Origin of the sequence: Kitasatospora sp. NBC_00039 (assembly GCF_045160625.1) — a bacterium.
Classification (GTDB): Bacteria; Actinomycetota; Actinomycetes; order Streptomycetales; family Streptomycetaceae; genus Kitasatospora.
In genome coordinates this window covers 110043-164584 of record NZ_CP108289.1, presented here as the reverse complement: position 1 = coordinate 164584, position 54542 = coordinate 110043, and the positions used below count along the sequence as shown (strand labels likewise).

58 protein-coding genes and 9 pseudogenes (1 of these 67 only partly in view) are annotated in these 54542 nt (G+C 70.7%); 29 read left to right on the top strand and 38 right to left on the bottom strand.

Annotated elements, in window-relative coordinates; translation table 11 throughout:
• Both OG286_RS00975 and OG286_RS00970 read right to left on the bottom strand, forming a co-directional pair.
• A protein-coding gene (locus tag OG286_RS00975) for a hypothetical protein (protein WP_405363518.1) crosses the window boundary here: on the bottom strand, nt 1-718 show its start. It extends 923 nt beyond the left edge of the window; 718 of the gene's 1641 nt are visible here — the first part of the coding sequence; the start codon lies at nt 716-718; its stop codon lies beyond the left edge, outside the window.
• Nucleotides 719-1571: 853 nt separating this feature from the next.
• On the bottom strand, nt 1572-2471 hold the full coding sequence (locus OG286_RS00970; protein WP_405363522.1) for an IS3 family transposase: 900 nt from the start codon (nt 2469-2471) through the stop codon (nt 1572-1574).
• A gap of 71 nt (nt 2472-2542) precedes the next feature.
• Between OG286_RS00970 and OG286_RS00965 the strand changes: the two genes are divergently transcribed.
• Complete coding sequence (locus OG286_RS00965) at nt 2543-2941, top strand: helix-turn-helix domain-containing protein (protein ID WP_405364594.1); 399 nt, start codon at nt 2543-2545, stop codon at nt 2939-2941.
• On the opposite strand, the gene OG286_RS00960 is transcribed toward OG286_RS00965, so the two are convergent.
• The 4 genes and pseudogenes from OG286_RS00960 to OG286_RS00945 form a co-directional block, all read right to left on the bottom strand.
• On the bottom strand, nt 2875-3846 hold the full coding sequence (locus tag OG286_RS00960) for an IS3 family transposase (RefSeq protein ID WP_396325151.1): 972 nt from the start codon (nt 3844-3846) through the stop codon (nt 2875-2877). The two genes, OG286_RS00965 and OG286_RS00960, sit on opposite strands and share 67 nt — an antisense overlap.
• An 8-nt stretch (nt 3847-3854) precedes the next feature.
• Nucleotides 3855-5006 (bottom strand): IS30 family transposase, encoded by a 1152-nt coding sequence (locus OG286_RS00955; protein ID WP_405363526.1) that lies wholly within the window; start codon nt 5004-5006, stop codon nt 3855-3857.
• A 50-nt stretch (nt 5007-5056) separates the two neighbouring features.
• Nucleotides 5057-5311, bottom strand: a pseudogene (locus OG286_RS00950) (transposase); the annotation flags it as partial.
• Between the two features lie 264 nt (nt 5312-5575).
• Nucleotides 5576-5977, bottom strand: coding sequence for a hypothetical protein (locus tag OG286_RS00945; RefSeq protein WP_396325915.1), 402 nt, complete (start codon nt 5975-5977; stop codon nt 5576-5578).
• Between the two features lie 349 nt (nt 5978-6326).
• Between OG286_RS00945 and OG286_RS00940 the strand changes: the two genes are divergently transcribed.
• Nucleotides 6327-6698, top strand: a complete 372-nt coding sequence (locus OG286_RS00940; RefSeq protein ID WP_396325914.1) for a hypothetical protein — start codon at nt 6327-6329, stop codon at nt 6696-6698.
• 210 nt (nt 6699-6908) lie between these two features.
• Here OG286_RS00940 and OG286_RS00935 read toward each other — a convergent pair whose 3' ends face one another.
• On the bottom strand, nt 6909-7409 hold the full coding sequence (locus OG286_RS00935; RefSeq protein ID WP_405363529.1) for a DUF4232 domain-containing protein: 501 nt from the start codon (nt 7407-7409) through the stop codon (nt 6909-6911).
• 214 nt (nt 7410-7623) lie between these two features.
• Between OG286_RS00935 and OG286_RS00930 the strand changes: the two genes are divergently transcribed.
• From OG286_RS00930 to OG286_RS00920, 3 genes are read left to right on the top strand one after another with little or no spacing between them, the layout of a single operon-like run.
• Complete coding sequence (locus OG286_RS00930) at nt 7624-8142, top strand: Hint domain-containing protein (protein WP_405363531.1); 519 nt, start codon at nt 7624-7626, stop codon at nt 8140-8142.
• 29 nt (nt 8143-8171) lie between these two features.
• Entirely contained in the window at nt 8172-8594 is a 423-nt protein-coding gene (locus OG286_RS00925) for a hypothetical protein (protein ID WP_396325911.1), read from the top strand.
• Nucleotides 8591-8944 (top strand): DUF6086 family protein, encoded by a 354-nt coding sequence (locus OG286_RS00920; RefSeq protein ID WP_405363534.1) that lies wholly within the window; start codon nt 8591-8593, stop codon nt 8942-8944. Before OG286_RS00925 ends, OG286_RS00920 begins: the two co-directional genes overlap by 4 nt.
• Before the next feature lie 193 nt (nt 8945-9137).
• Here OG286_RS00920 and OG286_RS00915 read toward each other — a convergent pair.
• Both OG286_RS00915 and OG286_RS00910 read right to left on the bottom strand, forming a co-directional pair.
• Nucleotides 9138-9608, bottom strand: a pseudogene (locus OG286_RS00915) (tyrosine-type recombinase/integrase); the annotation flags it as partial.
• 106 nt (nt 9609-9714) lie between these two features.
• A pseudogene (locus OG286_RS00910) lies at nt 9715-10820 on the bottom strand (hypothetical protein).
• 243 nt (nt 10821-11063) lie between these two features.
• On the opposite strand from OG286_RS00910, the gene OG286_RS00905 reads away from it, so the two are divergent.
• The gene (locus tag OG286_RS00905; RefSeq protein WP_396325909.1) at nt 11064-11339 is read left to right on the top strand and encodes a hypothetical protein; all 276 of its coding nucleotides are present in this window, start codon (nt 11064-11066) and stop codon (nt 11337-11339) included.
• A gap of 420 nt (nt 11340-11759) precedes the next feature.
• Here the strand turns inward: OG286_RS00905 and OG286_RS00900 are convergent, their stop codons facing one another.
• Nucleotides 11760-12365 (bottom strand): TetR/AcrR family transcriptional regulator, encoded by a 606-nt coding sequence (locus OG286_RS00900; protein ID WP_396325908.1) that lies wholly within the window; start codon nt 12363-12365, stop codon nt 11760-11762.
• Nucleotides 12366-12460: 95 nt separating this feature from the next.
• On the opposite strand from OG286_RS00900, the gene OG286_RS00895 reads away from it, so the two are divergent.
• Both OG286_RS00895 and OG286_RS00890 read left to right on the top strand, forming a co-directional pair.
• Nucleotides 12461-13327 (top strand): methyltransferase domain-containing protein, encoded by an 867-nt coding sequence (locus OG286_RS00895; RefSeq protein ID WP_405363536.1) that lies wholly within the window; start codon nt 12461-12463, stop codon nt 13325-13327.
• Nucleotides 13328-13412: 85 nt separating this feature from the next.
• A pseudogene (locus OG286_RS00890) lies at nt 13413-13843 on the top strand (HAD-IC family P-type ATPase); the annotation flags it as partial.
• 458 nt (nt 13844-14301) lie between these two features.
• Here the strand turns inward: OG286_RS00890 and OG286_RS00885 are convergent.
• Complete coding sequence (locus tag OG286_RS00885) at nt 14302-17052, bottom strand: heavy metal translocating P-type ATPase (protein WP_396325905.1); 2751 nt, start codon at nt 17050-17052, stop codon at nt 14302-14304.
• 178 nt (nt 17053-17230) lie between these two features.
• Between OG286_RS00885 and OG286_RS00880 the strand changes: the two genes are divergently transcribed.
• From OG286_RS00880 to OG286_RS00855, 6 genes are all read left to right on the top strand, one after another.
• Nucleotides 17231-17503: an SHOCT domain-containing protein gene (locus OG286_RS00880; RefSeq protein ID WP_405363908.1), complete on the top strand. Its 273-nt coding sequence runs from the start codon at nt 17231-17233 to the stop codon at nt 17501-17503.
• 50 nt (nt 17504-17553) lie between these two features.
• The gene (locus tag OG286_RS00875) at nt 17554-18123 is read left to right on the top strand and encodes a methyltransferase family protein (RefSeq protein WP_396325904.1); all 570 of its coding nucleotides are present in this window, start codon (nt 17554-17556) and stop codon (nt 18121-18123) included.
• Nucleotides 18123-18245: a hypothetical protein gene (locus OG286_RS00870; protein WP_396325903.1), complete on the top strand. Its 123-nt coding sequence runs from the start codon at nt 18123-18125 to the stop codon at nt 18243-18245. Before OG286_RS00875 ends, OG286_RS00870 begins: the two co-directional genes overlap by 1 nt.
• A 54-nt stretch (nt 18246-18299) precedes the next feature.
• Nucleotides 18300-18554: a hypothetical protein gene (locus tag OG286_RS00865; protein ID WP_396325902.1), complete on the top strand. Its 255-nt coding sequence runs from the start codon at nt 18300-18302 to the stop codon at nt 18552-18554.
• Nucleotides 18555-18648: 94 nt separating this feature from the next.
• Nucleotides 18649-19413, top strand: coding sequence for a PspA/IM30 family protein (locus OG286_RS00860; protein WP_405363910.1), 765 nt, complete (start codon nt 18649-18651; stop codon nt 19411-19413).
• Entirely contained in the window at nt 19410-19688 is a 279-nt protein-coding gene (locus tag OG286_RS00855; RefSeq protein ID WP_405363540.1) for a hypothetical protein, read from the top strand. Before OG286_RS00860 ends, OG286_RS00855 begins: the two co-directional genes overlap by 4 nt.
• Before the next feature lie 82 nt (nt 19689-19770).
• Here the strand turns inward: OG286_RS00855 and OG286_RS00850 are convergent, their stop codons facing one another.
• The 3 genes from OG286_RS00850 to OG286_RS00840 form a co-directional block, all read right to left on the bottom strand.
• Complete coding sequence (locus tag OG286_RS00850) at nt 19771-20187, bottom strand: hypothetical protein (RefSeq protein ID WP_405363542.1); 417 nt, start codon at nt 20185-20187, stop codon at nt 19771-19773.
• Between the two features lie 52 nt (nt 20188-20239).
• Nucleotides 20240-20752 (bottom strand): hypothetical protein, encoded by a 513-nt coding sequence (locus OG286_RS00845; protein ID WP_405363544.1) that lies wholly within the window; start codon nt 20750-20752, stop codon nt 20240-20242.
• A 365-nt stretch (nt 20753-21117) separates the two neighbouring features.
• The gene (locus OG286_RS00840; protein WP_396325897.1) at nt 21118-21474 is read right to left on the bottom strand and encodes a zinc ribbon domain-containing protein YjdM; all 357 of its coding nucleotides are present in this window, start codon (nt 21472-21474) and stop codon (nt 21118-21120) included.
• Nucleotides 21475-21800: 326 nt separating this feature from the next.
• Between OG286_RS00840 and OG286_RS00835 the strand changes: the two genes are divergently transcribed.
• Nucleotides 21801-22391: a carbonic anhydrase gene (locus tag OG286_RS00835; protein ID WP_405363546.1), complete on the top strand. Its 591-nt coding sequence runs from the start codon at nt 21801-21803 to the stop codon at nt 22389-22391.
• Between the two features lie 25 nt (nt 22392-22416).
• Here OG286_RS00835 and OG286_RS00830 read toward each other — a convergent pair whose 3' ends face one another.
• From OG286_RS00830 to OG286_RS00790, 9 genes are all read right to left on the bottom strand, one after another.
• Nucleotides 22417-22797: an ArsR/SmtB family transcription factor gene (locus OG286_RS00830; RefSeq protein ID WP_405363548.1), complete on the bottom strand. Its 381-nt coding sequence runs from the start codon at nt 22795-22797 to the stop codon at nt 22417-22419.
• Between the two features lie 81 nt (nt 22798-22878).
• On the bottom strand, nt 22879-23220 hold the full coding sequence (locus tag OG286_RS00825; protein ID WP_396325917.1) for a hypothetical protein: 342 nt from the start codon (nt 23218-23220) through the stop codon (nt 22879-22881).
• 899 nt (nt 23221-24119) lie between these two features.
• A complete protein-coding gene (locus OG286_RS00820; protein ID WP_405363550.1) occupies nt 24120-24455 on the bottom strand; it encodes a GNAT family N-acetyltransferase in 336 nt (111 codons plus the stop codon).
• Between the two features lie 466 nt (nt 24456-24921).
• Complete coding sequence (locus tag OG286_RS00815) at nt 24922-25053, bottom strand: DUF6126 family protein (protein ID WP_234370884.1); 132 nt, start codon at nt 25051-25053, stop codon at nt 24922-24924.
• Nucleotides 25034-25222 (bottom strand): hypothetical protein, encoded by a 189-nt coding sequence (locus OG286_RS00810; RefSeq protein WP_053642479.1) that lies wholly within the window; start codon nt 25220-25222, stop codon nt 25034-25036. Before OG286_RS00810 ends, OG286_RS00815 begins: the two co-directional genes overlap by 20 nt.
• 9 nt (nt 25223-25231) lie before the next feature.
• Nucleotides 25232-25636, bottom strand: a complete 405-nt coding sequence (locus OG286_RS00805) for an ATP-binding protein (RefSeq protein ID WP_396325893.1) — start codon at nt 25634-25636, stop codon at nt 25232-25234.
• 98 nt (nt 25637-25734) lie between these two features.
• The gene (locus OG286_RS00800) at nt 25735-27450 is read right to left on the bottom strand and encodes a SulP family inorganic anion transporter (protein ID WP_396325892.1); all 1716 of its coding nucleotides are present in this window, start codon (nt 27448-27450) and stop codon (nt 25735-25737) included.
• Nucleotides 27447-27791 (bottom strand): ArsR/SmtB family transcription factor, encoded by a 345-nt coding sequence (locus OG286_RS00795; RefSeq protein ID WP_396325891.1) that lies wholly within the window; start codon nt 27789-27791, stop codon nt 27447-27449. Before OG286_RS00795 ends, OG286_RS00800 begins: the two co-directional genes overlap by 4 nt.
• A gap of 3 nt (nt 27792-27794) precedes the next feature.
• Nucleotides 27795-27986, bottom strand: a complete 192-nt coding sequence (locus tag OG286_RS00790; protein ID WP_328958930.1) for a hypothetical protein — start codon at nt 27984-27986, stop codon at nt 27795-27797.
• Nucleotides 27987-28943: 957 nt separating this feature from the next.
• On the opposite strand from OG286_RS00790, the pseudogene OG286_RS00785 reads away from it, so the two are divergent.
• Nucleotides 28944-29183, top strand: a pseudogene (locus tag OG286_RS00785) (transposase); the annotation flags it as partial.
• Between the two features lie 293 nt (nt 29184-29476).
• Here the strand turns inward: OG286_RS00785 and OG286_RS00780 are convergent.
• On the bottom strand, nt 29477-29608 hold the full coding sequence (locus OG286_RS00780; protein ID WP_396325890.1) for a hypothetical protein: 132 nt from the start codon (nt 29606-29608) through the stop codon (nt 29477-29479).
• Nucleotides 29605-30309, bottom strand: a complete 705-nt coding sequence (locus OG286_RS00775) for an alpha/beta hydrolase (RefSeq protein ID WP_396325889.1) — start codon at nt 30307-30309, stop codon at nt 29605-29607. Before OG286_RS00775 ends, OG286_RS00780 begins: the two co-directional genes overlap by 4 nt.
• A 206-nt stretch (nt 30310-30515) precedes the next feature.
• Between OG286_RS00775 and OG286_RS00770 the strand changes: the two genes are divergently transcribed.
• Together OG286_RS00770 and OG286_RS00765 are read left to right on the top strand one after the other, a co-directional pair.
• Nucleotides 30516-31583, top strand: coding sequence for an alpha/beta fold hydrolase (locus OG286_RS00770; RefSeq protein ID WP_396325888.1), 1068 nt, complete (start codon nt 30516-30518; stop codon nt 31581-31583).
• A 34-nt stretch (nt 31584-31617) separates the two neighbouring features.
• A complete protein-coding gene (locus OG286_RS00765) occupies nt 31618-31818 on the top strand; it encodes a hypothetical protein (RefSeq protein ID WP_396325887.1) in 201 nt (66 codons plus the stop codon).
• 100 nt (nt 31819-31918) lie between these two features.
• Here OG286_RS00765 and OG286_RS00760 read toward each other — a convergent pair whose 3' ends face one another.
• Nucleotides 31919-32200 carry a hypothetical protein gene (locus OG286_RS00760; protein WP_396325886.1) on the bottom strand — a complete coding sequence of 94 codons (282 nt, stop codon included), beginning with the start codon at nt 32198-32200 and terminating at the stop codon, nt 31919-31921.
• Between the two features lie 364 nt (nt 32201-32564).
• Nucleotides 32565-34215 (bottom strand): annotated as a pseudogene (locus tag OG286_RS00755) (tannase/feruloyl esterase family alpha/beta hydrolase).
• A 241-nt stretch (nt 34216-34456) separates the two neighbouring features.
• On the opposite strand from OG286_RS00755, the gene OG286_RS00750 reads away from it, so the two are divergent.
• The gene (locus tag OG286_RS00750) at nt 34457-35305 is read left to right on the top strand and encodes an alpha/beta fold hydrolase (RefSeq protein ID WP_396325885.1); all 849 of its coding nucleotides are present in this window, start codon (nt 34457-34459) and stop codon (nt 35303-35305) included.
• A 68-nt stretch (nt 35306-35373) separates the two neighbouring features.
• Here the strand turns inward: OG286_RS00750 and OG286_RS00745 are convergent.
• Nucleotides 35374-35493, bottom strand: a pseudogene (locus tag OG286_RS00745) (epoxide hydrolase N-terminal domain-containing protein); the annotation flags it as partial.
• A gap of 33 nt (nt 35494-35526) precedes the next feature.
• Nucleotides 35527-36321, bottom strand: a pseudogene (locus tag OG286_RS00740) (alpha/beta hydrolase); the annotation flags it as partial.
• 18 nt (nt 36322-36339) lie between these two features.
• Here OG286_RS00740 and OG286_RS00735 point away from each other — a divergent pair.
• Complete coding sequence (locus tag OG286_RS00735) at nt 36340-36705, top strand: cytochrome P450 (protein ID WP_396325884.1); 366 nt, start codon at nt 36340-36342, stop codon at nt 36703-36705.
• Nucleotides 36706-37111: 406 nt separating this feature from the next.
• Here the strand turns inward: OG286_RS00735 and OG286_RS00730 are convergent, their stop codons facing one another.
• On the bottom strand, nt 37112-37516 hold the full coding sequence (locus OG286_RS00730) for a hypothetical protein (protein ID WP_396325883.1): 405 nt from the start codon (nt 37514-37516) through the stop codon (nt 37112-37114).
• Nucleotides 37517-37695: 179 nt separating this feature from the next.
• Nucleotides 37696-38259, bottom strand: coding sequence for a TetR family transcriptional regulator (locus OG286_RS00725; protein WP_396325882.1), 564 nt, complete (start codon nt 38257-38259; stop codon nt 37696-37698).
• Between the two features lie 124 nt (nt 38260-38383).
• Here OG286_RS00725 and OG286_RS00720 point away from each other — a divergent pair, with 124 nt between their 5' ends.
• Nucleotides 38384-38866 (top strand): hypothetical protein, encoded by a 483-nt coding sequence (locus tag OG286_RS00720; protein WP_405359522.1) that lies wholly within the window; start codon nt 38384-38386, stop codon nt 38864-38866.
• Here OG286_RS00720 and OG286_RS00715 read toward each other — a convergent pair.
• The 3 genes from OG286_RS00715 to OG286_RS00705 form a co-directional block, all read right to left on the bottom strand.
• The gene (locus OG286_RS00715; RefSeq protein WP_396326183.1) at nt 38832-39614 is read right to left on the bottom strand and encodes an IS5 family transposase; all 783 of its coding nucleotides are present in this window, start codon (nt 39612-39614) and stop codon (nt 38832-38834) included. The genes OG286_RS00720 and OG286_RS00715 overlap by 35 nt on opposite strands.
• A gap of 306 nt (nt 39615-39920) precedes the next feature.
• Nucleotides 39921-40916 (bottom strand): IS630 family transposase, encoded by a 996-nt coding sequence (locus tag OG286_RS00710; RefSeq protein WP_405366027.1) that lies wholly within the window; start codon nt 40914-40916, stop codon nt 39921-39923.
• Nucleotides 40917-41339: 423 nt separating this feature from the next.
• Nucleotides 41340-41915, bottom strand: a complete 576-nt coding sequence (locus OG286_RS00705) for a TetR/AcrR family transcriptional regulator (protein WP_396325682.1) — start codon at nt 41913-41915, stop codon at nt 41340-41342.
• Between the two features lie 290 nt (nt 41916-42205).
• Between OG286_RS00705 and OG286_RS00700 the strand changes: the two genes are divergently transcribed.
• Both OG286_RS00700 and OG286_RS00695 read left to right on the top strand, forming a co-directional pair.
• Nucleotides 42206-42967 carry an SDR family NAD(P)-dependent oxidoreductase gene (locus tag OG286_RS00700; RefSeq protein WP_396325681.1) on the top strand — a complete coding sequence of 254 codons (762 nt, stop codon included), beginning with the start codon at nt 42206-42208 and terminating at the stop codon, nt 42965-42967.
• On the top strand, nt 42964-43098 hold the full coding sequence (locus OG286_RS00695; RefSeq protein WP_396325680.1) for a hypothetical protein: 135 nt from the start codon (nt 42964-42966) through the stop codon (nt 43096-43098). Before OG286_RS00700 ends, OG286_RS00695 begins: the two co-directional genes overlap by 4 nt.
• A gap of 189 nt (nt 43099-43287) precedes the next feature.
• Here OG286_RS00695 and OG286_RS00690 read toward each other — a convergent pair whose 3' ends face one another.
• Nucleotides 43288-44184 (bottom strand): hypothetical protein, encoded by an 897-nt coding sequence (locus OG286_RS00690; protein WP_396325679.1) that lies wholly within the window; start codon nt 44182-44184, stop codon nt 43288-43290.
• Between the two features lie 75 nt (nt 44185-44259).
• The gene (locus OG286_RS00685) at nt 44260-44730 is read right to left on the bottom strand and encodes a hypothetical protein (RefSeq protein WP_396325678.1); all 471 of its coding nucleotides are present in this window, start codon (nt 44728-44730) and stop codon (nt 44260-44262) included.
• A 319-nt stretch (nt 44731-45049) separates the two neighbouring features.
• On the opposite strand from OG286_RS00685, the gene OG286_RS00680 reads away from it, so the two are divergent.
• The 3 genes from OG286_RS00680 to OG286_RS00670 are packed head-to-tail and all read left to right on the top strand — an operon-like array spanning nt 45050 to nt 48599.
• A complete protein-coding gene (locus tag OG286_RS00680; protein WP_396325677.1) occupies nt 45050-45688 on the top strand; it encodes a DNA-binding protein in 639 nt (212 codons plus the stop codon).
• Nucleotides 45688-47904: a hypothetical protein gene (locus tag OG286_RS00675; RefSeq protein ID WP_396325676.1), complete on the top strand. Its 2217-nt coding sequence runs from the start codon at nt 45688-45690 to the stop codon at nt 47902-47904. Before OG286_RS00680 ends, OG286_RS00675 begins: the two co-directional genes overlap by 1 nt.
• Complete coding sequence (locus OG286_RS00670; protein WP_396325675.1) at nt 47901-48599, top strand: helix-turn-helix domain containing protein; 699 nt, start codon at nt 47901-47903, stop codon at nt 48597-48599. Before OG286_RS00675 ends, OG286_RS00670 begins: the two co-directional genes overlap by 4 nt.
• 85 nt (nt 48600-48684) lie before the next feature.
• Here the strand turns inward: OG286_RS00670 and OG286_RS00665 are convergent, their stop codons facing one another.
• Nucleotides 48685-49038 (bottom strand): hypothetical protein, encoded by a 354-nt coding sequence (locus OG286_RS00665; RefSeq protein ID WP_396325674.1) that lies wholly within the window; start codon nt 49036-49038, stop codon nt 48685-48687.
• Nucleotides 49039-49199: 161 nt separating this feature from the next.
• Here OG286_RS00665 and OG286_RS00660 point away from each other — a divergent pair, with 161 nt between their 5' ends.
• Complete coding sequence (locus OG286_RS00660; RefSeq protein WP_405363565.1) at nt 49200-51578, top strand: Helicase associated domain protein; 2379 nt, start codon at nt 49200-49202, stop codon at nt 51576-51578.
• 182 nt (nt 51579-51760) lie between these two features.
• Here the strand turns inward: OG286_RS00660 and OG286_RS00655 are convergent, their stop codons facing one another.
• Nucleotides 51761-52513 (bottom strand): IPT/TIG domain-containing protein, encoded by a 753-nt coding sequence (locus OG286_RS00655; RefSeq protein WP_396325672.1) that lies wholly within the window; start codon nt 52511-52513, stop codon nt 51761-51763.
• A gap of 354 nt (nt 52514-52867) precedes the next feature.
• Here OG286_RS00655 and OG286_RS00650 point away from each other — a divergent pair.
• Both OG286_RS00650 and OG286_RS00645 read left to right on the top strand, forming a co-directional pair.
• Nucleotides 52868-53068: pseudogene (locus OG286_RS00650) on the top strand (ISAzo13 family transposase); the annotation flags it as partial.
• A gap of 258 nt (nt 53069-53326) precedes the next feature.
• Nucleotides 53327-53665, top strand: a complete 339-nt coding sequence (locus tag OG286_RS00645; RefSeq protein ID WP_396325671.1) for a hypothetical protein — start codon at nt 53327-53329, stop codon at nt 53663-53665.
• Nucleotides 53666-54542 lie beyond the last annotated feature (877 nt).

Genomic DNA, 54542 nt, shown 5'->3' with positions numbered 1-54542 from the left:
TGGCCGTGGGGGTGCGGTACTGCCAGGCAGCGGTGGTCCGTCCGCGGGCGTCGGTCACCGTTGACGCGGGTGAGGCCCCGGAGGGCGGGGTGGTGTCGGTGCGGTCCGCGCCCGGGTAGGCCAGGGTGGTGGCCCACTGGAGATTGCCGTACGAGCGGAACTCCGAGCGAACGATGCGGCCGTTGCCGTCGTAGGTGTTCCAGGCCTGGCCCGGGACCTGTCCGTCGTTGGCCGGCATGAAGATCGACTCGTTTGGGAACGAGGACGCCTCGTAGTACGGGTCGGACGTCTTTATCGCCCAGCCGTGCGTGTCGTAGACGGTGTCGGTGATCAGGCGGCCGGTCGGCTTGGCGTCACTGGTGCGCTGGCTCTGGCGGAGCCGGTCGAGGCCGTCGTAGAGGTCGACGTTCGCGGAGTAGGTCGTCGCGTCGTCGTTGATCCACTCGGTTTTGACGGTGGACGGGCCGGTGGTGCCCTTGACGGAGTAGGAGTACTTCTGGGTCGGGAGTTCGGCGGTCGGCCGGTCCGGAGCCCACACCGCGGTGACGCGCCCCAGGGCGTCGTACTGTGCGGTGGTCACACGGTCATTGGCGTCTTTGCTGGTCAGCGGTGAGCCGCGGGCCGGGTCCTGGGTGATGGTGGTGGTCCAGGCCGCACCCATCGGACCGGTGGTGCGGACTTCGGACGGCAGAGTGCCGACCGAAGGGTTGTACGACACCGCAGTCACCGCGGGGATGAGGCTGGCGGGGGCTCAGCTGGCTACCGGCGGGGCCGTAGGTGGATCCGTCGGTGGCGGCCGTGGTCAGGGGCCGGCCATAGCTGTCGTAGGTGACGGTGCCGTTGTGGGCGTAGACCGGCTGACCGTTCGCGTCGTGGTGGTCAAGGACCAGTTCGCTGGTGGGATCACCGGTCGTGCCCGCCTGACCGAAGGGCTTTCCGTCGTACAGGGTGCGGGTGCCACCGAGAGTGTTGGCCGCACTGGGCGTCGTTCCGCAACCGCCCTGAATCTTGATCTGCTCGGAGACCGGGCCAGGCGCTGGGGGTCGGCGCTAGTCGCGTAGTTGGTGACGACACAGGTCTCGGGGGTAGCGGCGGTGCCGTCGCCCCTGTCGTTGACCTGGGTGACACGGTTGCCATGTGAGGGGTCAGTGGTGGTGGCGGCGGTGGTCGTGCGCCAGCTGCCGTCGGCCAGCTTGGCCCTCGAGACCGTGGTGACCTGCGAGTCCGGGTACCGCGCGTAGATCTTCGGCGCGCCAGCGCTCTGGGCGCGGGTTGCTGTGACCTGCTGCCCGTTGAAGGTGTTGCCGGAGATGGCCTGGACAGTTCCGCCGGCCTTGTCGAAGACCTCCGTGGCGACGACGCGGCCGCTCAGCCAGTCGCTGTCGGTGACCGTTCCGCCCAGCGGGTTGGGAACGTCGGTGTCCTGAGCAGTGCGTTGGCTGGTGCCGTTGGCGAGATAGTCGCCGAGCATGCCACGCAGGTAGGTGACCGTCTGCTGGGTCTTGGGAGCCTCGGTACTGGAACCGCTGCCGGTGGTGCGGGCTTTGCCCTATTTTGTAGACACTCGCCTGTTATGCGACCAGGTCCAGGTTAATGACGCTCGTGGCGTGCTGCCGCTCGTACTCGACCGGGCTGCGGTAGCCGAGGGCGGAGTGTCGCCGCCTTCGGTTGTACCAGGCCATCCAGGCGAAGACCGCCACACGGGCCTGTGCCCGGTTCAGCCAGCGTGAGCCGTAGAGCAGTTCGCGCTTCAACGTGGCGAAGAACGACTCGGCCATCGCGTTGTCGTAGCTGGAGCCGACCCGGCCCATCGAACGCCGTATCCCGTGCGCCCGGCAGACCTCGGCGAACGCACCCGACGTATATTGCGCCCCGCGGTCGGAGTGAAATACCACGCCGCGCACGTCGCCGCCCCGGGCGTCGGCAGCGGCCCGGACCGCGTCGACGACCAGGCCGGCGCTCATGTGCTCGGCCAGTGACCAGCCCACGACCCGCCGCGAGTGCATGTCGATCACCGTCGCCAGGTACATCCACGTCCCGCCGACCGGCAGGTACGTGATGTCTCCGCACCAGCGCACATCCGGGCCGGGCGCGGAGAAGTCCCGCCCGACCAGGTCCGGTGCGGGCGAAACGCTCCGGTCCGCGACCGTCGTGCGGACCGTGCGCCGCAGATGCCGGCCGGCGATCCCGCGCTCGCGCATGAGACGGGCGACGCGCTTGTGGTTCACCGCACCGTGCCGCTCCCGCAGCTCCCGGGTGATCCTCGGGACCCCGTAGGCGCCGTTCGACTCGCCGTGGATCTCCTCGATCCGCGCGCCCAGGTCCTCGTCGGCGGCCCTGCGTGCCGCCCGGGTGGCCGCCGCGGCGATCCACCGGTAGAAACCGGAGGCCGAAACGTCCAGCACCCGACACAGCCGCTGTACTCCATACAGGTCACGGAACTCGGAGATGAACCGCCAGCGGCCGGTCATCGACCCATCGCCTTGGCAAAATACGCGGCGGTGCACTCAACCCGTCAGCGCAACATCCCAGGTGACGGAGGATGTGGCGCATGGCGAGGTTGGGTCGTCCGGGCATGTCGGACACACAGAAGCGAGAGTTGTGGGACCGCTGGAAGGCCGGTGAGTCGATCAGTGAGATCTCGCGGGCACTGGGCAGGCCGCCTGGATCGATCTTCACGATCATCAAGTCCAACGGCGGCTACGTTCCACCGGTCCGGCAACGGAGGCCGGGTCAACTGACCCTTCATGAGCGGGAGTCGATCTCGCGCGGTCTCGCTCGGGGCGACTCGATACGTGAGATAGCCCGCACCCTGGGTCGTGCCCCCTCGACCGTCAGCCGGGTGAGCTTCCCCCGCTGTGCGGGAGGCGTTGATTACCTGGTCAGGATGGGTGTGGGTGGTTCGACGGCCACTGGTTCGGCCGTCGCCTGGTCGGCGTAGAACTTCGCCTCGTACTCGTCGGGGCTGAGCCAGCCGAGCCGTTTCTGGATACGGCGGGTGTTGTACCAGCCGTCGATGTAGGCGAACAGGGCCAGGTCGGCGTCGGTGCGGGTCTCGAAGGTCGTGCGCCGCACGCACTCGGTCTTCAGCACGCTCCAGAAGTTCTCCGCGAGAGCGTTGTCGAACGAGTCGCCCACGCTTCCCATGCTCGGCTCGATTCCCGCCTTCAGCAGTCGAGTTGTGAGCTTGATGGACGTGTATTGACACCCGTGATCGCTGTGATGGATCAGCTTCCCGGGCTCGACGGGCCGGCCGTGCAGCGCGTACTCCAGGGCGGTGAGGACCAGGTCGGCGTCCGCCCGCTCCGAAGTGTGCCAGCCCACGATCCGGCGGGAGAAGGCGTCGCGGATCGTGGCCAGCCACCACGGGCCCTCACCGGTCGGGATCAGCGAGATGTCGGCCACCCATAGCCGGTTCGGCACGTCGGCGGTGAAGTCGCGCTGCACCAGGTCCGGGGCGAGGTCGTCCGCCGGGTCGCGGCGGGTGAAGGAGCGGGGCCGACGCGGGCTGACGCCCTGGATGCCGGCCTGGCGCATGAGGCGTTCGACTCGCTTTCGGCCGACCCGGGTGCCCTCGCGCCGCAGGACGGCGTGGACGCGCGGGGAGCCGTAGGTCTCGTCGGAGTCGGCGTGGATACGGCGGATGTGCTCGGTCAGCTCGGCGTCGTGGCGCTTGCGCTCGCACGGCTCGGCGGCCTCGCGGCGCCAGCGGTAGTAGGTGGAGGCGGGGATGTGCAGTTCCCGGAGGACGGGCTCGGCCCCGAAGCGGTCCTGGTGCTCGTCGATGAGCTTCAGTACCGTCGCCGGGTCGGGTCGAGCTCCTGGGCGAAAAAAGCCGAGGTGCACTCAACCCGTCAGCGCAACAGGGGCTCCAGCCTATCGGCCGGCGTGTCGAAGTCCAGGGTCTTTCGGGGCCGTGTGTTCAGCTTCAAGGCGATCGCGTCGAGGTCCTCCTGGGTCAGGTGCTCCATGCTCGTGCCCTTGGGCATGTACTGACGCAGCAGGCGGTTGGTGTTCTCGTTCGTGCCGCGCTGCCAGGGGCTTCGCGGGTCGGCGAAGTACACGCTCAAGCCGGTCGCGGCGGTGACGTCCTTGTGTCCGGCCAGCTCCATCCCGCGGTCCCAGGTGAGAGACTTCCTGAGCTCGACGGGCAGATCGAGCATCTTGGCGGACAATTTCGCGGTGACGGTGGCCATGTCCCGCCCGTCGAGCTGGACGAGGACCGTGAACCGAGTGGAGCGTTCGACGACTGTGGCGATCTGGGTCAGCCCGCGACCGAGGAGAAGGTCGCCTTCCCAGTGGCCCGGAATCGCGCGATCGTCTGCCTCGGCAGGCCGCTCGCTGATCGAGACCGCTTCCTTGATCTGCGAACGCCACTGCCCCGTAACGGTGTTGTGAATGTTGCGGCGCGTCGGGCGGCCGGACCTCAGATGCTTCTGGAGCTCCTTGGCGAGCACGCCACGGGCCTGGATGAACAAGGACTTGTAGATCGTCTCGTGGCTCACCCGCATCCCCGATCCGGCAGCGCAGACCTTGGCCAGATGGCCGGAGATCTGCTCCGGTGACCAGTCTTCGGCAAGCTTCTCAGCCACGAAGTCCCGAAGCGGCCCGTTGGAGGCGAGCAGGCACGGTTGCCGGCGCCGGGCGCGGTCCCAGGCGCGGTCCTCGGCATCCACAGCCCGGTAGCGGGCGCCTCCCTTGTTGCGGGTGATCTCCCGGCTGACGGTCGAGGGGGCACGACCCAGGGTGCGGGCTATCTCACGTATCGAGTCGCCCCGAGCGAGACCGCGCGAGATCGACTCCCGCTCATGAAGGGTCAGTTGACCCGGCCTCCGTTGCCGGACCGGTGGAACGTAGCCGCCGTTGGACTTGATGATCGTGAAGATCGATCCAGGCGGCCTGCCCAGTGCCCGCGAGATCTCACTGATCGACTCACCGGCCTTCCAGCGGTCCCACAACTCTCGCTTCTGTGTGTCCGACATGCCCGGACGACCCAACCTCGCCATGCGCCACATCCTCCGTCACCTGGGATGTTGCGCTGACGGGTTGAGTGCACCGAGGCGGCCTTGAGGATCTCGCAGGACCGGCGGAGCTCGGCGTTCTCCATGCGCAGAGCGGCCAGTTCCTCCTTCTCCGCGGTGGTCAGCCGGTCGTCCCGTTCGCCCCGGTCCGCCTCGTCCTGGCGGATCCAGTTGCGCAGGGCCTCGTGGTGCACGCCCAGGTCGCGGGCCATCTTGCGGATCACGGGCTTCGGGTCGGCGGTGCGGTACATCTCCACCGCACGCCGTCGCAACTCGGGCGGGTACTTCATCGGTGCGGCCATGGCAGAGGCTCCCTTCTCATGGCCCATCAGGCCATCTCCGGCAACCTTCCGCACGTCGGGGGAACCTCAGACCAGCGGGGGCAACGGCGCATGCCAGCCGGTGAACGATGCCGGAAAGCCGTGTGCGGGAGAACTGCGTGCGCGGTTTGAAGCGGCGGGGACTGGAAACGGAGCCACAGCCACCGCGCCAGTCCCCGACCCTACTGAGGACGCTTCCGGCTGACGCGGACTCCACCCAGCCGGGAGGCCAAGTTAGTTCTTGTAACAGAGGTAGATGTACTTTCCGCCGGCGCCCTTGTTGAGGTCCGTGGGCGCGCGCTTGTAGCCGGCCGGAGGGTTGGGGTTCGCTTCGCTGGACGCGATCACCTTGAAGTCCAGGATGGGGTTTCCGGGTTGCCTCGTGAAGCAGAGGTAGAGGTAGTCCCCGCCGGCCCCCTTGTTGAGGTCGACGTCGATCTTCTCGTACATGGGCGGCGGGGTGACACCGTCGTCGAGGATGTAGACATCGGTGACGGGAGGCATGGTCCCGTCCCGCTCGAACGTGAGGTACAGGTAGTCGCCGCCGGCACCGGCGTTCAGGTCCGTGGGGTCCTTGATCCAGCCGGGAGGAGGCGGCTGCTGTCCGTCCAGCACGTCCACATTGGTCACGGTCATGAAGCGTCCTTTCAGGTCGCCAGTCATCGACCCTGCGCGCGTAACCGCGCTGTTCTGGCCGACTCTCACATCCAGGGATACCGACACCCGCTCGATCGGCCGGGCATTGTCACCCGTCCGGAGCGTGTCCGCCCACAGGTGGGCCCACGGCATCGATCGGCCCACCACGGTCACACCGGCCTCAAGAGTCTCCGGCCGCCGGGAACGGCTCGCCGGCCTCCTGTAGGCGACCTCCCCGGCCACCCGCGCCCGCCAGGCCCAGGCCACCGTCCTGCCGGTCCTGGAATCGCTGCACCTGCTGGTCCCGCACGGGGGGCTGGCCAAGGGCACGGTCACCGAGGCCACCGACATGGGCTTGCTCCTGGCGCTCGCTGCCGGGCCGGCGACGGTGGACCGCTACGCCTGGACGGCGGCCGACGGGCTCCCGGACTTGGGGTTGGCCGCGGCCGCCGGCTACGGCCTCGACCTGGCCCGCCTTGTCGTGGCCGACCACCCCGGCGACCACTACGCGGAGGTGGTCACCGCGCTCGCCGCCGCCTGCCCCGTCGTCCTCGCCGCCCCACCCACCGGCCTCGCGCCACGCGCCCTCGAACGCCTCGCCGCCCAACTGCGCCGCAACGGCACCGTCCTCCTCACCCCCGGACCCTGGCCCGGCGCACAGCTGCGCCTGGAGGTGACGGCCAGGGCCTGGTCGGGGCTGGGGGAGGGGCATGGGAGCTGACTGGGCGGCAGGTTGTGGTGACCGCGTCCGGGCGGGGTTCGGCCGCGCGGCCGCGCAGCGCGGAGCTGTGGCTGCCGGACTCGGTCGGTGGCGTCACCGCGGTGCAGGAGAGCGTTGGCACCGTCGGCCTGCCTGAAGATGGCCAGGTCGCCGCGCTGGCGTAGAAGAGGCCGGGGGAGAGCCGGGGTGAATTGAGGTAGCTCGCTTGCTCTAGAAGTCGTCGGCTCCGTTGCGCAGCTCGGGCGTCCAGTAGCCGGTGGCCCAGGCGGCCGGGTCGACGGCGATGCCTTCGGCGCCGGGTGCCTTGACGGTGGCCTGGCCGCTGCTGCCGCGCAGGGTGACGGAGAAGGCGGTCACGGGCTCGTTGTTCTCGTGGACGCCGTCGTTGGAGAGTTTCACGAGGGCGTAGGCGGGGGCGCCGGCGGTGAGGACGACGGGGGCGGCGGGCTTGCTCTTGGCCACGGCGGGGACGTTCTCGCGGTGGCTTTCGAGGAACTGGATCTGCGGGTACTCGTTGAGCCGGCAGCTGTGGCCGGTGGTGTTCTTCGCGGTCAGGACGATGTGGGTGTAGGGCGGGCCGCTCTGGAGGGTGGCGTTGATGGCGACGTCCTTGACGGTGCACGGCGGCGCGGACGCCGCCGCCGGGTCGGCGGGTGCCTGTGAGGCGCCGGCCGGCGGCGTGGCGGAATCATGTGCGTCCCCGCCATGCACCGGAGCCTTCTGCAAGCCAGGCGGCGGTAACCACTGCACATACGTTCTGAAGGATCCGTGCGGAACGGGGTCATCCGGTGGCGGAACTGAAGGAGGGTCCCTCGCTGACCTGGGCTGGGGAATCGTCATCGGGACCGCGCAGTTCGCGGAAGACGTCGAGAACGTTGTAAATCCAGGCTGCTGGTTCACTGATGACTGCAAGGGAGGTTCCGATATGGTTCGCAACTTTGCAAAGAACCATGGAGCAAATCCCAAATCCTTCAGATTCAAATCCGGCGAGGATGCCGGATACGAAGCCGGCGGGGCTGCGCTTGGGCCGATTGGCGCCGAAGAATCACTGATCAAAAGTCAGGCTGAAGCCGCTGCAGCCGCTAGGTCGCGGTTCGCCCTGACACGAGGAGCGCACTGCAGCTTCACCCCCGAAACTGAAGTGCTGATGGCAGACGGCAGCACGAAGCCAATCTCCGATGTCGCCATAGGCGACGAAGTCCTCGCTGCTGATCAGAACGATGTCACCAACCAGGGGCCCGAGCAAGTCGCGGCTACTTGGGTACACAATGACTCCAATCTGGTCGATATTTCGATTCGAGCCGAGTCGGGCGAGCAAGTAACTATTCACACTACGATGAACCATCCCTTCTGGGATGACACCACCCAGGAGTGGGGCCTGCAGGGCTGCTCCCCCAAGGCCATCACCTCAAGACGCCATCCGGACAGAGCGCCCAGGTCGTAGCACTGCATGCCATTCGAGGCCTGCAGAATATGTACAATCTGACGGTCGACAACCGTCACACGTACTATGTACTGGCAGGGACCACGCCGGTTCTCGTGCATAACACTGGACCGGGCTGTGGGCTGCTTGAGGGTGAGCGGGATTATGACGTGTATCATCCAGAGACCGGAAATAGGATCACTGATATTGATCACGTCGGCGGGGGTGTGCTCTGGGAAGAGAAGAGCGCACTGTATGGCGATGACGGCTGGATTTCTAAGCAGATTGACGGAAAGCTGAAGAAGTATATCGAGGCTCGCCAACACATGCCTGGATATGAAAATGCTCCCATCGGTTTCCGGCTGACCAATCCCTCGATTGACCCTCGCTTCCGATCTGCACTTGAATCACACATCGATAATCTGAGGCAGGCGAATCCTGGCGTGGATATCAGGCTGGAGTTTGCTCAATGAGCTATTATTTCGAGGTTGCCGGCGAGACCGTATGGGATCCATCTCTCCGCATTGGAAAGTGGTACCTGTCCTTCGCGGAGAGTGCGGCAGAGCTGGTCCAGCGCCCGACTGGCTTGACGCCGTCGGATGATGATACGTGCGCCGTAGACGTTCAGGTATTTCGACAGTTCGTCGAGGGCTTGCTCGACTGCTACGGCTCGACACGGCACCCAGTTCAGCATGATCTAATGCGAGGCGTGCTACTCGCATCTCTCGTAATGTTGGGGCGCGGAGGGGTTGTGATTTCTCCAAAATCCGAGAGGGAAGCATCCCTGCTGGAGGAAGTGGAAACCTTTGCACGCTCGATGTAGGAAATAATCGGATAGCTCTCGATGTGATCGAGTGATAGACCGATGGCCGGCTCGGAGTGCGGGTTGTGAGAAGAATTGTTGGCCGCTTTCAAGGCGATTCCTCTTGAGTTGAGATGGAATAGCGAAATCCCCCGTCGGAACGGATTCCGGCGGGGGATTTCGCCGTCTTGACGGCAGTAGTTGGACGGCAACGTCAGCGGACGGGTGCTGCACAAAGCGGTGGATCGTCGCCGTCGTCTGGCTGGGCGGGGTCGCGGAGGGCGTTGCCGAGGAGGTCGATGGCGTCGCGCTGGAGGCGGAGCCGGACGTGGGCGTACACCGTTGCGGTCACGCCGATGTGGGCATGGCCCAACAACTCCTTGATGACGACGAGTTCGACGCCCTGTTCCAGGAGGAGGGTGGCCGCCGAGTGTCGGAGGTCATGGAAACGGATGCGGCGGAGCGTGGCCCGGCGGAGCAGGGTGTTGAAGTGACGGGTGAGGGTGGCTCCTTCGATCGGGGAGCCGTCGGGCCGGGTGAAGACGTAGCCGCTCGACTTCCAGCCCGTCCCCGCCGCATGGCGTTCATGACGTTGCCGGGTGCGGTGCTGTTCGAGGGAGCGCAGGCAGGGCGTGGGCAGGGCGATGCGCCGTTCCGAGCTCTGCGTCTTGGTCGGTGGCTTTGTTCACGAGAACGGACAGCAGATGTTCACCACTTCGGGAGGCACCTCTGCCCGGCCCCGTTCGATTGCGGCAGTCTCGGAAAGGGTGTCGATGCCCTCGGTCGGTCGGTTAGAAGAGACCGGCGAGCATGTGCTGCGTGAGGTTCTCGGCTACGTCGCGGAGCCACGGGCTGCGGACGGCTGGCAGCCGGACCAGGGTGTGCTGGAACACTCTGGGGTCGGCCCGAAACAGGCGATTGGGGCGCATCGCGGGCGCGTCGAAGTCGTCACGGAGGACGCCGTCAGGCAGGCTGCCCGTCGTGGGAACGGGGAGGCCGGGCTCGGGGGAGACCATCGACCGCCACACCCCGAACGGCAGCGGCACCCGGTACGCCGAACTGGCCGGAGCCCAGACTTCCCCGGTCTGCGGATGGATCGGGACGATCAGGATGTCAGCTTCCGCTCCGGGAGTGGGGCGTCCCGGTCCAGTCAGGACGGCGCGCCGCACCGATGGCCCGGCGGGCAGCAGGGCGTCGAGGGCACGTTGGAACACCGCCTTGGCCAGGCAGTCAGGGACGGTCACCGGTCCGCCTTGCGAGGCTGCCAGCAGGTGCGCGAGCGCCAGGCCGGCTGCCGCCTCCCACTGTGGGCTCCATGACCAGTAGTGGCTCGTCCCTCGCTGTGATCCCCATGTGGAAATCGGCTCGAACGGCGGCGTTCCCAGGCTTTGCTCCATCAGCTCCTTCCAGGAAGGCGGCGCGGCGACGGCCCCCTCTACAGGGAGACGGCACACGGCGTCCGGGGCGAGCCATACGGCTTGCCACAGAGAGCAGTCGTCGATCCGGCGTGCTACGGGCAGACCGCATGCCGTGCACGCCATGTTGGGACCGTCCGACCCATCAAGGCCGCAGCACGAGCCTCCGCCGCGCCTCTCCGGGATCAGCACCGTGCCGCAGGCGTCGCCGGGTGCGAGGACGATCGCGCCCGGTGCGCCGTCGCTGAGGGCGTAGACAGGCGCGTAGATGCCACGGGCCGTCGCCTCGTCCGGATCGGTCTCCTCCCACCTCCGCAGGGCGGCCCCGAGGGCTCCGGGTCCACGGCGAACGTGCCCGAGTCCATGAGCACCGGAAGCTGGACGCCGTTCCCGTACTGCTGATGGGCGTGGACCGGCAGTGCGACCTGGGACAGCGGGGTGGTCAGCTCGGAGCCGCACCCAGCACACACAAAAACGAACAAATGTCCTCCGCTAGAGAAGCAGCGGGCATCGTCGCAGCTTCGCGGTGGACCGGCCAACACGTTTACTCAGCCCTGTTGAGCCGAACTCCACCATGGCGTAGAGCATCACCGTTCGAATACTCGACGCAGTCGGTGCCTCCCGAAGTGGTGAACATCTGTTGTCCGTTCTCGTGAGCAAAGCCACTCAAGGAGGCCCGCCGTCCGCTGCGCCGGATCTTCGGCCCGCTCGGTATCGCCGTACTCGTGATCAGCGTCGCCGGATACGCGGGGCTGCGCCAGGTCGCCGCTGGCATGCCCGCCAAGTCCGGCGGCCACCACCACGGCCAGACCGCAGACGAGCACGGCGAGGAAGCGGACGGGCACGACCACCAGCACGACGAGGCCCCGTCGTTGCCGGCCGCCGAGCCGGACACGGCCGCATCGGCGGCGCCGACGGCATCCGCTGCGGCGCCGACTCCCGCCGCCTCGACGGCGTCGCCGAGCGTTCCTCCGCACGGCAGCCCCGGCCACCACCACTGACGGACAGCCGCCCGCGCCGGGGGCCGGCGTCAGTGCTCCCGGCCGCCGCGCGCCGCCCCGCGCCGGTAGCGGTCGGGTCTGCGTCGTAGGCCGCGGCTCAGCCAGGTGTGCCTCAACTCCTGGTTGGCCAGTTAGCCAGTTAGCGAGCCAGTTGGCCGGGCTTCACATCCGGTGTGACCACGGAGTTAGCCGCAACAGTTATGTGGGACCTGGCCACGAGGATTGGAACCAGGGCTTGGAAGCCAGTCGGGATGACCACACCGCTGGCAGTCGCCGAACGACGCATCGCGCATCTCGAAGCCGGCCTGATCGACACCGGCCCACCGGCCGGATCCGAGATGAACCCACGGCGCTGGCCGGGCCGTCTTACGATGCCCAGTCCCATGCTGCGCGAACGTCCGGGCGCACCCGGGCCGCCGTTCAAGCGGAGAGATCGGGATCAGGTGTGGCGACAAGCGCGGCGACGAGGCGGCTGAGCAGTTGGGGGTTGTCCTCGGACTGGGCGCTGCCGTGCATGAGCAGGTGGTGGACCGTTCCCGCGAGGGCGAGCGCGAGCATCGCGCAGTCGGCGTGCGCGGCGACCCGCCCGAGTCGCTGTTCGGCCTCCAGGTAGCGGGCGAGCGCGCCCTCGACCGCGCTCGGGCCGGGAGCGCCGGCCTTCCACGCCTGCCTCACCCGCTGCACGACGCCCTGGCGGGACATCGCCGCCGCCGTGATCGCCGGGCCGTTGGCACCGAGCAGGGCGAGCGCGGCGCGGGTCAGGTTCTCCCGCACGTCGCCGCGTCCGGCCTTCTCGGGTAGGGGGTCGACCTCGGCGGCGATCCGCTCGAACCGGTCCAGGACGAGCTGGGCGACGAAGTCGTCGAGGTCGGCGAAGTGGTTGTACAGCAGGCCCTTCGCGCAGTCCGCCTCCTCGGTGACGGCACGGTTGGTCAGCCCGGCAGTCCCCTCTCGGGCGAGGACGCGTTCGGCTGCTGCGAAGAGCCGTTCCCGTACGTCGGGGATGGCTACGCCGCGTGGTGACATCAGGTTCTCCGGATCGGGGGCTTGCGCGCATGGGCGTCTGCCCATACTTTCATATGGGCAGACGCCCATACTAGCTTTCCGACAGGAGCGACACCATGCGCCAGCTCGTCAACTCCCAGCAGTTCGAGGCATGGAACGGGGAGGAGGGCCGGCACTGGAGCGATCACGACGACCGATGGAACGCGGTGAACGAGGGGTTCAACCCGCTGCTGCTGGGGGCGGCCGCGATCGACCCGCAGGAGCGCGTGCTGGACGTGGGCTGCGGCGCCGGCCAGACCACCCGGCTCGCCGCCAGGGCCGCCGCCGGAGGCTCGGTCCTGGGCCTCGACCTCTCCGGCCCGATGCTCGCCCGCGCCCGCGCGCTGGCGGCGGAGGAGTGCCTGGAGCGGATCGCGTTCGAGCAGGGTGACGCCCAGGTCCACCCGCTGCCGACCGCCGGGTTCGACGTGGCGATCAGCCGCTTCGGGATCATGTTCTTCGAGGACCCGGTTGCCGCGTTCGGCAACATCGCGCGGGCCCTTCGCCCCGGCGGCCGGATCGCCTTCGTCTGCATGGCCGACCCGGCTCGCACCGACTGGGTGCACGTGTTCGAAGCGGTGCGTTCCACCCTGCCGCTTCCGCCGCAGGACGGCAGCACACCCTCCGGCCCCGGCATGTTCTCGCTCGCCGACCCCACGGTGATCCGCCAGGTCCTGGGCGCGGCCACCTTCACCGATGTGCGCATCGAACCCGTCGAGGCCCCCGGACGATTCGGCCGGAATATCGAGGACGCCGCCGACCACCTGCTCGGATCGGGGCCCGTCCGGCACCTGGCAAACCTCCTCGACCCCGCCGGCAGCGACGAGCGGACCGGCGCCAGCCGGATGCGGGCTGCACTGACCACCGCCCTGGCCGGATACGAGCAGTCGACGGGCGTTCATCTTCGCACCGCCGCCTGGCTGGTTACTGCCACCCGCCCGTAGTCCCCCACAGCCCCGACCGAGCGGACACCTCGTGCAATCAAGACGGGAGCGGTGGGTCGATCAGCTACGGCCCGGACCTGGCCGGGGCCTGACCCCAATCCTCCTGACCGGCGACAACCGGGCCGTCGCCGAAGCGGTCGCCGCCGAGGTCGGCATCCCGGCCGAGCAGGTCATCGCCGGGTGCTCCCCGAGGACAAGGTCGCCACCATCCGGCGTCTGCAAGCCGAAGGCCGCACCGTCGCCATGGTCGGCGACGGCGTCAACGACGCCGCCGCCATCGAAGCCAGCGACCTCACCCTGGTGAGCGGCAACCTGCGCGCGGCTGCCGACGCCGTCCGCCTCTCCCCCCGCACCCTGGCCACCATCAAGTCCAACCTGTTCTGGGGCTTCGGCAACAACATCGCCGCCCTGCCGCTGGCCGCCGCCGGACTGCTCAACCCGATGATCGCCGGCGCCGCCATGGCCTTCTCCTCCGTCTTCTTCGTCGGCAACAGCCTCCGGCTGCGAGGCTTCCAGCCACGCGCGCCTGCCGTCCTTGCAACCTCGTTCGGCCTGTCCTTCGGCATCGGCATGCTCAGCGGCGGCATGCAGCACTTCGAGGACTTCCCCGACCGCGCGGCCGTGCTCATCCCGGCCGGCCTCCTGCTGTCCTTCGTCGCCTTCACCCTCAAGGAGGCCCGCCGCCCGCTGCGCCGGATCTTCAGCCTCCTCGGCGCGGTCGTCCTCGTCCTCAGCGCGGCCGGGTACGTGGGCCTGCAGCAGGTCGCGGCCGGCACACCCGCCGAAGGCGGCCACGACGACGGCGCCGACGGGCACGGCCACCCGCAGGAGGAAAGCCCCGCCGCCCCGGCGGCGGATCCGAGCGCCCCGCCGGCCGCCACGCCCGCCCCGCCCGCCGGCGGGGCCTCCAAGCCCGCGGCACCCGCCGAGTCGCCGCACGGCAGCGCCGGCCACAAGCACTGACCGTCTGGCGGTCAGTCATCGGTTTCGCCGCGCGCCGGATCGTGTCCGGTGTACCGGCCGGGCTCGGCGTCGTACGCCGCGGCACACCCGGAGGAGCAGAAGAACATCTGGCCGCCGGGCGCCTCGCGGGTCTCGGCGGCGGCGCTGGGGTCGATGGCCATGCCGCACACGGGGTCCGTGACCGTCCCGGGTGCGGCAGCAGCTGGCGGCCGCACGTCGCGGCGATCGTTGGGAACCTCCACCCGCGGTTCGACCGCTTCGACGGTCGCGGGCATCGCGGTGGGCAGGGGCTCGGAGCGCCATCGGCGCAGCCGGTTGGAGTTGGTGACCACGGACAGCGAGGACAGGGCCATCGCGGCGGCCGCGATGATCGGGCTGAGGCGGATGCCCCACAGCGGGTAGAGGACGCCGGCGGCGATCGGGATGCCGACGGCGTTGTAGACGAGAGCGAAGAACAGGTTCTGACGGATGTTGCGCATGGTGGCGCGGGAGAGCCGGATTGCGGTGACCACCCCCGACAGCGAGCCGGAGATGAGCGTGACGTCGGCGGCCTCGATCGCCACGTCGGTACCGGTGCCGATCGCCAGTCCCACGTCGGCGGCGGCGAGCGCCGGGGCGTCGTTGATGCCGTCGCCGACCATGCCGACCGTGCGGTCCTCCGCCTGGAGCCGGCGGATCTCGTCGGCCTTATGCTCGGGCAGGACCTCGGCCAGCACCCGGCCGATGCCGACCTCGGCCGCGATGGCGGCGGCAGTGCGCCGGTTGTCACCGGTCAGCATCACCACGTCGACGCCCAGCTGCCGCAGTGCGGTGATCGCCTGGGCGGAATCCGGCTTGACGGTGTCGGCGACGGCCAGCCCCCCCGCCGGCCGCCCGTCCACAGCCGCAAGAACGGGGGTCTTGCCCTGGGCGGAGAGGTCCGAGGCGATCTCCTCCAGGTCCGCGGTGTCCATGCCGACGTCGGCGAGGAGACGCCGGCTGCCGACCAGCACCGCATGCCCGTCCACGGTGGCCTGCACGCCCTTGCCGGTGACCGAGTCGAACACGGTGGATTCCGGGACGATCAGGCCGCGCTCGCGGGCACCGGCCACGATGGCGGCGGCCAACGGGTGCTCGCTGGGTGCCTCCGCGCCGGCGACCAGCCGCAGCAGTTCGTTCTCGACGAGGTCTCCGACGACGTGGGTGTCGGTGAGGACGGGCATACCGGCCGTGACGGTGCCGGTCTTGTCGAGGACCACAGTGTCGATCTTGTGTGCGGTCTCCAGCGCCTCGGCGGAGCGGATCAGGATGCCCGCCTGGGCGCCCTTGCCCGTGCCCACCATGATCGACAGCGGGGTGGCCAGCCCGAGTGCGCACGGGCAGGCGATGATCAGCACGGCCACCGCCGACACCAGCGCGAGCGTGAATGCCGGGGACGGTCCGACCGTGAACCAGATCGCGAACGTGGCGGTCGCGATAGTGATCACCGCCGGAACGAAGTACGCGGACACCGCGTCGGCGAGCCGCTGGATCGGCGCCTTGGACGCCTGGGCCTGCCGGACCAGGCGGATGATCTGCGCGAGCATCGTGTCCGCGCCGACCTTGCTCGCCCGCACCCGCAGCGATCCCGTGCCATTGACGGTCGCGCCAATCACCGTGTCCCCGGCGTGCTTGGTGACGGGCATCGGCTCGCCGGTGACCATCGACTCGTCCACCGCCGACGAGCCGGAGACCACCTCGGCGTCCACCGGCACCTTCTCGCCCGGCCGGATGATCACCTCGTCGCCGACCGTCACGTCCTCGACGGGGATCTCCGTCTCCACGCCGCCGCGCACCACGCGGGCAGTACGGGCCTGGAGGCCGAGCAAGGCACGGATCGCCTCGCCCGTGCCGGCCTTGGCCCGGGCCTCCAGGAGGCGTCCGAGCAGGATCAGGGTGAGGATCACCCCGACCGCCTCGAAGTACACCTCCCGCACGTCCATCGGCAGCGCGCTCGGTACGAGCGTGACCAGCAGGCTGTAGCCGTACGCGGCGCTGGTGCCCAGCGTGATCAGCGAGTTCATGTCCGCACCGCGATGACGCAGGGTCAGCCAGCCGGTCGAGTGGATCGGCCAGCCGGTGTAGAACATCACCGGGGTGATCAGCGCCAGCTGCAGCCAATGGTTCAGCATCCAGCCGGGCAACCAGTCCGCGCCGAACAGCTCGTGCGCCATCACCGCGAACAGCACCGGCGCCGTGAGCACTGCACCGACGACGACCCGACGGGTCAGGTCCTTGATCTCCACCTGGCGCTCGGCCGCCTCCGCGTCCTCCTCCGCGGCGGCCGCTGTGGGGACCGGGCCCGTCTCCGCCGTCCTGTCCTTCGCAGGCTCGGCGGCGGGCGCCACCAGGGGAGGGCTACCGTCGCCGTCAGGTTCGACGAGGAGCGTTCCGTGGATCATGTTCATTCCGCAGGCGAAACCGAACGAGCCCGCCTGCGCCGGCACGAACGTGACGGTGGTGCGCTTGAACGCCGGCAGCGCCGCACTCACCCGCAGGTCCGGGAAGACGACCCGGGAGGTGCACTCGCCGCTCTCCTGCCGGTCGAAGACCAGCTCCGCGGGCACGCCCTGGCGCAGGCGGATGACATCCGGCCGGTAGCCGCCGCGCACCGTCACGTCCACCCGCTGCGCCCGGCCCTCCAGCCGTGCGGCATGGATGCGGCGCGGGCCGAGGAAGAACCAGCCCAGACCGGCGGTCAGGGCGACGGCGACCACGACCACCACCGCGTCGGCGACACCCATGACGCTCCACCTCCGGCCCGGCTTGGTCCTTCCACTGTCGCTCTCCCCTTCGCCCGTGGGGAAGGGGCCCTTCGGAGTGACGGCCCGGGCCTGCCGCTGGCTCAAGGAGGAGAGTGAAGCTGAGGCCGAAGCAACAGCCCCGGCCGGCAGAGGACGAGAACGTGGGGAGGTGACCGTGATGATGTACTGGAACGACCACGGTATGAGCGGCTGGGGCTGGTTCGGGATGAGCCTGACCATGCTGCTCTTCACGGCGCTGATCATCGGAGGCGGCGTGCTGCTGTTCCGGGCGCTGGACCGCTCGAACATCCACCCGACGCCACCGGCACCGCCCGCCCGTCCCGCGCTTACGGCCGAGCAACTGCTCGGCGAGCGGTTCGCCCGCGGCGAGATCGAGGACGAGGAGTACCGCAAGCGCCTGGGCGCCCTGCGTGACACCGCCAGACCATGAGCACACACGCCGAACAGCGGTGTGCGGCTCGCGGACCTTGGGAGCCCGCCATGACGAACAAAGAACCCCTGTTCACCGAGATGTACGGCATCCCGCTCACCATCTACCTGCTGGGCAGCTGGCTCGGCTCCAGCTTCCCGCTACTCAAGGACACCCACGCCGGCCGGCACCTGTGGAACGACCTCGTCGGCTGGACCGGCGACCGGCACCTGAGCCCCTTCCACCTGGCCAGCTACGTGGCCATCGGCGCCGGGTTCTGGCTGATCGCCGCCGCATGGCGGGTGCTGCACCAAGCCGCCCAGCGCCACCGCCTGGCGACCACCGGCCCCTACGCGCGGGTGCGGCACCCGCAGTACGACGGCTTCCTGCTGCAGTGGCCCACCATCCCCACCCTCGCCATGTTCCCGATCCTCGTGTACGTCTACGCGCGCCTCGCCCGCAGCGAAGAACGGGAAGTCGCCGCCGAGTTCGGCCCCGCCTGGGACACCTACGCGGCCCGCACACCGGCGTTCTGGCCCCGCCCGCGCCGCCACAGCACTCCACCCGGACACGGCACCACAAAAGACGCCTCCGATCTTCGAGGCCGCCCGCGCCAGCCGCACACCCACGGGAGCACCTGATGGCCTCCATGCCCGGCATCGTGCAGGCCGCGATCGTGTCCGGGGTCCTCCTCGGGATCACGATCCTGCTGGCCGTCCTCGCCCGCGCGGACCGCCACCGACGCGGCCCGCGACCGAGGTGACCGCTCGTGAACACCGCACCTCTGACCGCTGTCTGAACGCTCATCGCCGTTCAGGTGCTGACAGCCACCGCCTCGGCCGTCCACCTGACACAGCGCCACCAGCGCGACGCCGCCTCGTTCCCGCGTGCGGTTCACCCCACCGCCCCACTCCTCCTCGTGACGTGTCTGCTTCCCCTCGCCGCGCTGCTCCCGGCCGACGCGCCGACGGCCGCCGGGGGACTGTGGGGCGCCGCCGTGATCGCGGCCGCGCTCATCCATGGCGCAGCCGACGCCTACCGCGACATCCGTCCCCGCATCGCCAGGACCTGAGCGTACGGGGCCGGCGCCGTGAGCCCGCGGGTTGCCAAGGCGAACTCCCGCCCACCATGCCGGCCGAAACGAAGGCGGTCACCATGACCACATCATCAAACGCATCACCGCTCTGTTCCACATCAAGGCCAACAAGGCACTCGACAAGGCCGAGGATCCGCGCGAGGTCCTGGACTACTCCTACGAGCAGCAGCTCCAGATGCTGCAGAAGGTCCGCCGAGGGCTGGCCGACGTGGCGACCAGCCGCAAACGCCTCCAACTCCAGGTGACCCAGTTGCACCAGTCCAGCGACAAGCTCCAGACCCAGGCGCAGCAGGCGCTCGCCGCGGGTCGGGAGGACCTGGCCCGGGAGGCGCTCACCCGCCGCACGACCGCGGCCGCGCAGATCACCGATCTGCAGGGGCAGGAGGCGTCGTTGCAGGAGCAGGAGGAGAAGCTCACCGTCGCGTTGCAGCGTTTGCAGGCGAAGGTGGAGGCTTTCCGTACCCGTAAGGAGACGATCAAGGCGACGTACACCGCGGCGGAGGCTCAGACCCGGATCACCGAGGCTGTTACCGGCATCGGTGAGGAGATGGGCGATGTGGGCATGGCCATGCAGCGGGCGCAGGACAAGACCGAGCAGTTGCAGGCCCGGGCCGGTGCGCTGGACGAGTTGATCGCCTCCGGCGCGCTGGAGGACGCCACCTTGCCGGCCGGGCGCGACGACATCCAGGCGGAGCTCGACGCCGCCGGCGCGGGCAGCGAAGTGGAGCTGGAGCTGGCCCGGATGAAGGAGGAGCTCCCGGGCGCTTCCGCCCCACCGGCCGTCGAGGCGGGCAAGAGCGGGCAGGCACCGCCGGAGCAGGGGGCGACATCGTGATCATGCGGATTCTCGGCGAGGGCCAGTACGAGATCGCCGACCAGCACCTCCAGGACCTCAACGAGCTGGATTCGGCCCTGCAAGCGGCCGTCGACCAAGGCGACGAAGCGGCGTTCGCCACCGCCCTGTCGGCCCTGCTGAGCGCGGTGCGCAGGCTTGGCACGCCGCTGCCCGACGAGGTGCTCAAGCCCTCCGACCTGGTGCTGCCCGACGAGGGCACCAGCCTGAGCCAGGTGCGGATCCTGCTTTCCGACGAGGGCCTGATCCCGGGGTGATGGCCATGCGCAGCCGCTTCGCGCCCGACCGGCAGCTCACCGCCCGGATGCTGGTCACGATGTTCCTGCTCCGGGTGTTGCGTCAGCGCCTCATGACGTTGGGCAGCTCGAAGGACAGCAGGCTCCCCATGAAGTAGGTACGCAGACTGGCCTTCTTCGTCGGGTCCCAGCTACGCAGGCCGTACTCGCCGTTGAACCACGAGGTGTCCGCATCGATCACCGCGTCCACCGATAGCTGGTCACGCAGGTCGCGATTCCGGCGGAGCATCTCCAGCTCGGTGGGCCATAGCCCCGACCGCGGACAGCGCTCGCCGATCACCCCGCTGCGCATCATGCCCGCCAAGGCACGCACCGCGTAGGCCCACAGACGCTCGCGCATCAGCTCGTAACGGGGCCCTGCGAAGCCGTCGGCCTGGACGGCAAGGTACAGCTCTGCATCCGCGTGGAGGTCCTCAGGGTCGGCTTCGAAGTCCCCCGACTTCATGATCACTTCAGTCATTCTTGGCAGCACCATCTCTCGCACTTGGAGGTTCTAGTAGGGGACTTCTATGTCAGGAAATCGCCAGGACCCTACAAAGTGCTCGAAACTTTCGCCGCCAGATGCCTGATACCGCTATGACCTGCGAAAACATCGGAGATGTAGTGATGTGATGCTCAGCTTCCCTGCCTCCGCTGCCCGCCCGGTCAGGCTGGCCGGTGCTGACCAGACCCGCCCCGGTCAGCTCCGCGGCCTTCGCCGCCTCCCGCTGCGCCATGGTTCGTGTCGCAGGGTCGTACTGGGGCCGCGGCGCCCCGCCGCGCGGATCCGCAACACCGGACTCGACCTCCCGCACGTGCCGCTCCCAGGCCAGGGCCTGGTCCCGGACCTGATCGGGGAGCGCGTCCAGGAGCGCCAGCGGCGCCACCATGGGCCGATCAGCTCCCACGACCTCGAAGCCGGGATCGGTGACGAGGTGGGGGAGCGACACGGCGGCGACCGCGCCCGTTCCCGCCTCCAGCAGCCGCGCACCGGCCCCTTCCAGGACAGCGACGGGAGCGCAAGACCCGCCGGCCGCCATCGCCAAGAAGATCGAGTGATCCCCACCCGTACCCACACGACGCCCGGCGAACAGGCCGCCGGCGCCCAGGCCTTGGCCGCCCGGCTGAACAAGCCCCTGCGCACCGTTGGTGGTTGCGGTTCCGGGGTCGCGATGGGGGTCTTGTGCGGTTCCGGCGAAGCCGCCCGACGACCATGAGATGGCGATCCTCGCGTCGGAGTGGCGGCGGCACCGGGGTGCCCCGAGCGTTTAAGTATTGTGACGGTGCGGGTCCGTCGGGTTGCTCGGTTGCTCGGCGAGGCGGGTTTGCCGCCCCGCGGAGGCCCTCCAGCGCTCCCGCGACCGCCCGGTGGCGAGCCGTGTGAGGTCGTCACGGGGCGATCGGCAAAGTCTCAGGCCTTCTTGACGACGCTCGACTTGAGCTGCATGGGGCCGAAGCCGTCGATCTTGCAGTCGATGTCGTGGCCGTCGACGCCGTCGACGAGGCGGATGTTGCGGACCTTGGTACCGGCCTTGATGCCCGAGGGGCTGCCCTTGACCTTGAGGGCCTTGACGACGGTCACGGTGTCGCCGTCGCTGAGTACGTTGCCGACCGAGTCCTTGATGACCCGCTCGCCGGGCGTACCTGTGTCGGCGCTTCCTTCGGCGGGCGCCCATTCGTTGCCGCACTCGGGGCAGATCATCAACGCGTTCATCTCGTAGGTGTACTCGCTGGAGCACTTCGGACAGGCGGGCAGGTTGTCGCTCATAGGGCCAGGATATCCGAGCGCCCGCTTCGCCCCTCGGTTGTTCACCGCGCGTATTCGCAGGTGGGAGCGGGTACTGGGGGAGATGATCGCGGGCGCGACCGGATCGCGCTCGTGCCCGCGCGGCCGTCCCCGGTGGCCCTGGCCCGGAGTCGGCGCCGGACGGTGCACGGAGGAAGCAGGAGTATGGTGATGCGCCGTCATATAGGGCTTATGCCAGGGAGAGTAGGGCGCCTGATGGATCGGCGAACTGTGCTTCGGGCGGGTGTGGTCACCGCGGCGTACTCGCGCTGCCGGCTCCGGCCGCGGCGGCGCCGCTGCCCGCGGGCATGCCCGCACAGGCGTTGGCCAGGCTGCGGGCGGGCAACGAGCGGTGGTCCTGCGATCGGGCCGCCCGTCCGGATGCGGGCGCCGCCCGCCGCGTCGAGCTGGCCGTGGGCCAGGAGCCGTTCGCAGTGGTGTTCTCGTGCATCGACTCCCGGGTGCCGCCGGAGCTGACCTTCGACCAGGGCCTGGGCGACCTGATGGTGATCCGCACCGCCGGCCACACCCACGATTCGCTGGTGGCCGGCAGCCTGGAGTACGGGCCCGCCGAGCTGGAGACCCCGCTCCTGGTGGTCCTGGGGCATCAGCACTGCGGGGCGGTGACCATCGCCGTCGAGTGCTTCCGCGACGGCCGACAGCTGCCCGGTCACCTGGCCGACATCGCCCACGACCTGCGCTGCCCCTACGACGAGGCCCTGCGCCTCGGCGTGGCGCCGGGCGACCTGGTCGAGACCACCATCCACGCCCAGACCCGGCAGACCGTGGCCGCGCTGCACCACGACCGGCTGCTGCGTCCGCTGGTCGCGGCCGGAAGGCTGCAGGTGGTCGGCGCGTACTACAGCCTGGACTCCGGCCGGGTCACCTTCTTCGACTGACCGGCGCGCCGTCGCCGCGGGGCGCTCAGTCGCGGGGCGGGGGACCCTTTTCGGGGCGCAGGTCTTCGAGGAGCCCGGCGCGGTCGGTCAGCAGGGCGGTGAGAATGGAGCGGGCGACGGTGAGGAGTTCGCCGATCTCGGGGCTGGTGAGCCGGTAGAGGACGGAGGTGCCCTCGCGCCGGGACGTGACGACGCCGGTGCGGCGCAGGATGGCGAGCTGCTGGGACAGGTGGGCCGCCTCGACGCCGACTTCCGGGAGGAGCTCGGCGACGGCGTGCTCGCGTTCGCTGAGGAGTTCCAGGACGCGGATGCGCACGGGGTGGCCGAGGGTTTTGAAGAACTCGGCCTTGTGCTGGTAGAGCGGCACGGCGGTGACGGAGGGCTGTCGCGGACTGTCGGCGGCCATGGGGTTCACCGCCCCCGTCGGCTGGTGGGTGGGCTGGTCATCATCGCTTCAGACTCTAGCAACGCCGGGAAAGCGCCCTGGTCAGTGCGGGGCGAGGGCGGCCAGCGCCGTGTCGGTGTCGGGATACAGGCGCAGGACGCCCAGGTCGTGGGCGGTGGCGAGCAGCGGCGCGCCCCGTCCGGCGAGGCCGCACACGGCCAGGAGGCCGTGGTCGGCGCCGAGGCGGCCGGCGGCGTTGACGATCGCGGCCTCGCCCTCGCCGTTCCAGCCTTGGAGTGCGGCGAGGTCGATGACCATCGCTTCGGTGCAGCGGGCGCCGCTCCAGTCGACGGCGCCAGCCAGGCGGTGCGCCACGCTCTCGCCGAGGAATCCGGACAGGTGCAGCACGCCGATGTCGCCGGTTCGCTCCAGGTCCCATTGCATGCTCACCGCCACCTCTTTTCAGCACACCCGAGGTGGCGGTGAGCACCAGCGAGGCCCCGACGACCCATCAGGGGCAGGGGGCCGGGATGCCCGCCCGGTGTGTGCCGGTGCCGCCCAGCTGCCGGCGGACGCCACAAGTCGTCCGCCGCCGCCACGAACGGAGCAGGCAGCACCCGCGCACGCCGGTGCGTTGCAACACGCATCCTGATCCCCTTCCTCGCTGTTGCCAATATTAGCAACTGCTAAGCTCTGCAATGTGCAGGTTGCCGGAAGCGCCTGTCACACAGTGGCCGCCCCGGAACCGACGCCGGGGCGGCCATCTCGGCGTGGGCCGGAGTGAATGGGGCGCCCCGGCCCAGGCTGCCCATCCCGAGCAGGCGGGGTGTCCCGCGGGTGGGGGCGGGAGCCCAGCGGGTCCAGGTGCCGCGTGCAGGCCCCGATGACTGACCGCCTGCGATGGTAGGCACGTTGGGCCGCATGGCGGCAGGAGCGGTTCGTCGCCCCGGACCTGGCCGTGAGCAGGCTCTACGGCCGCATCAGGCCGGTCAGGCGGTGCGCCCAGCTCCTGGAGTTCTGTCGCTGCCTGGGGTCCTCTGCCCGCCCGACATCCGTATCGCGATCGTGGCCGACGGCTTCTCCCGCACCTGGCCACGAAGAGATGCCAGCGGGTCGGCACCCGGGCGGCGGCGAACAGCATCGAGATCGCCTGCACGCCGACCATCAGCTCCCGGCCCTACCGGATCGAGGCCCGGTTCACCGTCCTGCGCTACGTCACCCTCGACCACGCAGGCCACAAGGAGCAGGGCAGCATGATCCGCCGCTGCACCATCCGGCGAAACCGCCGCGCCGACGACCGGCGCCTACGCGCCCTCGTCCACAGGGCGAAAGCCGCCTGAACCTCAGCCGAGCCTCTTGAGCGTCTTGACCGAGGCCGTCTCGTAGCCGAGCGACTCGTACAGGCCGCGCGCACCGGTGTTGAACCCGAAGACACTGAGGCCGAGCGTATGAGCGCCCTGCGCCCGGGCGTATTCCTCGCCGAGGACCATGGCCATGCGCCCGAAGCCCCGACCGCGCTCGTCGGCGTCGATCGCGATGTCCCAGACCCACCAGGCGCCGGCGTCGTCGCTCGTGCCCGGTCCGATCCAGAGGTAGCCGACGGCTGCCCCGGTGCCATCGACCACGTCGAGGACCACGTGCCCCGGGCGCGGTGCACCGGAGGGAAAAGAGTGAGCCATGCTTTCGTCCGCATGCCGGTAGGCGTCCTCCGGAGTCTGCCCCATGGTGACAAGGTCATTGGCGTACTCGTCGCGACTGCGCTCAAGCCAGGTAGGGAAAGAGCCGTACATCCAAGGGGCGAAGGATTACAGACATTGGATCAGCCTCCCACGGCGCCCACATTGGAGCGGTCTCGCCCCCGCCCATCGGCCACGAGAGAGCGCCGCAGGGCAGGCATCGCCCGCTACGGCACCAGTGCCGGATTCCTTGAGGGCGGTACCCAAATCGGCGGCGGAGCTGCCGGGCTGGCGGGGCGGGCTAGCTGGACGAAGACATCGAGCACTTGCCGCACCTCCCCCCCAAGCAGGTGACGACCTACCACCTCACCCGGCATCGAGCCGGACCTGCGTGCTCGATGCCCGAGGTCGGCGGCGTGCACTGGGGTGTGCGGCGGGTTGAGGCGGGCAGCCGGCAGGGTGGGTGTGGTCAGTGGCGGTTGCCGAGGGCGAAGAGCAGGATGACGAAGCCGGCGAACAGGTGCGTGCCGGCGATGTAGATCGAGGCGCGGACCAGCATGGCCTTGCGGCGCTTCTTCTCGTCACTGCTGGCCGAGCTCATCGGTACTCCTCGGGGTGTGTGCGGGGGCCGGCCGGGGCCGGGGGCGAATGTGCAGGCGCCGGCCGGTGAGGGCCGCGCGGGCGAGGTGTTCGCGCAGCTGTGCCGTATCGGCGGTGACGGGCGGGTGGGGCGTTCCGTGGTCGTCGTAGAGGGTGATCTCGAAGCGCAAGCGTGCCTCCTACGGCCGGGGTGCGGTGGGCAGCGGGAGCAGGACGCTGATCGTCTTGCCGGGTCCTTGCCGGTCAGGGATTACGGTGAGGTTGCCGTCGAAGTCGGCGGCCAGGCCCGCGACGACGGCAAGGCCCCTGTCGTGTCCGGTGGCCGGCGGGGCGTCGTCGGGTGCGGGGAGTTCGGGGACGCGCGGGTCGTCGTCGCGTACGGCGATCGTGAAGTGGTCCTCGGCCACGAGGGCGGCCAGCGTGGCCCGGACCGAGCGGGTGTGGCGGACGGTGTTGGCGGCGAGTTCGGTGACGACGAGCAGGGCCGCGTCCAGGACGGCCGCTCCGGCGGGCACACCCCGGGCGGTCAGGACGGTGCGAGTGGTGCGTGCGGCCAGGCGGACCATCGTCGGCGCCACCGTCATGGTCAGGGTGTAGACCCCGGTCCCGGGCCTCGCCGCCGCCACGGGCACCGGTACGGGTTCGGGTTCGGGGCGATGGCGGAAGCCGCGCCAACGGCGGGTCACCGCCGGCCCTTTTCCGCCGCGGCGGCCTGTACGCCGGTCAGGTGGCGGCGGGCGTAGCCGATGGCGTCGGGGGTGGCGGCGAAGACCCGGTGTTCGGCGTGCAGGGTGTCGAGCACGCCGAGGGCGTCGAGTGTTCTCAGGTGGTCCTCGCGTGCGCTGGAGACCAGGACGAGGATGTTGCGCCGCTCCAGCTTGGTGATGGCGTCCCCGAGCATGAGGGCGCCGGTGGCGTCGATCGTGCTGACGCGTGACAGGCGCAGGATGACGGCCTTGACGTCGGTGGTCTCGGCGAGTTCGAGGAGGAAGCGGTGGGCGCCGGCGAAGAAGACGGGGCCGTCGATGCGGTAGGCGACGATGTGGTCAGCGAGCAGGGCCTGTTCCTCGGCGTGGTGGTCGGCCGGGGGCAGGCCCTCGTGCAGTGCCACCTTGGTGAGTGCGGCGGAGCGGGCGACCTGGCGCAGGGCCAGCGCGCCGGCGACCAGCAGGCCGAGGACGACGGCGGTGACCAGGTCGAAGGCCAGGGTCGCACCGGCGGTCAGGACCAGGATCGCGGCCTCGCCCCGACCGCTGCGGGCGAGCGCCCGCAGCGAGGCGACCTCGACCATTCGCACGGCGGTGGCGATCAGCACCCCGGCGAGTGCGGGCAGCGGGATACCGGACACGAGCGGGGCGGCGGCGAACACCACCACGGCCAGCACGGCGGCATGGACGAGTGCGGCGAGGCGGGAGGCGGCGCCGGAGCGGACGTTGACCGCGGTGCGGGCGATCGCGCCGGTCGCGGCGACGCCGCCGAACAACGGGATGACGAGGTTCGCTATGCCCTGGCCGAACAGTTCGCGGTCGCTGTCGTGCCGCTCGGAGACGCTCATCGCGTCCGCGGCGGTCGCCGACATCAGCGACTCCAACGCCGCCAGCGCGGCCACGGCCAGCGCGGCGGTGGCCAGGTGCGGGACCTCGCCGAGGTGCAGGAAGGCGAGCGAGGGGGCGGGCAGTCCCGAGGGCAGGTGTCCGATCGTGGCCACGTCCAGGCCGGCCAGGCCCGTCACCAGAGTGGCGGCGGCCACCGCCAGCAGCGAGAACGGGATACCCGGCCGCAGGCGGGCGCCGATCAGCATCACCGCCGCGACCCCGGCCGCCAGAGCGAGTGCGGCCAGGTGCGGGGTGCGCGCGAAGCCGACGACCGCGTCCCAGGCGGCGACCGCGACGTTCTCCGCGCCGGAGGCTTCCACGCCGAGCGCGGCGGGCACCTGCTGGAGGCCGATCACGGCGGCGATGCCCAAGGTGAAACCCTCTACCACCGGAGCCGGCACGTACGCCATGAAGCGTCCGGCCCCGCCGAGCGCGGCGGCGAGCAGCAGCACGCCGGCCAGCAGCCCGACCGTCAGCACCCCGGCGGTGCCGTACTGGTGGACGATCGGGACCAGGACCACGGTCATCGCCCCGGTCGGCCCGCTCACCTGCAAGTTTGAGCCGCCGAAGAACGCGGCCAGCGCGCCGGCCACCACCGCGGTGGCAAGCCCGGCCTCGGCGCCCGCGCCGGAGGCCACGCCGAACCCGAGTGCCAGCGGCAGGGCGACGATCGCCACCGTCAGCCCCGCCAGCAGGTCCTTGCGCGGCGAGCGGCCCATCGTCGCCATCGTCGTCCGGTCCGGCAGTACCGCGCGCAGCCGCAAGCCGGCCCGGCGGGCGTACATCGTGAAGTCCGCGCTCATGCGCCGTGCTGCCGTTGCGGCTCGCGCAGCTCGGCGAGGAGCGTCCCCTGGTCGGTGATCATCTCGGTGAGGATCCGCCGGGCCGCGCGCAGCAGCTCGGCGACATCCGGAGTGCTCAGCGCGTAGACCACGGTATTGCCCTCCCGGGTCGCCGTCACCAGCTGGGTGCGGCGCAGCACGGCGAGCTGCTGGGAGAGGTTCGACGGCTCGACCTCGATCGCGGCCAGCAGCTCGCGCACCGGGCGCGGTCCGTCCTGGAGGAGTTCCAGGACCCTGATCCGCACGGGGTGGCCGAGGGTGCGGAAGAACTCCGCCTTGGCCTGGTACAGCGGCACCGCCATCGTTCAGTCCTCTTCTTCCTCGTCCACGGTGTGCGCCACGGCGATGCCGTGGTGGGCAGCGATCCGCAGCAACTGGGTCACCCGGCCCGCGTACGCCTGGGCGCCGTCCTCGTCGCCGGCCTCCCGCGCCAGGGCGCGCAGCCGCCGGGCCTCGGCCAGTTGCTCACGCAGTTCCTCGTCGAACACGTCGCCCATCGTCACCCTCCCCGGGCCGACCGCCACGGCGGCCGACCGCACTGAACCTCTCCCTACAAGGATGCAGCATCTATGAATGTGAAGAATTCTTCAACTCACGATCAAAGCAAGTTGCAAGCCGTGTGCATCCGGTCGATCACGATCAGTTGCAATCACTCCCGCGTGTGGCTGCGACATCATCCGCGCCACCCACCGCACCCTCGCCGCCACCAACCTCGACACCGAGACGATCGAGGACATCCTGACCACCCTCACCGCCCAGTACCACCTGCTTCGCCCGCTCACCCGCACCAGCGGCGACAGGCTCTTCCTCTCCCTCGTCCTCGACCGCACCCGCGCCAACCTCGCCATGGCCCGCCACCAACTACGCCGCATCGAAACCGAGCTCGACGTGTAAGCCCAGGCCTGGCGATGGCAGGTGCATCAGGACGGACGCCGCCTTGTCCCGATCCCCGGGACGCTGGTACGCCTGCCAGTGGTCGCCCGGCTGGAGCAGATCCACGCGGCGCGGATCCGAACCCTTCCCTCGAGCCCCCCAAGGAACGAAGTCTCCGCCCCCGCGGCGGCAGCTGCTCTCAGGCCACCATGTCGAAGCTCGCCCGCAGCAGCGGCATGGTCCGGTCGAGGTCCGCTGCCGAGCCGATCCGAACCTCCAGGTCCCCGGTCCCGTGGTGCCCGATCCTCGACACGTCCCGGGTGAACCCGGCCTCCAGGGGGACGGACTTCGGGTCTAGTACTCCAGCAGGACTTCGACGTTTTGCCTGATCAGAAGGCTGCGCGGTGAGTGTAGTGGGCTGATGCCCGTCAGGGGCGGTCCCATGAAGACCGCCCCTGACCCATCGTCCGCCCGCTACACTCCCCACTCCCAAGCCGCTGACCAGCGGGAATGGAGAAGTCCTGCTGGAGTACTAGGAGCTGTTCAAGGTTCGGATCTTGTTGCGGTTCGATGGTGGGCTTGTGTCTCTGGTAGAACTCGGGGCTGTGGCGCGTTTTGACGTGACGGATGCCGAGTGGGCCTTGATCGAACCGCATGTGCCGGTGGCTGCCACCGGGCCGTTGCCGCGGCGGGTGAGGGACCAGTTCAACGGAGTGTTGTGGCGGTTTCGCACCGGCAGCGGCTGGCGGGACGTTCCCGAGCGCTACGGGACCTGGACGACCGTCTACTCCCGGTTCCGTGGCTGGGCGGCCTCCGGGTTCTTCCAGGTCCTGATGGACGCGTTGATCGCGGAGGCGGCCTCGCGGGGCAAGGTCGGGTTGGAACTGGTCAGCGTGGACTCGACGATCGTCCGGGCCCACCACGAGTCGTCCGGACTGGCGGTCGCCGGGGAGACCCTGGACGCGCTCGAGCAGGCCCTGACCGAGGAAAAGGGGGATCCGCTGCCGCGGCAGCGGGCCGTGCTGAGGGCACGCGAAGGCGGGGCCGGACGACGCGCTGAGCCGCACCGACGCACGCTGAACCGGACCGACGCGGGCAGGTCTGACGCCCGCGCTCAGCCGGGTGCGGCCACGGCCACGACGCCGTTGGCGGCCAGCCAGGTGAGGGCGTGGTCGGCGACCGAGCGCCAGCCGCTGTCAAACACCCGTGAGTGCCCTCGACCGGCGAACTGCTTCAGATCGGTCACGCGGACGAGTCGCCGTAGCGCTTGTAGGCCGAGCGGGTCACGGCGTCCGGGGCCAGCCGGTCCTCCTGGCCGGACACAAGCAGGAGCGGTCCGCGCGCCGTATTGGCCGTGTCCACGACGGTACCGGCCGGGCCGGCGGGGGTGCGATCAAGTCCGAGGTCCGCGAGCAGCCGGAGCGGGGCCGGGACGGCGTACCGGTCGAAGAGCCTCGTGGCCTCCTCCGCTCCGGCCGTGTTGGCCACGACGGGCCGGAAGCGGGCGCGCGGCAGCTTGCTCGAAGCCCGGGTGCCGGGTCGAGCCGGCCGATCTCGGCGACCACGGCCGGGGCCGGCCGTCGGCACACCGCCGGCCTGCAGCGGCGCGTGGGCGACGGCGGCGCGGCCGAGGCCAGCTCCGAGGAAGTGCTGGGCGATGAGGCCGCCGGCCGAATGCCCGACGAGGACCGGCGGGTTGTCGAAAGTGCGCACGATCGTCTCGTAGTGCGCGGTGAGCGCGGTGAGCCCGAGGTCGCGCAGCGGGCCGGGATCGCGGCGGACCTGCTCGGCGGTGGGGGCCTCACCGGGCCAGCCCGGGACGCACACCGCGTAACCGTGCGATGTGAACCGTTCGGCCCAGCCCTCCCAGGAGGATCTGTGGAACCACGCACCGCGGATGAGGTGACGGGGATTTGCTTCACGGCCAGACCTTGCGATTGCACACACGACGCTCCGCCGGCATCGCGGCGCTCCTTCGAGGATCACCGAGCGGCCGCTCGGCGGAAACAGTCGAATGACTGAATGTGGCGGCCCGGCAGGTACTTCGTGCGTCCGCGAGCGCCTTCGCGCGTCTCGACGTCATGTGACTGATGTGCCGGGCCGGTGGCCGAAGAACAGTGGAGGCATCAACGAGTCTCCGGGAAGGATCAGACATGATCAACAGGCGTACCTTCACCAGGGCGGTCGGTCTCGGCGTGGGGGCCACGGCCGTGTCGGTCGGCGCGGCATCGACCGCGCCCGCCGCCTTCGCCGCCGGTTCCGATCGGCCCGGCCGCCCGGCCCCGGTCATCCCGGCTATCGCCCTGGGCACGCACACCACGTTCACCGAGCTGAAGCGGGTCCAGGCCGGCGTGCTCGACATCGGCTACGCCGAGGCCGGTCCGAAGCACGGACCCGTTGTCATCTGCCTGCACGGCTGGCCCTACGACATCCACAGCTTCGTCGACGTGGCGCCACTGCTGGCGGACGCCGGCTACCGGGTGATCGTGCCGTACCTGCGGGGCCACGGCACCACGAACTTTCTGTCTCCCACGACCGTCCGCACCGGGCAGCAGTCCGCGATCGCCCTCGACGTCATCGCCCTGATGGACGCCCTGAAGATCCGCAAGGCTGTGCTGGCCGGCTTCGACTGGGGTTCGCGGGCCGCCGGCACCATCGCGGCGCTGTGGCCCGAGCGGGTCAAGGCCCTGGTGGCGGTGAGCGGTTACCTCATCGTCAACCTCCCTTCGCAGCAGAACCCGCTGCCGCCGAAGGCCGAGCACACCTGGTGGTACCAGTACTACTTCGCCACTGACCGGGGCCGCGTCGCCATGGAGACCAAGCAGTACCGGCACGACCTGTGCCGGCTGGTGTGGGACGAGGTCTCCCCGACCTGGAAGTTCGACGACGCCACCTTCGAGCGCACCGCCGCGGCGTTCGAGAACCCCGACTACGCCGCCATCGTGATCCACAACTACCGCTGGCGCCTGGGCCTGGCCGACGGAGAGCGCCGCTATGACCGCTACGAGCAGCTGCTCGCGGCCCGGCCGGCCATCACCGTGCCGACCATCGCCCTGGACCCCGCCCTCGACCCGTTCCTGGCCACGACCGACGGCACCGGGTACCGGAAGTTCTTCACCGGCCGGTACGAGCACCGCGTGCTCACCGGCATCGGCCACAATGCGCCGCAGGAGGCGCCGACGGCGTTCGCCCAGGCCGTGGTGGACGCCGATCATCTGTGACCCACAAGCGTGCCGACCGCATGGGGGTGCGGAAGTGAGCGATCCCAGTCCTAACACGCTCGAACAGGCGGCGGAAATCCGCAAGGCCCGATTCGGCGCGCTCCCGGAACGTGTCGCCTTCGAGGACATGGTCGAAGAGAAGGCGGTGCTGCCGGCATATCGGGCGGTGGACGCCTATGACCCCGACGCGCTGGCGGTCAGGTTCTCCTGCCTGGCAGCGGATCTGGGGCTTTGAGCGCAGCGGGTCAGGCATGACCCGGCACCGGATGATCGATGTGGGAGTGTTCGGGTCCGCCCCCAACCGGGGACGGACCCGAACTTGCTACGCACCGATCTCAGACCCGCAACTGAGCCACACCCCGGCGCACCTTCCACACCAGCAAGCCGGCCTGGACCATGAAGAAGACCCCGCCGCCGGTGGCGTAGACGGACAGGACATCCAACGAGGGCTTGTGGCCCGCCGCCTGGATGTCGTAGAAGACGCCCGCGACAGTGGACAGTCCACCGGCGACCAGTATCGGCCGCTGCCTGCCCAGCTCGGGCCCGCGGCGCCGGATGCCGAGGGCCACCTGAGCCGCGCCCGAGACGACGGCCCAGGCGCCGAATACGCCGAGCACCGCGCTCACCTTGTGAGTGGAGACCGCCCACGCCGAGGCCGAGGGCGACGAGTGTGCTCAGGGCCCCGTTGAACGCCGTGACGCGCGGCTCCGGTCCGTCCGGCACCGACAGGTAGTCGACCGCGGACGACACCGCATCGAGCAGCGGGTAGGCGACGAACAGCGTGATCGCCGCAGCGCCGAGCGTGTCATGGGCGTGGGCGAAGGCCAGGGCCCACCAGGACTCCGCGTACGACGTACAGCCTCACCAGCGGGGCGCGTCCGTTGACCTGCGCGTTCGCCGACGCCGAGTTCGACATCACCGTCAATGTGTTCACGACTCTCTCCTCTTCTCTTCAGCAGTCCGTGTTCGGGCCTGAGGGGGTCAGTCGCGCGAGGCCTGGACGCAGCGCAAGCTGCTCGTGGCACTCGGGTCGCCGTGGCCGGTGTAGCGGGAGACCATCGGGTAGCGGCACACGTCGCGGGCGACGGTCCGGCCGGTGGCGGTGGTCAGGGTGGCGTGCAGCACCGCCGGTGCCTTGCCCTGCTCGACCCAGGCGGTCAGTGACGCCAGGTCGTCGACCTTGCCGCCGTCCAGGCCGCAGTGCGAGACCCCCGGTGCCAGGAAGAGCCGGTAGAAGTCGTCGACCTTCTTCGTGCCGCCCATCTTCTCGTCCACGCGCTCGCGGTAGTCGACCGTGCCCGCGGTGGGGATCAGCTGGTCGGCGTCGCCGTGCCAGGTGATCAGCTTGCCGCCGGCGTCGCGGAACGCGGAGAGGTCCGCGTCGCGGGTGCCGATGACCGAGTCGTACTCGGCGCGGGCCTTGCGGAAGATCTCGTCGAACTGCGCGTGGGTGAGGTTCGCGGTGTTGAACGCGGGCTGCTTCTCCACGAACGTGGCGACCCACGTGGCTGGCACGAAGAACGGCGAGCCCGTGGTGACGCCGTTCGTGTCGGTCTTGCTGTCCGCCAGGTGGCGGAAGGCGGCTCCGATCGGCAGGCCGTACCAGAGCCGTTTGCCGTTCACGTCGCGCGGGCCGTCCCAAATCTTGCGGACCACGTCGGCGTCCGCCTCGGTGATGGTGACCTGCTTGCCGTCGCACACGATCTGCCTGCCGATCGGGCGGCGCGGGTCGAAGTCGCACCGCTGCGGGTCGCTGATCAGGCTGTCGACAGCGTCGTCGAGCTTGTCGCAGGCATTGAGGGCGGCCTGGTTGAAGGCGTCGAACTCGCACCCGGTCGGGTAGGTGTGCGCCTCGTTCATCACGACCTGCGGCCACAAGGTGGCGACCTCGAACTGGTTCCAGTCGATGCCCGGCGCCGCGGCGTTGATGCCGTTGAAGTCCTTCGGGTACCGCTGGGCTTCCATGTAGCCCTGGCGGCCGCCGGTGGAGCAGCCGTTCCAGTAGGAGTAGGACACCGCCTTGCCGTAGACATCGGCCACGACCTGCTTGCCGACCAGCGCCATCTCGTGCGCGGAGCGGGATGCGAAGTTGTCCAGGAGCGCGGTGTTGACGTGTCCGGAGGCGTCCAACGTCCAGCTGGTGTCTAGGGCTCCGCCGACGCCGGCGTCGGTCGTGGCGGCGGCGTAGCCCCTTTGAGGGCCGCGGCGAGCCCGGCGCCGCTGGCCCCGGCGGCGTAGCGCTGCCGCCCGCCCCCTGGAAGCGGCCGTTCCAGCCCGCCTGCGGCAGCCAGACGGTGACCTTGGCGTGGTCGTCTGCACCGGGATGGGTCAGGGTGACCGTCACCTCGCAGTGCGCCGGGACGTCCGGCACCGGGAAGCCGCCCAGCGGCGGGCCCCCGGGCACCTGGAAGGTGCCGGTCGGCACCAGGGCGGCGGTCACGGACTCCACTGCGGTGCCCGCCGGGGCCGGGACCGGGACGGCGGCCGGGGCGCAGCCGAAGGACGAGGGGGCGGTGGCGGCTGTGGTGTTCGCGGCGGTGAGCTCCGGGGACGCGCTCACCGGTGTCGACACCGCTGCGGCGGCCACCAGCGGGACGGCGGCCGCGACGATGGTCAGGAACCGGCGTTTCATGATCTCTCCTCGGGATCGGGATCGGCGCCATCACTGTGGCCGCGCGGACGGTGACGGCACATCAGTCAACTGGCGCCGGTCGGCACGGCGCTCGCGGGGCTGGCCGGGGCGGGGAAGCCGGAGTCACATCACCGAGGTGCCGGGTCCGGGCCGCCGACCACAGTGGGGACCGCTGGATCCACCCACCGCGTGATCCGCCAACCGTTGATCCGCCCGTTGTCGAACTCCCTTGGAGAGTCCCATGTTCAGCATTGAGAACGGTCGCCTGCGCCGGATCGCCACCGGTGCCGCCGCCGGGGTCGGCGCGATCGCCCTCGCCCTCGCCGGCACCGCGAGTGCCGCGACCGAGGACTCCGCCGCGGCCGCCGCCGACCGGGGCCCCAAGCCGACCGTCGTGCTGGAGCACGGCGCGTTCGCCGACGGCTCCAGCTGGGACGGCGTGATCGCCAGGCTGCGCCACGACGGCTACCCCGTGGTGGCCGCCGCCAACCCGCTGCGCGGCCCGGCCTCCGACGCCGCCGCGCTGCGCGGCCTGGTCGACCACGTCAAGGGCCCGGTCGTCCTGGTCGGCCACTCCTACGGCGGCTCGGTGATCAGCGAAGCCGCCGTCGGCGAGCCCCGGGTCAAGGCCCTGGTCTACGTCGCCGCGTTCCTGCCCGCGCCGGGCGAGTCCGCGCTGGAGCTCACCGGGAAGTTCCCCGGCTCCACGCTCTCCGGCACGCTGGACCCCGTGCCGTTCACCAACGCCGACGGCAGCACCGGCACCGACCTGTACATCCAGCAGGACAGGTTCCCGGCCCAGTTCGCCGCCGACGTCCCCGCCGACCGGGCCGCACTGGCGGCCGCCTCCCAGCGGCCGATCGCCCAGGCCGCGCTGACCGAGCGGGCCACCGGCGCTGCCTGGCGGACCGTCCCCAGCTGGGACGTCGTGACGACCCAGGACCTCAACATCCCCGTCGCCGCCCAGCGCTTCATGGCCGAGCGCGCCCACGCCCGCACCACCGAGGTGGCCGCATCCCACTCCGTCGCGGTCTCCCACCCCGGTGTGGTGGCGGGCGTCATCGAGCAGGCCGCCCGCGCCACCCGCTGAGCTGCCACGACGCGTGACACACGGTGGTGCGGGGAGGCCTCGACCGAGGCGTCCCCGCACCACCGCTTGCAGCAGCCGGCCGTACGCCCGCTTCTCCTCGCCCGACGGTCGGGCCAGCGGGTGGCCCGGACCCGGCGGCGGAGCTCGTTGAGCTCGCTCTGCGGGACCTTGATGCGGAAGGGGCGGATGTCCGGGCCGGCACGCCGACCGGACGCGGCCGTTCAGCGCGTGGCGCCCAGGTGCTCGGCGAAGAAGCCGGCCAACGTGTCGACGGCCGGGTCGATGTACTCCCGCCGGTCGTAGAGGTCGACGTGGCTCGCGCCCGGGATCCGGTGCAACTCGGCCGGGCCGGTGGCACGTTGGTGGGCCTCGACGGCCATCCAGGCGGTGGTGGCGCGTTCACCGACGATCTGCAGCATCGGCCGGGGGCCGATCAGCGGGACGGCGAAGAAGGCGTCGAATCCGGCCAGTCGGTCGACGCTCGCCCAGGCCAGAGACTTCGCGGACCGCTCGTGGGCGCCGCGCGGGGTGCAGTAGTACTCGAAGCCCTCGGCGCCGTGCTCGCCGCCGAGCGCGCGGGCCTGCTCGGCCGACTCCGGGAACACCGCCAGAGTGCCGGGGTCCTCGACCCGGGCGGCGGCGGTGCGGGCCCGGGCGGCGGCGTCCAGCAGGGCGCGGAAGACGGCCGGGTCCTGGCCGCCGTCGGCACCGCGCCGGAACTGCCGGGCGGGGTCGGCGGTGCACACCGCGGCCACCGCCCGGACCCGCGGGTCAGCGCCGGTGGCGGCCAGCGCGTACCCGCCGGAGGCGCAGACGCCGAGCAGGCCGATCCGCTCGGCGTCGACCTCGCCGTGCGTGACCAGGAAGTCCACGGCGGCCTTGAAGTCCTCGACCCGCCGGGCCGGGTCCTCCAGCCCGCGCGGGAGGCCGCCCGACTCGCCCTGGTGGGCGGCGTCGTAGGCCAGGGTGACGAAGCCGCGCTCGGCGAGCAGCCGGGCGTAGGTGCCGGAGAGTTCCTGCGCCACGACAGCCCCGTGGAGCGATCCACCAACCGCTACGCGGCGGTGGACCTGGAACTGGGCGGCGTGGCGGTGCCCCGGGGCGGTCTGGTCGTGGTGGCCCTCGGCTCGGCCGGGCACGACGCCGAGCAGCGGGGCTCCGGCGACCCGGCCGCCCTCGACATGGGCCGTCCGGACGCCCGCCACCTCGCCTTCGGCCACGGCATCCACCACTGCCTGGGCGCCCCGCTCGCCCGACTGGAGGCCGCCGTCGCGCTGCGGGTGCTGCTCGCCCGCGTCCCGGAGCTGGAACTGGCCGTGCCGGTGGACTCCCTGGACTGGATCGACTCCGGGATCATCCGGGGTGTGCTCGCCCTGCCGGTCCGGTACCGGCGCGACTGACCGCATCGGAGGCCCGTTCTCGTCACCGGCCGGGCCGGTGACGAGAACGGGCCTCCGACAGCCGGAAACGCCGGTGCCGGGGGTGCGAGCACACCCCCGGCACCGGCGTCCGACCGAGGTCGCCGCGGCCTGTGTCAGGCCGGGACCACCCGGTAACTGCGCATCGCCCACGGCGTGTCCGAGAGACCGAGCAGGGCGGCGACGGCAGCCGCTGCGGCGGCCGAACCGCGGAGCACCGTCTTCGAGCTGAACATGGGGGAACCATCTTTCCGGGGGTGTGCTGGTGACGCCGGTACGGCAGGCGGCAGCGGGGGCTGGGCCGCTCCTGCCGTACCGGCGGGTCAGGTTTCCCGGACCGGGCGTCCGGGACGGCACGGGCTTACTCATTCGGACACCCAGTGGACGCTCAGTGGACGTAGAGCTCGTTGGAGCAGTACGTCCACCAGGGGCGGGGCGGCGTCCAGCCGAGGTACTTGGTGCCGCAGATCTTGATGCTCTTGATGCTGCCGATGTACTTCGTCGCGACGGACTTGCCCTGGTCCACCTCCAGCGGCGTCTTCACGTGGCCGAAATCGTCGGTGGCCTGGACGGAGCCCTTGTAGTAGGTTCCGTCGCCGACGTAGATCCACACCCAGCCCTCGGAACAGTTGTCCACCTGGACCTGGACGTTGCCGAAGCCGAAGTTCTTCGTGCAGCCGGCCGTGGCCGCGGCGCTCGCCGACGCGGGGGTGGCCGAGACGGTGGTCAGCGCGGCGACGGCGAGGCGCAGGGCGCCGGCGGTCCTGGCCAGTTTGCCGAACGGGTTGTTCACGGTGATGCAGACACGTCATCACCACATCGCAAGCACCGAACCGCAGGAGTCTCGTGCAGCGACTCCACAGTGCCGCCCCGGCCAAGGCCCCGGCATCAGTCAAATGACTGCGCTCCTCACCACCCGGCCGGCGCCACCGTTCCTCCCACCCCGTCCTTCGCGACCCGCCCCGCACTCGGTCAGTCCAGCAGCGCGGCCGCCACCCGCCGGACCAGCTCGCGGCGCCGCGCCGCGTCGTGGACGTCCACCACCATCAGCACCTCGGGGGCGATCGTGGGCCAGAGCATGGCGAGGTGGATCATCACCGCGAACAGCAGCCGGGCCTCGAACCGGTCCGACACCACGCCCCTGCCCTGGGCGTCGGCGAGCACCCCGATGCGTCGGCGGACCTCGTCGAGGGCGCGGGCGTCGGGCGCCTCGGCGCCGCGCTCCATGTTCTGCCAGGTGATCAGTCGGGGGATCTCGGGGTGCTCGGCGTAGATGTCGCTCAGCCGGGCCGCGAACTCGGGGAGGTCGTCGTCCCCGTCGAAGGGCAGGTTGTCGACGATCTGTTCCACTGCGGCGCTCCAGACCGCGTCGAACAGACCCACCTTGCTCCGGTAGTAGTGGTAGATCTGCGCCTTGTTGCTCCGGGCCGCCGCCGCGATGCGGTCCACCCGGGCGCCGTGGAGCCCGTGGGCGGCGAACTCGGCCCGCCCGGCCGTGAGGAGTCTTTGCTTGGTGGCTTCGGCGTCGCGTTGCATGCGCAGACCTTAGAAGCCGTTGTCGAACCGATAGTGACGGGTGCGTTTCCGCTGGTCAGGCATAGTGCGGGTGCCTCGGTGGCAGAGACGGGGTGTCGTGTCGTCTCTTCGGTGGAGGTGCCGGATGCCGTCGGTGATGGGGCTGCTGGAGGAGCGCGAGCGTGCCGCCCGGCAACGGGTGGAGGTCCTGCAGGCCGAGCTTCAGGAGGCGGAAGCCGCGTGGGAGCGGTTCGTGATTGCCCGTCAGACGGTGGCGGAAGTCCTGGCAGGGCCTCCTGTGGGCGAGGAGGCGCCGCCGGCCGGGGTGGCCGGTGAACGGCCTGCGCGGGTCGCCGGGGCGGCGCCTGGATCGGTGGTTCCCGCCTGGAGGGAAGGTCTCGATCCGGGTGCGCTGGCGCCGGACTACCAGCGGCTCGTGGAGGTCCTGGCGGGGAGCGGGGAGGAGATGGACTGTCGGCAGCTCGCGGCGGCCTTGGGTCTGGAGGTGGTCACGGCGAAGGTGGAGGGAGTGCGGTCGAAGGCGAAGCGACTGGCCGCGCGGGGCTGGCTGGCCGAGGAACACCCGGGGATGTTCAGCGTGCTCGCCGGGCGAGCCGGCGGCTCATGACCATGCTCATCGACCACCGGATCATCGCCTCGGAGGTGTCGGTGCGGGTCTCGTAGTCGCGGACCAGGCGGCGTGAGTGCATCAGCCATGCGAACGTTCGTTCCACCAGCCACCTTTTCGGCAGCACCACGAAGCCCGCGGCGTCGTCGGTGCGTCTGACCACTGTCAGCGCGATCCGCAGGACATCGCGGGCGAGGTCGACCAGGCGTCCGGTGTAGCCGCCGTCGGCCCACACCAGCGAGATGCGCCAGTGCCGCTCACGCAGCCGCTCCAGCAGCGTCCGGCCGGCCTCGCGGTCGGTGACGGATGCGGCGGTGACCATCACGGCCAGCAGCAGCCCGACGGTGTCCACCACGATGTGCCTCTTGCGGCCGTTCACCTTCTTCCCGCCGTCGAACCCCCGGCTGGCAGCCGGCACCGACGCGGCCCCTTTCACCGACTGCGCGTCGATGATCCCGGCGGTCGGCTCCGGATCACGGCCAGCCGCCTCGCGGACCCGGTCGCGCAGCCGGTCGTGGAACTCCGCGACCAGGCCCTTGTCCCGCCAGCGCCGGAAGAAGGCGTAGACGCGGTCCCATGCGGGGAAGTCCGCGGGCACCGCCCTCCAGGCGATGCCGCCCGCAACCAGGTAGCGCACCGCGTCGACCAGTTGCCGGTGGCAGTAGCCCTCCGGCTGCCCGCCCCTTCCCTCCAGCCAGGCGGGCACGGGCATCGCGTCGCGCACGACTGCCCACTCCGCGTCGGTCATGTCCGAGGGGTACCTCGGACGTCTGTGCGGCCGGTCCCCGGCATTCCCGAACCGGTGAGCGAGGCAATCACACGACAGGGGTGCGGAGTTGGACGGCAACGTCACGGAGACGGAAGACTGCGGCACCAGGGGCCTCCTGTTGCTCGGCTGGATTCGACACCCACGAGCTGTGCGGGAGGCCCCACTTTCATGCCCCGCCGACCAGAAGATCACCCGACCGAGTCGGCAGACTCGAACTCACGATCACCAAGATCGATAGAGCAACGGCTAGTTAGTGGTCGACGCTCGAAGTCCTTCGGGGGTTGATCAGGCTGCCAGGGCGACGGAGGATTCTTCTTCTCGGTCGGCGGGTGTGTGTCGGTCGAGCCGGGCCAGCAGATCGTCCAGGTCGGAGGTGGTGAACTTCCAGTGGAACGGCTGTGCCGTGGCGTTATAGCGGTCTTCGAATGCTCGGAGCCGGTCCCCGACCTCGTCGAGGTTGGTGAAATCGTTGGGTGAGACGACCTTGCGCTGGACGACGGAGAAGTAGATCTCCACCTGGTTTAACCAGGAGGCGTGCACGGGAGTGTGGATCATCACCGCGTTCGGGAACGCCGCCCTCAGCCGGTCGGCGGCCTTCTTACCACGGTGGGAGGAGCCGTTGTCGACGACCCAGAAGACGCGTTTCGCGCTGGCGTAGGGTTCCTGGGTCATGACCTGGGCGACCAGGTTCATGAAGGGGACGATGCCGGTCTTGGGCTCGCAGCGGCCGAAGACCTTCGCGTGGTGGACGTCGTAGGCGGCCAGGTAGGCCAGCGCGCCGCCGCGCTCGTACTCGTGGCTGACGCGCATCGCCCGGGCCCGGCCCGGGGCCAGGGTCGGATGACAGCGGCAGCGGGCCTGAACGGAGGTCTTCTCGTCACTGGAGATCACGTACTCGTCCTCGCCCAGCGGGATGCCCTCGAACGTGCGGGCGTACAGGTCCAGGACACGCTGGGCCTTGGCACGGAAGTCGGGGTCGCGGATGAAGATCCAGGACCGGTACTGCCAGGGCTTGAGCGCGTCCTCGCGCAGCCAGCGGCGCACCGTGGACGCCGAGATCGTGTCGGTGATCCCGCGCGCGGTCAACTCGGCGGCCAGCTCCGGGCACGACCAGCGCGACAGCGGCACGCCGGTCTCGGCGGGTAACTGGCAGGCCAGCGCCTTGGCCTCGGCGACCTGCAGCGGTGTGAAGGAGGGCGGCCGCCCGGACCGCTTGCGATCTTCCAAGGCGGCAAGCCCGCCGGCGGCGAACCGGCCGCGCCAGGTGCGAACCGTGTCCAGGCGCAGGCCCGTCTCGCGCGCGATACGAGCGTTGGAGCGCCCGTGCCGCGTACAGCACGATCGTTGCCCTGCACCGGGCCTGATACGGGGTCTTGTGACCGTAGGCCGCTCTCTTCAGCCGGTGCCGCTCGGCGGCGGTCAGGACGATCGGGCGGGCGACGGCAACGGGCAAGGCAGGCAAGCCGATCAGCAGAAGTGGATCTCACCTGCGGGAGTCGGCCGACCCCTCCACGGCGACCGGGCTGGATGGGCGCATGCCCGACATGCCGGAGTCGACCAAGACCCCCTCGCCCAGAAACTGCCTACCTCACCGGGGATCGGCCACGGGCGTCCGAGGATGTAGTCCTGCTCCTCCGCCCTGTTCGACCGGGTCGGCGAGTGGGGCTCTCCCGGAAGCAATGAGATCTTGGGTCCCGCCGCCAGTCAGCGCCGATCGGTGCTCAGGCCGTCCAGGGTGAGGTCGAGGAGGCGTTCGGCCTGCTCTCGCTGTTCCGGCTTTCCCGAGGTGAGGGCGATGCCGGTGAGGGCGGCGAACATGTCGGTGGCGCCGATGTCGGAGCGGATGGTGCCGACTTCGATGCCGGCGGCCAGGAGCGAGGTCAGGGCGGCCATCATCATCTCGTGGCTCTGGGCGTAGGGGTTGACGCCGGTTTCGACGAGGGCGCGCAGGGCGTCGGCCATGCCGAGCTTGGCGGTCGCGTAGTCGATGAAGCGGCCCATCCAGGCCCGCAGGGCCTCGCGCGGGGCCAGCGCGGCCAGCAGGTCGGGGGCCGCGTCGCACAGCCGGATCAGCTCGTTGCGGTAGGCGGCCTCGATGAGGACCTCCCGGGTGGGGAAGTTGCGGTAGAGCGTGCCGGAGCCGACGCCGGCCTCCTTGGCGATGCGCTCCAGGTGCGCTTCCAGTCCCTCTTCGGCGAAGACGCGCACCGCGGCCGAGAGGATCTTGTCCCGGTTGCGCTGTGCGTCGGCCCGTAGTGGGCGCGCTGTCTCTCTGGCCATCCGCGGTCTCCTGTAGTCCCGGCTTGCTAACCGGCGACGCCTCCACTTACAGTGGGGGAACTGGAGGCGCCTCCACTTCCACTCTAGGGCATGCAGGCCCGCATCCGCCGCACACGAGCGCATGCGTGCCTCCGTCCCATCCTCCCGACATCGCGCGGCCACGGCCGCCAGTCCCGGGAGCAACTGGTGGGCCATCAGCCCCGACCCTGTCACGCCCTGGGCTTTCACACCCGCACGACTCCCGCTGCCAACGCAGCACGTGGGAATCCGCTCACTCACAGGAGAAGAAGATGAGTCTCTCGCTCGAAGGAAAGGTCGCCGTCGTCACCGGCGGCGCGTCCGGGGTCGGCCTGGGCATCGCCCAGGAGTTCGTTGCCAACGGCGCCCGCGTGGTCATCACCGACCTGCACCAGGAGGCGCTCGACGAGGCGGTCGCGGCGATCGGGCCGAACTGCTCGGGGATGGTGGCCGACGTCACCAAGCTCGCGGACATGGAGGCCGCCTACCGACAGGTGAAGGAGCGTCACGGGCGACTCGACGCGGTCGTGGCCAACGCCGGGATCGGCGCGCACGCCCCACTCGGCGCCATCACCGAGGAGCAGTTCGACCGGACCTTCAACGTCAATGCCAAGGGCGTCCTCTTCACCGTTCAGCCCGCGCTTGCGCTGCTGCCGCCCGGTGGCACCGTCGTCATCATCGGCTCCACGGCGTCCATTCAGCCGCCGCGCGGGATGAGCCTGTACGGCGGCTCGAAGGCCGCGGTACGCAACTTCATCCGGGCCTGGATCCAGGACACCAAGGGATCGGGCATCCGAATGAACATCCTCAGCCCCGGCGCGGTCGACACCGACTCCCTGCGCAGCGCACTGGCGATGGCCCAGGGAGCCGACCACGTCGACGCCGCCGTCAAGACCATGGGCGAGGGCAACCCGACCGGACGGATCGCCGACCCGCGCGAGATGGGGAAGGCCGCGGTCTTCCTCTCCAGCGACGCCTCCAGCTTCATCACCGGCGTCGAACTCTTCGCGGACGGCGGCATGGCACAGGTGTGAGCCACCCCGCCCAGCGGTCCGGCCACCCGGCCGGGCCGCCCCCGCCTGGCGCATCGCAGCGATGCGCCGGCACCCCCGAGGACGCCCTGGACTACGCCTGCAGCCTCTACCTCGCCATGCACGGGATCTGACCGACTGCCAGACGCGACAGCGGCTCCCGAGTCAACCTCCGAAGGACTTCGGCCGTCGACCACTAAGGACCACGTCTACACCCACACCGAGGCCGAGGTGATCATCGCCGCAGCCGCCGCGCTGTTGCGACTGCTGCCCTGACTCTTAGCGGCCCCGGCCTGTCCACCGTGGTGGCCGGGGCCGCGGTGTCAGTAGTCCTCGTCTTCGTCTTCGTCATCGAGGTGCGGGCGCGGTTGGTCGGCGGCGTGGACCTGGCCCCAGCGCAGGGCGTGCCGGACGGCGGTGGTCATCCAGCTCATGGCCTGTTCGGGGCTGGGTTTGGTGAGCTTGTAGACCTCGCAGACGATCCGCATGCCGCCGGGGTGGGCGGCGATGCCGACCAGGTTGTTCCACAGGTCGATCCGGTACTCCCATGGCTCGGGTTCCCCGCGTCGCCTCGGCACCGGCGCGGGCTGCCGGGCGCGGACCCAGGCGCCGTCGTGTTCCAGGTCGGCCTGGCCGTCGCAGGCCCGCAGCAGGACGTCGTTCCACTCGTCGCCGATCGCCGGGTGGGGGAGGAACTCGCGGGTGCTGTCGCGGAACCAGCCGCGCAGGAGGTCGTCGTCGTCCGCGATGCGCTTCTGGCCGCCACCGTCGACCAGGGCGCCGATGAGCCGGCCGAGGTGGGCGACCGGCTCCAGGTCACCGGCCCACTGGTAGTCGACGGCGACCATGACCCGCCATGTCTGTTCCACCCAGCGGCCACGGGACGGATCGCTGCTGATGCCCCAGCCGGCCCCGAGGCGAACCGCCTGCCACAGGTTCATGCCCTTCGGCCCGACGAACTTCCCGTTCGTCAGGCCGACCAGACGCGCCGGAACGTGCGGGGTCCGGGCGCGGTGGAAGCCGAGCTCCGGGGACCAGCACCAGGGGTTGGCCTTGAAGGTCCTGCGGAACTCGGGCTCGTCCACCAGCCCCTCGTGCCACCAGTCATCCAGGTCCCAGCCGCTGTAGGGCTGGCACGTGTGGCCGCAGTAGGCGGGGAATCGGCCGTCGGGGGCGCGCCGGCGTGGCGCCGGTACGGAGGCGGGGGCGGTCTTCGTCACGCCCTGCCAACGCGGCGCTGCCCACGCCGGATACGGGGACAGAGCACCTGGCGACGGGGGTAGCGCCGCACTGGATCAGTCCAGCGGAGCTTTCTCGGCCTTCTTCGGCTCTGTGCCGCCATGGGCCGGGTGGTCGGCATGGCATGTGGGGCACAGGCCGCCGTCGGCGGTGTAGCGCCGGGCCATAGAGGCGCACTGGCCGCACCAGGGGATGAGGTAGTCGAGGACCTCGCCACCGTCCGACTCCGTCCCGTCCTGGTGAACGAGGACGCAGCCCTCAGGCTCAACGGAACCGACCGCAAGCAGTGGCAGAGCGCCTCCGTCGGAGAAGGCCAGCCAGCCGACGACGGGAACAGTCCAGGTGGTCCAGGCCGGGCACTCGTCGTCTCCCGTGCTCCAGCGGCGCACCCGGACGCCCGGCTCCGCTGTCAGGGCACCGACCGCGGTCGGGACCGGCTTCAACCCCGCGTAGCCGGGCCGCCGGTAAGCCGCGACCAGGCGATTCTCCGAACTGAGAACCATCGCCGCGCCGTCGTCGAAGGCCACGACCGGCTTGGAGACCATCCGGTTCTCCGGCCGCTCGAACCGCGCTACCAGCCCTGTCTGCTGACTGCCGGTTGGTGGGGGACGGTACACGAGCTCTCCTTTTCGCCATGCTGCGCGTTGCCAGTTGGACCGCGCTCGTGGTGACCGTACGGGCAGCGCGAGTGCGGGGAGGCGGGTTCGGCGGATCTGGCTGCTTCCATCGGACAACGGCCAAGGCGTGCTTGTACGACTTACTAGAGGGGCGTGGACAGTGTCGGTGGGGAGGCGTAGGGTCGCCCTAGCGTTTCGAGTTGAATGGATAGGCGTGGAGGTTGTGGGTGTGTTCGTGACGACCGGGCAGGCCGGGACGGCCCTGGGGTGCTCGATCCCGACGGTGAAGAAGCTGATGGCCACCGGCGTGGTCCCGGGCGTTCGCGAGCAGGGTCGGCAGGTGTTCCCGCTGGCCGCGCTCCAGCGGTTGCAGGCCCGCCCTGCCGCGGACCTGGCCGTGCTCGGCGCGGCCGAGGTCGCGGTGCTGCGTTCGGACGCCCCCGCGCGGGTGGAGGAGCCGGACCGCGAGTGGATCGGCTTCGGCACCGCACTGAACGAGACGCAGCTGCTGGCCGCGCTGTCCGGTTGGTGGCGCTGCGACCCGGCCCGGGTCGCGGCCGGCGCCGTGCTGCCGGTGACGGTGGCCGGGTTCGTCGTCGCGGTGCTGACCGGCCTCACCGCGTGGGAGGCCGACGGCACCGCCGGCACCGCGGGGCGGTACCGGTTCCCGGAGGCGCGCCTGGCCGGTTACCTGACCGACCTCACCGCCCCCGCGAACGCCGCCGACCCGGCCGACCCCGAGGACGCCCGTCTGGCGAGCTTGCTGCTCGGTACCCGCCTGGCGTCGGTGTCCGGCGGCCCGCTTGCCTATGTCATCACCAACCCGACCACCGCTGACCAGCCCGCCGTCGAGGGGGAGCAGGCCTGATGGACCGCAGGACGTACACCGCCGAGCTTGCCGGTCTGCGCGAGCTGCGTACCGAGATCACGGCCGCCGAGAAGACGGTCGCGGCCGCGCAGAAGGAGCTGGACAAGCTCACCGCCCAGCGTGCGCGTCGGGTTGCCGGGCTGGCGGGGTACGAGGGCGCCCAGGCGCCGGCCATCGCGAAGGCCTCGGGTCTGTCGGTCGGCGACGTCGTGCGGATCGCGCCGCTGCTGGACCCGACCCCGGCCGCCGTCCGCACCGCCAAGGCCGACGACCAGGCCGCCGCTGTTGCGCCTGCCCCGGCGCCCGTGGCCGAGCCCGCTCTGGTCGCCGCGCCTACAGTCGCCGTGGCCCCGGCGCTGACCCGTCCTGCCGCCGTGGCCAAGCAGCCGGCCGCGGTCGCCCCGGTGGCCGAGGTGTCACACGAGGACGAGGACAAGGCCGTCGCCGAGCAGCCCGCCCCGGCCGCGCCCGCCGTTGCTGCGCCGGTCGCTGCCCCGGTGCGTCTGGTGGTTGAGGCCGGTCCGCGCGAGCTGCCCACCCTTCCCGAGGGTCCGGCGGGTGCGCGGTTCGAGGCCGTGACGACGGGCCTGGTTTCCAAGCGCCCGAACTTCGTCCAGCAGGCCCGCGCGACGGTTTTCCTGGACGTGGCGGCCGGGATGCTCGCGGTCCGCGACCAGGTGGTCCGGGTCGACCTCGGCGCCCGCACGCCCGGGGAGATCCTGGACGCGGTCCTCGCCACCGCGCCCGGCACCGAGCGGGTCTACATCACCGCCGGCGCCCCGTGGCATGACGGCGCCGAGCGCTACTCCACCCTCAAGGACGCGGTCGCCGCCTGGCTGAACACGCCGTCGGAGCGGTGGACGACCGCGGTCGGCTCGGGTCGGGACAAGCTGGCCGGGCACTTCGTGCACCAGCGCCAGCCGGTCGGCCGCTACGCCCCCGCGAGCGCCCCGGACAGCGGCAGCACCGAGATCCGCAGCATGGGGGAGTGGTTCGACCCGGACGGCGCCGACGTCGTCACCTGCCGCCAGGCGTTCACGCTGCTGTGGCAGGCGCTGCGCCGGCACTGGGACGACGCCGTGCTCATGGGTTCGCCCAGCCAGACCGGCCGGGATCTGTGGTCGCGCACGATCCCGGTCACGGGTAAGTGGGCGGGGGGCTACCCGGTCCTGTCGGAGGAGCTGCGCGGGCTTCTGCACGCGACCGGCGGTCAGGGCCGCACGGAGCTGATCCTGCCGCCGCGGGTGCCGGAGCAGCTGCCCGCCCTGGTGGAGTACGACCGCACGTTCGCCTACGCGAAGCACCTGTGGAAGTCCCCGGTCGGCACGCCGCGCCGCATCACGGCTGCGGCGTTCTCGGCGATGTCCGAGCAGGAGCAGACGAAGGCGCTGATGTCCTGCTCGCACTGGAACGTGCGGGTGACCGTCCCGGCCGGGTGGAACCACGTCGGTCTGCTCCCCGCACCGGTGACCGGTGACCGCGCCTGGGTCTACCCGGCCACACCGGGTGCCACCTTCACCACGTGGGCGGGTGGCGCGGAGGTCCACCTCGCCCTGTCGAACCACCTGATGCCGTGGAAGGTCGAGATCCTCGGCGGCCTGCTCTTCGAGGACGGCAAGCCCTTGGACGAGTGGGGGAAGCGCCTCAAGGGCGCCTGGGCGGACCTGACCAACCTCTCCCGCATCCACGGGGACGAGCGACAGCGCACCGCCGCCTACCTCGCCTCCCGCGCCGTGCGCAGCGTGCTGCTGTTCGGCCTCGGTGGGTTCGCCCAGCGCCCGCGCCTGGTCTCCGGCACCACCCCGCTCGGCGAGGCGCTCCCGGCTGGGGTGGAGATCCTCGGCCAGGACGACCAGGTCGTCACCTGGCAGCGGCAGGCCGGCTTCTCCCGCGACCCGTACGCGCACCCGGAGTGGGCCGCCTACGTGTGGTCCGGGGCGCGGGCGGCCCTGCTGGACATGAAGTACCGCCAGGGCAAGGAGGTCATTGGCTACGCCGGGGCCCTGCACGCGAAGCCCGGCACGGTCGTCTACTTCGGCACCGACGGCATCGCCCTGACCGAGCGCCAGCCCTGGCCCTACCGGGGCGAGCCCGGCGACTACCTCCTCAAGGGCCACCTCACCGGTCCCGTCGAGCACCCGACCAGCCAGGAGCAGTACCTCAAGCTGCGCGGCCTGGGCCGCGCCGAACTCGCCGAGAAGGGAGCTGACCAGTGAGCCCGGCCGACCCGAACAACCCGAACGAGGCCGCGCGCCTGACCCAGGAGCTCATCGACCAGGGCTACACCAAGCGCCAGGTCGCCAAGATGCTCGGCCGCGACGCGAGCCTGGTCTCCCAGTTCTTCACCAAGGGCAAGGGCAAGGCGTTCGTCGGCGCGCTGCGCCAGGTGGTGCGGGCGGTGCGCGGGGGCGAGCGCGACACCGAGGCGCTGTCTGGGATCGCCGAGGCGAACACCACCCGTCGCCGCACCAAGACCGGGCAGAAGGCCCGGGTGCGGGGCAAGGACGTCGTCGGTAAACCCGGCGAGTCGATGGCCGGTCGCGCGGGCAAGCAGGCCATCAAGTCCGGCGCCTCCCACCTCGCCCCGGTGGTGCACGAGACGGGCCAGGCCGGAGGCCGCCTCGCCTTCACCGTCCGGATGAAGGCCAACCAGTACACGATGTCGGCCGGCTCGACGCAGGACTCGCCGGGTCTGCGCCGCGGCTTCATCCCCCGCGCGGACGGCACCGAGGAGCGCACCTACGGCTCCGCCAGCACCGGGGGCTTCGACGCCGTCGAGTGGTCCCAGCGGGTCGCGGACCACCACGGCGACGTGACCGAGGCGATGCGGGCCTGGCTGGTGGAGACCGGTCGCGCCGTCGAGGACGCCGACATCGCCTACCTGGAAGTCCGCGGCTGGGTAGCCGAGTAGTAGGCCCGGTCGGCCTCTCCTGTGACTGAGCGCTCCAGTTGGCCCGTGTGCGGGTGAGGCGGCCGGTTGAGTGTTCGGCTCGCTGTCAGTCGTCCTCGGGCCGGACACGGCCGCCTCGGGCGCAGGCCAGCACCGTCGTGGCTTCGGCGTTGAAGAAGAGCATGAACGCCCAGGCTCCATCCGCCGTCCTGATCCTGCCGATGCGCAAGGGTTCCTCTCCTGCTCGTTCGAGGATCCCAAGGGTCTCGGTGAGGCCGAGTGTCGCGACCCCGCGCCTCTGGGTGTTCCGGAGCCGAAACGAGTAGGTGCCGAAATGCCGGCTGGCGGGGATCAGGCCGTCCCAGACATCGAAGGTGCCTCCGGAGAGCAGGGCGTCGCGTGCGGGGCCGCAGGCCGGCGTCTGGTCGGCGAGCATCTCGGCGAGGTCGTCGCGTGTCATGTGTCAGATCCTGGCGGGCGTTGCTCAACTGGCCAACTGAAATACCCAGTCACATCTCCCCATCCATGACCTGGCCCCGGGGAGAGGCCGACGGCCCCGACCGTCCCACAGCACCGCCCGCTCCGCCCCGCCGTCTCAGCATCCGAAGGAGAAGCACCGCCGTGGAGACCACCACCGCCACCGCCGTGGAGACCACCACCGCCACCGCCAAGCAGGATGTGCCGGCCGGACTGCGCGCCCAGGCCGTACCGCCGCTCCCGGCGCAGCCGTCCGGCGCCACCGCGGTGAACCCGCTGCCGCTGCACTGGTTCCAGAAGGATGCCGTCGCGGCCGCGGTGCGCGAGGTGAAGGACGGCGGCCGCGCCACCGTCGTCGCGGCGACCGGCTCGGGCAAGACGCTGATCGCGGCCGGCTGCGCCCGGCGTCTGGCGGCGAAGGGCCGGGTGCTGGTGCTGGTGCCGACGATCGAGCTGCTGGAGCAAACCGCCGAGGCCTGGTCGCTGCGGGGCGGGCGCCGGGGTCGGGCGGTGGCGGTGTGTTCGCGGGAGGAGGCGCTGGAGAGCGCGGAGGCCGGAGGCCGCGTCCACGCCCAGGTGACCACGCAGGCTCCGCGGATTGCCGACCTGGTCGCCAAGGAGAAGGCCGGCGAGCCGGTCACCGTGTACGCGACCTACGCGAGCCTGGAGCGCATCGTCCAGGCCCACCGCGACTGGGGCCTGGCCCAGTGGGACCTCGTGATCATCGACGAGGCGCACCGCACCGCCGGTTCGGAAGGGAAGGCGTGGGCCGCGATCCACAACGACACGGACGTGCCCGCGAAGCGCCGGCTGTACTTCACCGCGACGCCCCGGATCGCCGATGACCGGCGCGCGAAGGACGGCCTAGCCGACCTCGCCGACGCCGACGGCCAGGCGCTGCCCGCGCTCTGCTCCATGGACTCGGAGGAGATCTACGGCAAGGTCTGTTTCACCTGGACCCTCGGGCAGGGGATCGAGCACGGCTACCTCGCCGACTACCGCGTCCTCGTGCCGGTGGTCACGGACGAGGACCTGCGCGAGCTGCTCAACCTCCCGGCCATCGCCGACCTACGCTCCCAGCGCAGCAACGAGGAACTGCTGCGCCTGGCCCTCCAGATCGCGGTGCTGCGCGCGGTCGCCGACCTCGGACTCAGGCGGGTCATCACTTTCCACTCCCGGGTCACGGCGGCCCGCGAGTTCGCGAACTCCCTGCTGGGGGCCTCGGAGCTGCTGCCCGAAGCGGAGCGCCCGGAGCGGATCTGGGCGAAGGCGGTGGCCGGCACCGACCGCCTCAAGGACCGCCGGGCCGCGTTCACCGACTTCAAGAAGCACACCGGTGAGGACGGCGAGGAGTGCGGCATCCTGTGCAACAGTCGCCTCCTGACGGAAGGAATCGACGTCGCCGCCGTGGACGCGATCTGCTTCGCGGACCCGAAGTCGAGCGTCATCGACATCGTCCAGGCCGTCGGCCGGGCGCTGCGCCAGACCTACCGCGAGGACAAGGTCAGCTGGGTCATCATCCCGGTGTACCTGCCGACACCGGAGGTCGGCGACGACACCGCCGCCGCGCACCCGGCCGAGGTCCACGACGCCGGCGAGGCCGTGAAGGCCGAGGCCGACGCCGAGATCGAGGCCTCCAGCTTCCGCACCATCTGGCGGGTCCTGCGCGCCCTCGCTGCGCACGACGCCCGGGTGGTCGGCCGGATCACCGAACTGCGCGCCAGCCGCTCCCAGGGCACCGCGCACACCACCGCGGCCAAGCCGGCCGAGAGCGAGGCCGCCGCGGCCGGGGAGGGCGAGCAGCAGCCGGCCCCGGTCGAGTCGCCGATCGAGTGGCTCAGGATCAACGCCCGGCACCACGCAGCGCAGATTCTGCAGACCGTGAAGCTGCGGGCTTTCAACCCGCGCGCGGTCGAGTGGCAGCGGATGCACGCGGTCGCGGCGGTCTTCCACCTCCAGCACGGCCACCTCGACCCCACCGACAAGGCGAAGCACACGGAGCTGATCTCCTGGCTCACCCGCCAGCGCCATCTCAACGGCCAGGGCCTGCTCGACCCGGCCCGGGTGTCCGAGCTGGACGCGCTCGGCATGATCTGGTCGAAGAACGCCAACGCCTGGGAACGCGGGGCCGCCTACGCCGCCGCGTTCCACCACCAGCACGGCCACCTCGCGATCCCGGCGACCGCCAAGCTGGACGACTACGCCGTGGGCGCGTGGATGCGCCGCCAGCGCAAGGCCGAGAACCTTAACCCCGACCAGGTCGCCAAGCTCGACGCCCTGGACGAGCTGTGGCGCCTGGAGCCGGACTGGAACAGGTCGTACCGCCGCCTGCTCGCCTACCTCGCCGCCGGCGGAACCCTCGACGGCCCGGCCAACCGCACCGGCGGCGAGGCGGACCCGACCTTCCGCCCCGGCACCTGGCTGCGCAAGCAGGACAAGGCCCGCACCGAGGGCAAGCTGACCGACCACCAGACCGCGCTCCTGGACGCTCTCCACCCACGCGCCGAGACCGTCACCGGCTGACCCAGGAACCGCCACCCACACCCCCGCCGTCCCGGCCCACCGAGGCCGGGACGGCCGCCTGTACCCCGCTAGCCACACTCTTTGAACAACTGACGCACCCGATGCTCACGATCCGTTACCACCGGATGTGAGACAGAGCCGTTCTTTTTACAGACCCCCTGCGGTGCGATGAGAGTGGTACCTCACAAGAGCGTGTAGGTGAATGCGCCTGTGGCGGTGCTGGTTCCGCCTGCTGTGGTGACGGAGACGTTGACGGTGCCGAGGGCGTGGGCGGGCGTGATGACGGCCAGCGTGTGGGTCCCAGTGACCGAGAACGGTACCGATGTGGTGCTGAAGAGGACCTGGGAGGTGGTTGCCACGTCGCCGATGGCCGTGATGGTCACCGACCTGCCGCCGCCTATCGGGCCGGACGTGGGGGCCAGGGTCAGCGCGCCGGGGTTCGCGACGTACGTGTAGGTCAGGCCGTCGAAGGTTCCGGCGGCGGTCGTGATGCTGACCGACACCGCCCCGGCGGTGCCCGCCGGGGCGGTGACCACGAGCCGGCCGTCGGTCTTCGAGGTCACGGTCGCGGCGTTGGCATCGAAGGAGACGCCGGTGGTGGTGTCCAGAGCGATGCCGGTGATGGTGACCGTGGTGCCGCTCGCGAGGGGACCGTGCGTTGGGCTCAGGGAGGCCGCGACCGGTGCCGGGATGTAGTAGAACGGCGTGCCGCTGCTGGTCTGCCCGTTCGCGAGGACCGCCCTCACCTGGACCACGCCGGCGCCGGCCGGCGACGCGCAGGTGACGTTGTCGGGGACGGGGTGGTACGTGACGTTGGTGGCCGGATTCGGGCCGAACAACACCTCGCTGATGGTACTCAAGGCGTTGGGGGTGGTGCTCGTGATGGTCACGGAGGTGCCACCCCCCGTGGAGCCTTGGTTCGGAGACAAAGGCATGGGCCTCTCCTCATCGTGATGCTGCACTCCGGTGCGCCGCCCCCGCGAGCGGGCAGACCAGCGGATACTCCGAGTGCCGCAAGGCCTCGCATAGGCGGCCCACCGGCTCGGATTGCATACCAGTAGCCCAATCGGATGGCGTCCACGACAAGCACGCTGATCAGAAATCATCCATCTGGCGGGGCTCGTGAGTCACGCCGCTCGCCGAGGCGTGCGCCCCGCGCCCCAGGAGCGCTCGGCCCGAACGCGGCCCGACCGCGCCAGGCGACCCCAGGGGCGTTTCAAAGTCAATGCCGGGACGATAGGGCTTGCAGAGAGCAACATGGCTTGCTGCAAGCCAAGTTCGAGGCGATCATGCCGCATCTCGATGACCGGCAGCGGCGCCTGTTGATGGGGGCGGGTCGATCGGGCATGGCGGGATCAGGCTGGTCGCGTGTGTAGCTGGAGTGCTGTGAGCCGCCGCTGGGCCGGGCACGGCGGCCCGGCGGTGGCCGCAAGCGCGCGGTCGATCTGGTCCCCGCTCTGCGGACCGCGCTGCTCGCGCTGGTCGAGCCCGGAGCGTCGATCTCGTCGCCGGCCAGGCGGGGGTCGGTGAAGGCGAGGACGAGGGCGCGCTGGGCCTGGGAGGTGGCGCGCTCGCCGGCGACGCCGTGCTGCTCGGCCTGGGTGCGGGCGGCGAGGTAGGCGTCGGCCGCACGCCGCATGTCGGCGTGCGGCCACAGGATGTCTCGACGCGGTGCTGCCGGCCCTTCCACCCGAGGCCCTGTGCGGCCGCCTGGGCGGTCGGGAAGTCCCCGGCGAGGCGCGCGAGGTGTGCCAGGCCCCGCCGGGCGGCCGGGGCGAGCCGGCCGCCGCCGCCGTCGGACCGTTCCCAGCGCCCGCGGCCTGGGCACCCCGAACCGCTCCGCGCTCGACGACGGCCTGGTCCACCTCACCTGGCCCGACCACTCGGGCGTCCAGGAACTGCAGCGTGCCGGCCGCCCGGTCGACTGGATCGAGGAGTACGACGTCCAATGCGGCACCTGGACCGCCCTGATCGACAGCAGCATCGTCTCCGACGCCGCCAGCGGCGAACCCCTGCGCTGCCCGGGCGCCGACGAAGCCCTCGCTCTGCTGCGCCGGGCGCTTGGGGAGCACCTCACCCGCTGGTAGAACGGGCCGGCCGCCGCGGCCGCGTCCGCGTAGTTCGTGCTCTTGGTCCCGGTCCGGGAGCTGGTGGAGCCGACCGACCCGCTGGCCATGCCGGCATGGTGGGGTGGTGGGTTGCGGTACGACTAGTCGTGCTGTGGGGTGAACGGTGGCTGACCTGCTTTCAGCTGTGGCCGGGTGGCCGGTAGGAAGGTGCACGACAGGTCGTCGTCGAAGGAGTCATCGTGCGTATCACCTCCCTGGCCAGGGCCGCTCTGGTCGCCACCGTCGTCGTCGTGGCGGCCGCGGCCCGCGGGCCGGCACGGGCGTCTTCTTCGCTGCTTGCCGCGGTCCGCGGGCAGGGCCCGGCGTGTCGGCCTCCGGCACGCCGGGGGCGGCGCCCGGCCAGAGCACGGGGTCCAACGGCACGGTCAGCCGGCCCTCGGATAGGGCCCGGCCGGCGTCCGGATCGGCGAGCGCGGCACTCAGCGTCCGGTCCAGGTCGGCGACGGCGCCCGCGCCGAGCGGATGGCCGGCCGCCGCAGCATCCCGTCCCGCCTGCCCGGTCATTTCCCTCACCAGATGACGGCGCTGCTCGACGAGCTCGCGCAGCTGCGCGCCGGCGAGGTGCTGTTGGGCGTCCCGTAGGGCCTGGCCGAGGTCGAGGAGCTGCTCGACCAGGTCCCGGTGGTGGTGGGCGAGGAGGTTGGCGGCCCATGCGGCCTGGGTGGGGCGGTGCAGCGCGCGGACTTGTTTGGCGAGGGCCGGGTCGGTCTTCTTGAGCTCGTCGGCGCGCCGGTTGCGGGCGGCGGTGAAGTTGGCCGGGGCGAGGAGGTAGAGCTCGTCGGCGACCTGGTCGAAGGCGGGGGAGGGCGTGCTGTGGTCGGGGCGCGATAGGGCA

Bases quoted from the DNA above. Each gene is read 5' to 3' on its own strand.
- OG286_RS00825 (WP_396325917.1), bottom strand. From the start codon at position 23,220: ATGCAATGGGACCTGGAGCGAACCGGCGACATCGGCGTGCTGCACCTG.
- OG286_RS00870 (WP_396325903.1), top strand. From the start codon at position 18,123: ATGGCCTCCATGCCCGGCATCGTGCAGGCCGCGATCGTGTCCGGGGTC.
- OG286_RS00800 (WP_396325892.1), bottom strand. From the start codon at position 27,450: ATGAGCGCGGACTTCACGATGTACGCCCGCCGGGCCGGCTTGCGGCTG.
- OG286_RS00815 (WP_234370884.1), bottom strand. From the start codon at position 25,053: ATGAGCTCGGCCAGCAGTGACGAGAAGAAGCGCCGCAAGGCCATGCTG.
- OG286_RS00830 (WP_405363548.1), bottom strand. From the start codon at position 22,797: ATGGCCGCCGACAGTCCGCGACAGCCCTCCGTCACCGCCGTGCCGCTC.
- OG286_RS00930 (WP_405363531.1), top strand. From the start codon at position 7,624: ATGGTTCGCAACTTTGCAAAGAACCATGGAGCAAATCCCAAATCCTTC.
- OG286_RS00840 (WP_396325897.1), bottom strand. From the start codon at position 21,474: ATGAGCGACAACCTGCCCGCCTGTCCGAAGTGCTCCAGCGAGTACACC.
- OG286_RS00895 (WP_405363536.1), top strand. From the start codon at position 12,461: ATGCGCCAGCTCGTCAACTCCCAGCAGTTCGAGGCATGGAACGGGGAG.
- OG286_RS00875 (WP_396325904.1), top strand. From the start codon at position 17,554: ATGACGAACAAAGAACCCCTGTTCACCGAGATGTACGGCATCCCGCTC.
- OG286_RS00725 (WP_396325882.1), bottom strand. From the start codon at position 38,259: ATGCAACGCGACGCCGAAGCCACCAAGCAAAGACTCCTCACGGCCGGG.
- OG286_RS00970 (WP_405363522.1), bottom strand. From the start codon at position 2,471: ATGACCGGCCGCTGGCGGTTCATCTCCGAGTTCCGTGACCTGTATGGA.
- OG286_RS00665 (WP_396325674.1), bottom strand. From the start codon at position 49,038: ATGACACGCGACGACCTCGCCGAGATGCTCGCCGACCAGACGCCGGCC.
- OG286_RS00795 (WP_396325891.1), bottom strand. From the start codon at position 27,791: ATGGCGGTGCCGCTGTACCAGGCCAAGGCGGAGTTCTTCCGCACCCTC.
- OG286_RS00955 (WP_405363526.1), bottom strand. From the start codon at position 5,006: ATGGCGAGGTTGGGTCGTCCGGGCATGTCGGACACACAGAAGCGAGAG.
- OG286_RS00880 (WP_405363908.1), top strand. From the start codon at position 17,231: ATGATGTACTGGAACGACCACGGTATGAGCGGCTGGGGCTGGTTCGGG.
- OG286_RS00790 (WP_328958930.1), bottom strand. From the start codon at position 27,986: ATGGGCGACGTGTTCGACGAGGAACTGCGTGAGCAACTGGCCGAGGCC.
- OG286_RS00920 (WP_405363534.1), top strand. From the start codon at position 8,591: ATGAGCTATTATTTCGAGGTTGCCGGCGAGACCGTATGGGATCCATCT.
- OG286_RS00675 (WP_396325676.1), top strand. From the start codon at position 45,688: ATGGACCGCAGGACGTACACCGCCGAGCTTGCCGGTCTGCGCGAGCTG.
- OG286_RS00925 (WP_396325911.1), top strand. From the start codon at position 8,172: ATGTACAATCTGACGGTCGACAACCGTCACACGTACTATGTACTGGCA.
- OG286_RS00835 (WP_405363546.1), top strand. From the start codon at position 21,801: ATGCCCGCACAGGCGTTGGCCAGGCTGCGGGCGGGCAACGAGCGGTGG.
- OG286_RS00655 (WP_396325672.1), bottom strand. From the start codon at position 52,513: ATGCCTTTGTCTCCGAACCAAGGCTCCACGGGGGGTGGCACCTCCGTG.
- OG286_RS00850 (WP_405363542.1), bottom strand. From the start codon at position 20,187: ATGACTGAAGTGATCATGAAGTCGGGGGACTTCGAAGCCGACCCTGAG.
- OG286_RS00705 (WP_396325682.1), bottom strand. From the start codon at position 41,915: ATGGCCAGAGAGACAGCGCGCCCACTACGGGCCGACGCACAGCGCAAC.
- OG286_RS00820 (WP_405363550.1), bottom strand. From the start codon at position 24,455: ATGGCTCACTCTTTTCCCTCCGGTGCACCGCGCCCGGGGCACGTGGTC.
- OG286_RS00750 (WP_396325885.1), top strand. From the start codon at position 34,457: ATGTTCAGCATTGAGAACGGTCGCCTGCGCCGGATCGCCACCGGTGCC.
- OG286_RS00715 (WP_396326183.1), bottom strand. From the start codon at position 39,614: ATGACCGACGCGGAGTGGGCAGTCGTGCGCGACGCGATGCCCGTGCCC.
- OG286_RS00940 (WP_396325914.1), top strand. From the start codon at position 6,327: ATGGGCTTGCTCCTGGCGCTCGCTGCCGGGCCGGCGACGGTGGACCGC.
- OG286_RS00945 (WP_396325915.1), bottom strand. From the start codon at position 5,977: ATGACCGTGACCAATGTGGACGTGCTGGACGGACAGCAGCCGCCTCCT.
- OG286_RS00720 (WP_405359522.1), top strand. From the start codon at position 38,384: ATGCCGTCGGTGATGGGGCTGCTGGAGGAGCGCGAGCGTGCCGCCCGG.
- OG286_RS00885 (WP_396325905.1), bottom strand. From the start codon at position 17,052: ATGGGTGTCGCCGACGCGGTGGTGGTCGTGGTCGCCGTCGCCCTGACC.
- OG286_RS00770 (WP_396325888.1), top strand. From the start codon at position 30,516: ATGATCAACAGGCGTACCTTCACCAGGGCGGTCGGTCTCGGCGTGGGG.
- OG286_RS00805 (WP_396325893.1), bottom strand. From the start codon at position 25,636: ATGACGGTGGCGCCGACGATGGTCCGCCTGGCCGCACGCACCACTCGC.
- OG286_RS00965 (WP_405364594.1), top strand. From the start codon at position 2,543: ATGTGGCGCATGGCGAGGTTGGGTCGTCCGGGCATGTCGGACACACAG.
- OG286_RS00900 (WP_396325908.1), bottom strand. From the start codon at position 12,365: ATGTCACCACGCGGCGTAGCCATCCCCGACGTACGGGAACGGCTCTTC.
- OG286_RS00700 (WP_396325681.1), top strand. From the start codon at position 42,206: ATGAGTCTCTCGCTCGAAGGAAAGGTCGCCGTCGTCACCGGCGGCGCG.